Genomic DNA, 57274 nt, shown 5'->3' on the forward strand with positions numbered 1-57274 from the left:
CAAGAGCGCTTTGGTTACTTTCGCGCTTTTCGAAAGTGACCCGCCGTCAGGCGGAACCCTAAGTGGCCGTTACCGCAAAAATGGATATGTACTCGGTATAACAGTGTCGACTGTGAGGCCGTCATCGCAGGCAAGCCAGCTCCCACAGTTGGATCGTGGTGCGTCAGGTGGATATGGGGCGGCTGGCGGGCCGTTGCGGGAGCAGGCTCCCTCGCCACCGGTTCAGCGCGCTATGCTGGCGCTTCAACCCACAGGGACGCGTGCACATGCCAATCAACCCAGCCTTCATCCTTCACCAGACCGAACACTGGCAACTCAACCACCACCTGACCTCCAAGCTGCCGGGTTACCTGATGCTGGGCGCCAGGGCGCCGATTGACGCCCTCCCCGACATGCCTGAAGCCGCACTGGCAGAACTGGGCGGCCTGCTCGCCAACATCCAGCGAGTGATGCAAACCCAACTCCAGCCGAAATGGTTGTATATCAGCCGCTACGGCCATATGCCCGGCTTCCCACTGCACTTTCATTGCATCCCCGTTTATGACTGGGTAGAGCAAGCCTTCTGGCGGGACGAGCGCTATCGCTCGCTGAACGCTTTCGGTATCCACCCACTCGAGCCCTTGACCGATGGCGCTGAACTGACCCTGTTCGTATGGCGCGAATTTGGCGAGAGCCCCACCCCGCCGCCGATTCAAGGGCCAGGGATAGAGCCTGTGATCGAGCAGTTGCGCGCTGCATTCAAGCGCGATTCATAACCCGCAACTGCTTGACCATCGGTACACACGCCAGCACCAACCCGGACGGAGAGCGATACACCGCCTGCTCATCGCCTACATACCCGCACGCGCTATAAAAACTCACCGCGTTCAGTGTCGCATCCAGCACCACCTGCTCAATCGCCTGCTGCTGCGCCACGTGCTCCAAGTGAGCAAGCATCGCCTTGCCAAACCCTCGCCCGCTGAATACGGGCAATACAAACAAGGCGCCGAGTTCATGGTTGGCAAGATCCAGCATGCCAGTGGCAACAGGTTCGCCATTGAACCATCCCATGTAGAACTGTTTTTCCATCAGCGCGCCGTAACCATCACTGGCCCGACCTCGGGTCCAGAGCGCCATTTTTTCAGCGCTATAAGCGCCAATGCATTGGCCGAGAATGGCCTCGCGACGAATCTCAAACGCACGCTCGGCGTCGTCCGGCGTGGCACGTTTTATCTCCAGCATCGCAAGCTCCTTCCATGACCTCAAACTGCCATTAGCCCATTTGTGCTAATCGACCCTACCTCACGGCGACGCTATATTCCGCAGCACTTCCAACGTTCTCACCCACACCGCGCATTCAGTGCGCGTGGGTTTGTTGCGCGCTGGAAAAACCAAAACAACCCCAAGGAAGAAGCACCATGAAACTCCACTCTCCTGTCACTCGTCTTGCCCTGTTGGGCGCCCTGATCATCGGCGTCGCCGGTTGCAGCAATATCAAGCCCACCGAAGACCATCTCAAGAAGCTGTCGGAAACCAATCTGGGCGAGCCGGTAAAACGTATCTCCAATGTGCGCAGCGACTCCATGACCACCTACTACGTGGCTAACACGGCCTCCGGCGAGTACAACTGTTCCGTGCCCAGTGGTGCCAGCGGCGGCGCGTTCGCGATTGCCAGCTTCGGCCTGATGAAGCCAGCGGCCTACTGCATGCCCAAGGGTGCCAAAGGCAATGGATTAACGCCATTCATGCAGTAGTTTTTTCCTGGCTGAGCTCACGAAGGGTGCCGCGCAGTTCCGCAGGGCGTACCGGTTTGGACAGGATAGCGATCTGACGGTCATGCAACGCGGCCTGGATTTTCTCCACGTCGTGCCCGGTGAGGATCAGCGCTGGCACCGCCCAGCCACGTTGCTCGCGTAGCTGGTCGATGCATTCGATGCCGGTGGCGTGGTTGCCCAGGTCATAGTCGGCGACGATGATGTCGCAGTCACTGACCAAACCCTGCCCCGTGGACTCGGCCTGCACTTGACACCCCCAGCGCTCCAGCAGCGCCTGGGTGGCGAGCAGCACGTTGTAGTCATCTTCCACCAGGCACACCTTAAGGCCGGTGAGCAGGCCGGCTTGGCGTGCATCGTCACGCACTGCCGGTTGACGCGGCGCGGTTGCCAAGGCCAGGCCATGCAGACTCACTGAAGTACCATGGCCCACGCGCGAGCGCAGGCTCACCTGCAACCCCATCAATTGCCCCAGGCGCTTGACGATGGACAGCCCCAGGCCCACGCCTTCAACGTCCTTGTCACGCAGTTGACGCACGCGATAAAACTCTTCGAAGACTTTTGAAAGATGCTCCCTGGCAATCCCCCGCCCCTGGTCGTGTACCTCCACCACCAAGCCGTTATCGCGCGCACGCACGCCGATCAGCACCGGCTGTTGCGCGCCGTATTTGAAGCAATTGGAGAGCAAGTTCTGCATCATGGTCGCCAGCATGGCTGGATCAACCAGCACCCAGTGGGCACAGGGGCGCAGGCGCAGCTCCACGCCCGCCCAGCGCGCCGCCTCGGCGTTTTGGCGCACCAGGTCGGCCAGGAAGTCGCCCAGGTGAATCACTTGGTATTTGGGCAACAGGCGCCCGTTGTCGAGGGTGTAAAGGTCGAGAATCGAACGGAACAATTGCGACACGTTAAGCAGCGAACGGTCGATATTGTCCACCAAGCGCTGTTCGTCATCTCCCAAGCGAGCTTCGCGCAGGCAGGCGGTGAACAGGCCGATGGAGTGAATCGGCTGGCGCAGGTCATGACTGGCCTGGGCGAGGAAGCGGGACTTTTCCAGGTTGGCAGCGATCGCTTGCTCGGAGGCCTTGCGCGTGCGCTCCAGCAGAATATGCGCATACACCGGGATCACCGTGCTGGTGATCATCAGCATCAGCACCATGAACGGCTGCGCCTGCCACAGCGGCGTAAGCTGGTACACGATCAACAACGCCAGCAACGCCAGCCCCGTGGCAATCGCCAGGTAGCGCGAACCGTAGCGCATGCCGTTGCCCAGGTTCACCCAGACCATCACCGCATACAGCGGCAACGCCGCTTCACCGCCCACCACCAGGCCGAACGAGGTGCCGGTGTAGTCGTGGATCATGCCGAAGATTCGCCGCGCCGGGTAATGCCCCGGCCAGCGTGCGATCACCTGGCGCAACACGATGGACGCCAGCAGAAACAGGAAGATATACAGGATCACCGGCAGATAGGTGTCCAGCGATTGCCCTGGCAAAAAGCCCAGCACGCCGATGTAGACGATAGCGATGCTGGCCACCACGATGCGCAGGTTAGCCTGATCGAGTTCAGAGTTTGTCTCAAGACTCATCGTCATATCCCTGACCTATCATCTGTAGGAGCGAGCTTGCTCGCGAAAAACGTCAACGATAACGCGTTTGACCTGGAAGTACGCGGTGCCTGTGCGTGCTTCGCGAGCAAGCTCGCTCCTACACCGACGGTAAATAAATTAGCATGCCTGGATACAACCTTGCCCCAGGAAGGAGCACACAATGACCGGCCGAATCATCATCGCCGACGACCACCCCATGTTTCGCGAAGGCATGATGCGCACCGTGCAACGTCTACTGCCGGGCGCGGTGGTGCAGGAGGCCGGCGACCTGGCCACGGTGAATGCGTTGCTGTGCGAAGCGGGCGAGGTCGATACCTTGATCCTCGATTTGCGCTTTCCCGGCCTGACCTGCATCAGCCAACTGGCCGAACTGCGCCAGCAACTCAAACGCACCACCTTGGTCCTGGTGTCGATGGTCGACGACCCCGCGCTGATCGAACAGGTCATGGCCCTGGGCGCCGACGGTTTTATCGGCAAGAACATCGCCCCGGATGAGATCGGCCAGGCCCTGCTGGCGATCCGCGAGGGCGAAGTGCTGGTCAAGTTCGCCCCTTCAGGCCTGCTGCCCCTCGACACCCACACCCTCACCCCACGTCAGCAGGAAGTGCTGCGCCTGATTGCCCAAGGCAAGACCAACAAGGAAATTGCCAAGGCCTTGAATATCTCGCCGTTTACCGTGCGTATCCATGTGTCGTCATTGTTGCGCAGCCTGAATGTCCCCTCACGCGCTGCAGCTGCGGTGAAGTATTCCGGCGAGTTCTAGGCGCCTGCGCTGCTCAGCGCTGCGTGGGAATACGAATATCGCCCCCACGGCATTGGCTTTTCACACTGCGCGGGCAACCGGCAAAAGCCAGATCCTTGGTCAGGCACACCCGCACTTCCGACAGCACCTGACCCTTGCAGATCACCGCCATCCCGTGGTTGCCCATGCGTGGGTTGCTCTCGCGAAACAGCGCCTCGATCTCGTTGGCCTGCAATGACGGCGGCGTGTTGAACGGCTGCAACTGTTGCGGGATCACCACCGCACCAAGCGCCACATCGGTCTTCTCCAGATACTCCAACGGCTCCAGCCCACTGCAGGTGCCATGCTTGGCCCACTCATGCTTGAGCAGTGCACGGGTGGGAAACAGCGCCGCGCCCTTGTCCATTTCTGCCTCGCTCAAGTGCGTTTGCGGCGTACAGGACGCCGGCCACCCTCCCCGCGCGTATTGCGGCCACAAACCGTGCAGCACAAAGCCGTAGCCCTTGCCCGAACATTGCTCATTGCCTGGGTGCGTCAGGCAAAACGTGGGTGACCACGATAGCGACAGCACATAGAAATCAAACTCGCCCGACTGCCCTTGGCTGCGTGGCGCCGCCGTTGCCGCGGTGGCGATCAGCAGCCACAACACCATCCAGTATTTCATCCCGGTATTCCTTTAAAAGAGTGAAGCCTTACGCTATCGCCACGACTAGGGATGCTGGGAGTAACGGTGTAACACCTTGTCCAGGATGATATCGGTCTTCAGCGCTTCGATGGCCAACGACGGATGCTCGGCCTCGCCACGAATATGCGCATTCATGTTCAGCACATGGTGCCATTGAATATGGGTGTGACACGGCACTTCCAACACTTCGGTGGTCTCGCCTTCAAGCCGCAGCGGCTGGTCGTCGAACACCGAAAATTGAATACGGCCGCGACTGCCGATCAGTTCGACACGGTCTTCGCGGCGGTCTGCCACAAAGTTCCAACAGCCCATGCCCAGCGCACCGCTGGCGAATGTCCAACAGGCTGTCACTGCGTCTTCTGCCGCGTAGCGTCCCGCCTGTCGCGCAGAAAAGCCTGAGACCTCAACGATATCGCCAGCCAGGTACTGGAACAGGTCAAACCCATGGCTGGCCAGGTCGGCAAAGTAACCGCCACCGGCAATAGCCGGGTCGGTACGCCAATTGGCGGCGTCGGTGTCTGTTGCGGCAGCTGGCTTGCACAAGGTCCAGGTCAGGTGGCGCAGCTCACCGATACGGCCTTCGTGCAGCCAGGTGCGCACTTGCTCAAAGCGCGGCAATGAACGCCGGTAGTAAGAAACAAACAGGTGCAGCCCGGCGCGCTCGAACGTGCGCTGCATCAGCGCGCTCTGTTCAGCATTCAGCGACATCGGTTTTTCGACGCAACAATGTTTCCCCGCCGCCGCCACCATCAAGGCGTACTCAAGGTGACTGTCGGGCGGAGTGGCGATATAGACCGCCTCCACCTCGGGGTCGTTGATCAAGGCCTGGGCGTCGGTATAGCTGCGCGCAATGCCATGGCGCGCCGCATAATCGCGCACCGCCTCGGCACGCCGCCCCATCACGGCGACCAATGCCGAACCTGGCACTTTATAGAAAGCCGGCCCACTCTTTAACTCAGTGACACTGCCACAGCCGATCATGCCCCAGCGTATGGTCTTCATCTAATGTCCTCGGTCGTATTCGTCAATCGGGCAGTATCCACATACCGACCCTGGCGCGCCATAACCACTTAGCATGACAATTGCATTACACTTTTATGACATTCATCCGGCGCGGGGGCACATTCGATGAAAATTAGGGCAACCGTCATTTGCGAACATGAGGGGCATATCCTCTTCGTGCGCAAGGCCAGATCAAAATGGGCATTGCCCGGCGGGAAAGTAGAAGCAAACGAGCGCCCGGTAGGCGCGGCGGAACGCGAGCTGGAAGAAGAAACCGGGTTAAACGTGGACGGCTTGCTGTACCTGCAGGAGCTCAAGGCCCGCGACACCGTCCACCATGTGTTTGAGGCCTCGGTAGTCAATATCGACGAGGCACGGCCGTGCAACGAGATTGTCGATTGCCAGTGGTACGCCTACAGCGCCCTGGATGAGCTGGACACCACAGACGCCACCCGCCACATCGTCAAATCCTTCCTGCGGCGCCTCTGACGCCCTGGACAGCCGCAAACCCACGGCGCCCGGCCTTTATCTCGGTACGCAACTCGCCAATCAGGTTGGCGATGGCACGGATGCTGTCCAGGCCCTCGGGCGATACGCAGGTGAGCAGCAAGTCGACACGACCGGACGTGGGCTCGAACACGCTGATGCGCAGTGAGCCATCGCTGTTAACGCAGCACTCACACGCAAGCGGCAGGAAGCCTGAGGCCATGATGCGGTTGAATTCGGTGATGGAAATCATGCTCAGCCCTCCGCCCCTGGGTTCTACCCGATTGAGGTGATGCAAGCAGCATAGATAAGGTTTTGCCGGCCACCGGACAATTAATGCAAAAGTGTTATCCAGCCCTCATTTTGTCGGGCGTAACCGGCCATGAATGGCGGGCCGAGATTAAATCGCGGGCAAAAAAAATCCCAAGTAGCTGATGGAAACTTGGGATTTAAAAATGCATAAACCGTGGGAGGTGAACGCCTGGCTATAGTAACGACTGTAAAAACCTGTAACAAGATTATTTTAATCCTTTCGTCGGATTGAAAGCGTCGTAAGTCATTCAATAACCACATGTTTTTTAAGGTGGAAGGCGGTAGTCGTGCTACTTTTTGGTGCAAGTAACGGCGATATCCGGGCATTAAGCCACACTTGAAAAAGGGTTATTAATTAGCCCTGCGTCGCACCTTTCAATAGTTGATCGCTTAATTGCTTGCACGTTTCTTGAAGTTTTTCATGACTCGAAGCGGTGACGCCCACCACAGCCTCCACATGACGACATAGCACCAAGCGTTCAGCCGCCTCTTCACGTTGGCGGTCTACCTTGGCGTTGAGTTGAACGAAATAGCCCCCCAATAGCACCGCGACGCATAACACCCCGACCGCGAGGTAGCGCATGCCGTTGGACGAAGGGGGCTCTGGGGCATTCATAGGCTTACCCGGCCAGCGGCGTATATTTCAGGTGGTTTTGCACCACCGGGGGGCGAATGGCGCACGGCGTATCAACGTCCTCTGCCGTCGCCACTCGAATAAGCACTCGCATAAAGGCCTCCCATGAAGAAGTGCGCAATTGTATGCAAATACTGACATAGGGTTTGTCGTGGATTTGTAAATGCCTCACGGCACCGAATTACTTGCGCGCCACCTTGTAGCGCAGGCAATCCTGATAAAAGCTCTGACGAATCGCCTCCGGCTTGAGCCTTGAACGACTGTCATAAGTCTGCTCGGTGATACCCATGGCCATCATGCGCATCCACGATTTGCTGAACTTGAGGGTCTGGATCTTCTGCCGGGCGGCGTACAGCGAAACGCCGGATAACTTGAGTTCCTGGGCCCTGGCGGCCGTGCCGGCGCCCCAACTGCACATGTACTTGTCACCTTCGCGCAATTCCCTGGCCTGCGCGACAGTCGCGCCGCCGGCCAGGGAGCAGGCAATCAGCATCATTCCTACAGAGCGCATTTGCATCCTCACCTAACCACCTGAAAATAAAAGTGATTTTGGCGAGGATTTTGTTACAAAGGGGCCATTAAATTGCCTTACTGCGCAACGCAATGGCTGGATGGCTCATATCAAGGCTTGAGTTCGAACAGCGCCGGCATTGGCGGCCACTCCGAGGGCACTTTGCGGAAGCGGCTGAAACCGGCTGCTTGCGCCATCTGGCGGGCACGCTTCTCGCCCATGAACGCCCCCAGCCCCGCCCCACCATGGGACAGTGAGCAGGTCATGCAATAGAGGGTGCTCTGCGGGTACATCACGCGCCCGAACAGGTTCATGTTCTCGTGCAGCTCTTCGGACAGGTTGAGCTCCACCATCAGGTAAGTGCCGTCTTCGGCCGTGGCGGCGCGCAAATCCTTGAGCATCTGCTGAGGGTCGGTGGCATCGTGGATCACCACAAAGGTGGTCACGAAGTCGAATTGCTGGCCGCGCAAGGCATCGGAGTCGTTCACCTCGAATTGCACCCGGTCACCCACACCAGCCGCCTCGGCGTTGGCCCGCGCCAACTCGATGGAAGGCAGGTGGAAGTCGCAGCCGACAATGCGCGCGTCGGGGTAAGCCTTGGCCATGGTGATCGCCGCCAGGCCCGCGCCACAGCCGAAATCCAGCACACTGCCGCCGGTCTTGAGCTTCTCTTCGACGCCGTCCAGGGACGGGATCCAGTGCTGGACCAGGTAGTGTTTGTACCAGGGCATGGTCATGCGCTCCATGCCTTTCCAGGTTTCCAGCGGGAACGCCTCTTCAGCGCAACCCCCGCCGTGGCGGAAGGCCTCGATGACCTTGGGCGCCATGCTCACGAACGGCACGCTCAGCTGAATGATGCCGCCGGCGAAATACGGCGAGTCTTCATCGGCCAGCACTGGCACAAATTCAGCCGGCATCTGGTAGCGGCGGGTTTGCGCGTCGTAGGTCACATAATTGCCGGTGGCCATGCTGCCCAGCCATTCGCGCAAGTAACGTGCGTTGTAGCCGGTCTTGTGCGCTAACTCCTCCAGGGTCACCGCCTGGCCGTCGGCCAATGCCTTGAACAAGCCGAGCTGGTCGCCAATGTAGAGCATGGCACCGCGCAGCGTGTTGCCGTAATCCTCCATGATGCGCGCCGAAAATTGCTGGACCTTGGCTTTATCAACTTCCATAACGTTGGACATCTGTCGCTCCTTGATGAATTTACAAGTCTGTTGAGATCAATGATCAGTGGCCGGCGAGCTTGGCCAGCACGTTGTCAACGATGCGTTCGGACATGCCCAGGTGAGTCCGGGGCTCGAACAGCCGGGCCAGGGCGCCGTCATTCATCACCGCAAGCACCCGCGCATCGGCCTCGATCGCCTCGCGGATCGACACGTGATTGCGCTGGCTGGCCTGGGACACTTCGAAGATGATCTGGTAGGCGCTGCTCTTGCCCAGCTTGCGCGCCATTTCGAACACCACGGCTTCAGTACAGATGGCATCACCATAGGCCTGGGCGGTGTCTTCCATCTTCTGCACATTCACGGTGAGCCCGTCGATGGTCTCGGTCAGAATCGAGAGCGCCATCAGCGCATAGTGGGAAACGTCCGCGACCGCGCACCACTCCAACCGCGTACCCCGATAATCGCGCTCATGCTCAAGAATCATCGCGTCCAGCGCGAGCATGACCTGGGCCTTGGCCAGCCGCGCCAACACCACCACCTGCTCGCAGCCTTCGGGGTTGCGTTTGTGCGGCATGGTGCTGCTACCGATCTGTTGGTCGCTCCAGCCCACTTCCACTTCAGCGATTTCCCAGCGATTGAGCGTACGGATTTCATCGGCAACGCGGGCCAACGAGGCGGTGACCATGGCCAGGGTGCTGACGAACTCGGCAACGCGGTCACGGGACACATGCCAGCCCGTCAGGGGCACTTGCAGCGACAAGCGCTGGGCAAAACGCTCCAGCATCGGCATGGCATCCGGGCCGAACGCCGCCATGGTGCCGACCCCGCCGAACAACTGCACCACCAGCACCCGCTGGCGCGCCTCGGCCAGGCGCTGACGGTGGCGCAACAGCTCATCGATCCAGCCGGCGACCTTCAGCCCGAAGGTGGTTGGCAAGGCGGGAATCGAGTGAGTCCTGGCGACCATCAGTGAATCACGGTGCGCATCGGCCAGGGTCGACAACTTGCCCAGCAACGTCTCCAGGGCCTGGTCCATCGCATCAAGCACATCGCGCATTTCCAAGGACTGGGCGGTGTCCTGGATGTCTTGGGTGGTAGCGCCGTAATGCACGTATTCACGGGCACTGGGGCTGCAGTTTTTTTGCAGGGCGCTGAGCAGTGGCATCAGCGAATGCCCAGTGGCTGCCACGCCCTCGGCCAGTTGGCGCACATTGATGCCCGACAGCAACGCGGCCTTTTCGATCTCCAGAGCCGCCTCGCGCGGGATGATGTTGACGTCGGCCTGGGCCATGGCCAGCGCCGCTTCCACGTCCAGCCAGCGTTGCAGCCGACAATGACTGCAGAAGATCTTGCGGCTCTGCGGGCCGGCATAGCCTGAACCGTGGGTTTTCGAGTCAAGGATATGGCTGTGTTCGTGACGGCATTGCTCACCGTCATGATCAAAGCCCGGGCGGTCCGAACGTGCGGTACAAGAAGCACGAGCGGTCATTTCCAACGTTTGCGCATCCATCACACACCCTCCATCGCGTACTGGGACTGACTGGTATTGCCTGGGGTTGCCTGCGTCGCTCCAAGGCCATGGCCGCAAGCGCGAGGCAGTGCTTTAGTTGCCACCAAATCGACCATCTCGGCCGCCAGCCCCGTGTAGGTCGTCGGGTCAAGCAGGTCATCGAGCGTTTGCGGACTGAAACAACCCTGCAGCCGCGAGTCGCCAAGCAGTGCGTCGCGAAAGCAGACGCCTGTGTCTTGGGCTTGCAGGGCGATGTCGTGCACTAGGTGATGGGCCGTCTGCTTGCCACACCGAGGCGCCAGCGCAAGCATCACGCGCTCCGACAGGATCAGCCCGCCCAGCATGTCCAGGTTGCTGCGCATGCGCGCTTCACGCACCTCCAGCCCAGCCAGCAGCAAGCCCTCCATACGGGCGAGCAAGGCGCCGGCGTAAATGAACAGCTCCGGCAGGGCCGCCCATTCGATGCGCCAGGTGGTGCCGTCACGCTCGTGCAACTGGAACGCGGCGTCGGTCAGCGCAACCATCTGCGCGCGCACCAGCCGCGACAGCGCACTGATCAGGTCCACCGTCGACGGGTTTTGCTTGTGGGGCATGGTGCTGCTCCCCACCTGCCCTGCCCGTCGGCCTTCGCGCACTTCGTCGATCTCGGTGCGCTGCAGGTGGTAGATCTCATTGGCGACACGGCCCAAGGTTGCCGACGCCTGCACCAGCAACCACGCCGCCTCCAGGATGCGGTCGCGGGCACTGTGCCAACTGCTCAACGGCGCCGCCAGGTCGAGGCTTTCCAGGGTGCGGCGCTGCACCTCCAAACCCTGCGGGCCCAGCCCGGCCAGGGTGCCCACGGCGCCGGTCAGGTTGCCGACCATCACCCGCGCATAGGCTTCGTCAAAGCGTTCAAGGTGCCGATCGATCTCATCGACCCATACCGCTACCTTGTAGCCAAACGTGGTGGGCAATGCCTGCTGCCCGTGAGTCCTGGCGACCATCGGCGTGTGCTTGTGGCGCAAGGCGAGCGTGAGCAAATGCCCACGGATCCCGCGCAAACGCTGCACCACCAGGCCCCAGGCATCGCGGATTTGCAGGATGAGGCCGGTGTCGAGGATGTCCTGGGTGGTCACGCCGTAATGCACGTATTCACCCAGCCCATCGGCACATAACCCCTGCAAGGCGCGAAGGGTCGGCACCAGGATGTGCCCGGTTTCCAGGCTCTCGCGCCCCAACGCGTCGAGGTCCAGCAGTTCCACGCTGGCTACCCGGGCAATTTCCCGGGCGGCCTCGTGAGGGATGAGGCCCATCTGCGCCTGGGTCGCCGCCAGCGCCGTTTCAACATCAAGCCACTTCTGCACCTGATTGGCATCAGAGAAGATCGCGGCAAATTCCGGGGACGAGTAAGCGCCCCCGTGGATACGGGATTCAGTGATATGACTTGGCATGTCGAGTTACTCGCGTTGTCCTAAGGGGGCTACTTCACGCGTTGCACTTGTTCCCAGACTGCGTCGTAGTAAGCCCGCTCCAGCCGGAAGTGCTCGGCCAGGGACGTGAGGAACGCGTTCTGGAACCCGAGGTCCGGAATCCGCCGTGAGATCAGCGCCCATTCACGCTTGGCCCGTGGCGGCACCAGGCTGATGTGCACTTCGTAGTACTCCGCGTCATCCTGGCTCAAGCCCGCGTTGCGCAGGGCGTTGTACAGCTTGCCGTGGTTACCCGGCACCACCAGTTCGGTGATATAGAACACCGCCAGGCCCCAGCCGACATCGGGGTTGCGGAAACAGCGGGCGCGGTTGTTGAGGTAGGCGATTTCCTCAGGCATCGTCGAAAGAGCCTCGAAATCGGCATTCAGGCCCACGGCGGCAAGCAGCTTGGCCAACAGCTTCGGGTGGGAACGCTGCTCATCCTCTTCGCCCAGCTCGCCGTAGAGATAACGCGCCAGGGCAGCCGCCTCGTCCACGTCAGTCAGGTTGACCAGCAGGTCGGCGGCGTCCCGGTACAGGCGGTACGTGCGGAACCATTGGTGACGCAAAAACACCTGCAGTTGCTCGCGAGAGGCTTTGCCTTCAAACACATACTGCGACATCGGGTGGTTTTCCCGCGACTGCGCGGCAATCTGCTCTTCCAGGCGCTGCTGGAAACCGGCCTCGGACAAGGGCGATGCCAGGTCGGCTGACGGCATGAAACGCTCTTGCACGCTATAGACAGCATTGGCCAGCCAGCGCCGGGTCGAGGCGGTGGCCACGTCATCGCTCAGCGACAGGATGTAGAGCAATTGCTGGCACTGCGCTGCATTCGCGGCGTCACCGCGTTGGCCGCTCTCGCACAGGGCGCGCAGCATATTGGCGGCAATTTCGATGCGATTGAACGTCGCGTCCGGCTTCAAGGCTTCCGCCAACAGACGGGCTTCGGCCGTGTGAATATTCTGCAATTGCGGCAGGGAAAAATTACGTGGGCTCATCATGTGCTCCATTATTTTTGTTCTGGGATCGCAGGTCGTTCAGGCAGACAGCCGTTGGGCCTGCATCTGCTGCCACAGGCTGTCGAAGTAGGCCTTGTTGATTTCGAAGTGGCGCTTGAGTGCGCGCATGAACGTGCGCTGAAAGCCCTCCTCGCTGGCGAATTGGGCAATCAGGGCCCACATTTCCTCGGTGTCGATCTCATCCTGGGTGCCATGCAAGCGGTGGAATTCGCTGGGCTGCTCTGGAACGTCGAGGCGTTGCAACAGTTCGTAGATGCGCCGATGGTTGACACAGCTGACAGACTCCACCGCATACAGCAGCGCAAGGCCCCAGGCGACATCCGTGTGGCGCACACAGCGAATGCGATTATTCAGGTAGGCCTTTTCCAGCGGATGCAGCGCGGGGAAGTCGATGGCCAGCGGAATATCGAAATACTCCATCAGATGGGCGAGCATCGCCGGGTGCGAACGCTCCGGCGTCTCAGCCCCTGCTTCACCGTACAGGTTGCGGTAAAACACCGAGGCGTCTTCGATGGCTTCGAAGCGAAAGGCCAGTTCGGCCAGCAGGCTGTAGAAGTTGTAGGAACGGGTCCAGTGATGCTCCAGGAAGAAGCGCACATCCTGCACCGGCGGCGTCCCTTGGAACAGGTGCACCGACATCGGGTGGTTGACCCGGCTGCGTGCAGCGATTTCAGCGTCGACCTGCTGACGGAACTCCTCCACCGGCAACGCGGTGAAACCCGGCACGTCGGCGGCGAACTCATCTTCGACGCGGTAAACCTCGCTGGCCATCCAGCGCCGAGTCGGCTCGGTACGCGGGTCACCGGGGATGTGCAGTTGCAGCAGGGCTGACTGATAGTGCGCGTAGGCGTCGGCGTCTCCCGCCAGGCCTTGCCGAGCCTGTGCGAGCAGCGCTTCCAGCGCGCGGGTGACCTGGGTGTAGTTGGCGCCGGGTTCCAAGGCATTCGTCATCAGCCGCGAGGCGGTGGTGAAGAGATCAGAACCCGAGCGTTGTTGCAGGGCAGCAGTATCCATTGATAACCCCTGAATCTTGTTTTTGTGGTTGGGCGTACTCGGAAAAAAGCCTAAAGGTTCCCGTAGTGGCAAGGTCAACACCTGTAGGAAAATTCTTTCAAAGGCGTGGAGATAGGCCGATAGCGCCACCCAACCACAGGTATAAACACAACCCTGCAGCAACCGACGGTAACCACGATGCGAAGCGAGTCGCTCTTGATCTTGCTCTTGATCTGCTCTTGATCTGCTTTTGATCTTAGGTGCCCCGTTAAACCACGCTGGCCGAACGCAGGCTTGAATTCGTGGGTAACCCGGCAGGACGCCGGGTTAGCCGCCCCGCGCCATGGATGGCGCGTGGCGGCGGCCCACGGATTCAAGACTGTGTTCGGGCACACCGAGCCTAGGCGAGGTGCCGAGTGGTGGGGCAAGAGCGTTTTGCTTACTTTTGCGCTTTTCAAAAGTGAGCCGCCGTCAGGGCGGAACCCTAGATGGCCGTTACCGCAGCAATGGATATGTACACCATCCAAGTGTGTTGACTGCAAGGCCGCCTTCGCGAGCAAGCCCGCTCCCACAGTTTGATCGCAGTGCGTCAGGTAGATAGGCGTCACCCGTCAGGCCGTCATCGCAGGCAAGCCAGCTCCCACAGTTGGACCGCGGGGTATCAGTTAGATAAGCGTCGGCCATCACACCAACGCCCTGCGCTCCCGCACAAAGCGTGGCAATTGATCCCCAGGCAGTGCCTTGCTGAAATACCAGCCCTGAATAAACAACTCAGGCCCATGACTCAAAAACGCCAACTGCTCAGCCGTCTCAACCCCCTCCACCACCACCCCCAGATCCAAGGCCTCGCAGAAGCGCAACATACCGGTGAGCACCTGGGCGCCTTTAGGGTCACGCTGGGCCACCACAAAACTGCGGTCAATCTTGATGAAATCCACAGGAAACTGGTGCAAGTAACTCAGCGCAGAAAACCCAGTGCCAAAATCATCCAGATAGACCTTCGCCCCCATGGCCTGCAGCTTCTGGATGGTCTGGCGAGTGGCCGGGATATCACTGACCAGCGCGTCTTCGGTAATTTCCACTGACACCCGCCCTCGGGCCTGGGCAAGAATTTCCACCAGGCGGTCGCCATAGGCGGCGTCCTTGAGCGTGGTACTGGAAATATTGATGGTCATCGGCAGTTCAAAACCCACCTTCTGCCATTTCTGATACTGGCGCACGGCCTGGGACGCTACCCACACGTCCACATCCGGCATCAGCCTGGCGTGCGCCAGCCATTGCAGGAACTCCCAGGGCGAATGCACCGTGCCCTGGCTGTCCCGGGCGCGCATCAGCGCCTCGCAGCCGGTGCACAAACCGGTGCGGGTGGAGACCTGGGGTTGAAACTCAAGGTAGAACTCGTAATCACTGATCTGCTGGATGCGGTTCAACTCCGCGGCCTGGCGGGCCAAGGTCTGGTGAGTGGCCAGCACCGGGTCGAACTCCAGCAGGCGGCCTTTCTCTTCAAGGCCGCGAAACGTCATGTCCAAAGATTTGAGGTACACCGTGCCGCCATCGGACTGGCGATGAATCGCCCTGACGTAGGGCGCATACACCAGCGTACCGGCCGCCAGCAGAACGATCTGCAACACCACCGCCGCCACGTCGCCGTGGGTGCTGAGGTAGGCATTGAGCAGCACCGGGGCGGTAAACGGCACGCTGGCCACCGCAGGCGACACCCAACCCAGTTGAACCACCATCAACGCCACCATCGCGTTGAACGCCGGTACCAGTAGAAACGGTATGAACAGGCGCGGGTTGAGAATGATCGGCAAACCGAACAACAGCACTTCGCTGACATTGAATAACGACAACGGCAAACTGGCCACCGCCAGCAAGCGCATGGACTGGCTCCTGGAAAACAGCAGGATCGCCAACAACAGGCATAAGGTTGCGCCCGAACCACCGATAAAGGCAAAACTGCCCAGCAAGCCGTTGTTGAGCAGGTACAGCACCGGCTCCCCCGCCGCCAACGCTGCGCCATTGAGCGCCACTGCCTGGTCCAAGGCATCGAATAACGGCTGCATGGCATACACGCCGTGAATGCCGAAGAACCACAGCAGCGAATTCATCAGGGTGACAAACAACCCGCTGCCGTAAGGCGCCTGCAACGCATCAAGCACCTGCGGCCCCTGAATTTGCGCCACATGGGGGATCAACAGCAGCAACGACAACACCGCCACCAACGCCAAGGCTGTGAGTGCGCCAGGCACCACCATGTTGATGGTGCCCTTGAGGTTATGGCCGACCAGGTCTTGGTTGACCAGGCGCGTCCAACGAAAGCGATGCAGCCAGGCAATGGCCGGCACATTGATCAAGGGCGAAGCAATGGCAATAAACAATAAAAACGTGGCCGAAGCACGTGGGTACTCACGCAGCACGAAGGTGGCGACCACCACATGGGCCAGGCACAGAAACGCCACCGGCAGCTGTGGCAGACGGTGCTGAATCGCCAGCATATAACCGATGGAGGCCGCGGCCAGCAGTGGGATCACCGAACTGATCTGTTTATGCAACCCCGCCAGGAAACTCACCACCTGCGGATCGAAACCCAGCGCCTGGGCGCATTCGGACAGAATCAAGAAACCTGCGGACACCAACAGGCACGGCAGGATCCACAGCAGCCCCTCACGAATCGCACGCAACGACTCCGTACTGGCCAGGACTGCCAGGCGCTGGGTCAGGAAAAGTTTGAACAGGGTGTGCGCCATGGGCCGTCCTCTGCCTGTCACCGACTGCCGCTGAAGATCAGGGCCGGAAACACCCGCTAACGCTACACGCCCTGATAGCCGAAGCGAAAGCCTTTGTGCCCGTCCGTGCGCGGCTTTTTGCCGGTGAATGCCAGGTTGCTAGACTAATTCCCTACAGATTTATCGAACTTTCTGACTTGAATCATCCCCTAAGGCTGTCTGAGTCGGTATCATCCGCACGTTTTGTGCGTGTTATACGATGTTACAACCTGTCTGATAATGGGTACGCACTCAGGGAATCTTGCCTGGAACGACAACAGGCCAAAGGAGAGAAACTCACTATGCAAGACAAGCGCTCAAGTAACATGCGTCCTCTATTTGTCACCATCCTGCTGTGGTTGTGCAGCGTGGTATTGCTGTTTGTGATCAAGAACCTCATTGAATTGTTTACCGGGCCTGTGGCTGAAACCTGGGTAGACCTGGCCCTGGTGCTGGTCGCCTACCTGATGTTTTTCTTGCTCGCGCCGTTGCAGAACTGGATGCGGCGCAGGTCGCGCAAGCGTGCTCGCCATCACCTCAACGCACGCACGTCCGATAGCAACTCCCACCCTTCTCATTAAGGTGTCTACCTATGTCGGCACCCAACGATACTCACCAGCTCGCACTGGACAGATTCCTGCGCGAACAACCCCAGGTCGCTGCCGAACTGGACAGCCTTAACCCGCTGGTAGCCCAGGCCAGGGGCGAAACCCTGGAGCAGTATCGCGCCGAACGCCTGCATGAGGCTTTCGAAGTACATGCTGAACAGCAAAAACTGTTCGCCTGGGAATTGACCCTCAAGCTCACGGCCGATTCGACCGAAGCCTTCGAGGCCCAGCGGCGCGAAGTGCATAAAGAAGTCGCACAGATGGCAGGCATGAACTGGACGGAGTACTGCCAGTTGCACGGCTTGGCCGTTTAACCTTAACCCTACAAGCACCAGCGTGCTCGGTTGCGCCCCATGACGTGACGCAACTCGGCGACCGTTATGCTTCGGTGCTGCGGGTCTATCGCCAACGCGGCCTGTAACGCTGCCCAGCAATGCCTGGGCAACTGCGCGGGCCGGGGCAGCCGGTCTGTAGAGGCGCGCTTGCCTACGCGCCTGCCGTGGGCCAGTTCGTAGAGGATGCAGGCCACGCCGTACAGGTCGGCGGCAGCGGTCAGCGCACCACCGGCCAACAGCTCCGGGGCGGCGTAGGCAGGTGTCCAGGCATTGAAACGACTGCGGCTGACACTCGGCAACCCTACCGCAGCCTCTGCTTGAGCATGGCCCAGGCCAAAATCGAACAAACGCACGCCCTCCTCGCCCACCATGACATTGGCGGGTTTGACATCACCGTGCAGAACATCTTGCTGATGGGTGTAGACCAGCGCATCCAGCAGCTGCAAGGCGATGGGGCGCAACTCCTGCCAGGGCAAGCCCTGGGGGCACTCCAGAAGCAGGCGGTCCAACGTCACCCCTTGCAGCAACTCCATGGTGAAAAACGCGACGTGGCTGTGTGTATCGACCTCAAACGAAAACACCCGTACCACACGCTCATGCCGAAGGCTGCGGGCCAAGGCAAACTCGCGATACAACAACACATGGGCGTCAGGGCACTGGGAAATGGGTTCGTCGAGTAGCTTGATCGCTACCTTGGAACAGGGTTCGCCCAACTGCTCGTGCAACAGGTCGCGCCCGCGGTACACCCTGCCCATACCACCGCTGCCCAAGACACGTTCAAGGTGATAACGCCCAGCCAATAAACGGGAAGGTGAAGCTGTCGAGTTCAAGGCTGTACCACGACCGCGGTCAGGTCATCACGTACCGGCCTGCGCAACGCCCCTGCAAATAACCGTTCCACTGCCCGTTGAGGCGTGCCCATGCTCAACGCCCGCCCCAGGTCAACGTGGCTGAGGGCCTGATACAAGCCATCACTGCACAACAAAAACACGTCCCCTGGGCGGGTGCGCAGTTCCAGTACTTCAAGGTGCAAACGCGAACGCGCGCCAACGGCCCGGGTCAAGGCCCTGGCACCCGGGTAGGCCTGGGCTTGCGCCACACTCAACTGACGCTCGTCCATAAGGCGCTGCAGCAGCGAGTGGTCCTTCGACAACTGATAAAGGCTCTGGTCGCGCCATAAATAGCAACGGCTGTCTCCCGCCCATAAGCAGGCCGCCCGGCCCTTCTCCAGCAACAGGGCAACCACGGTGCTGCCCATCGTCACGTCACCGCTTGCGCCAGGCTCTGTCCATGCGCGCCTCACCCCTTGGTTGACGTCCTGCAACCTGTGGCGAATCGCCTGAATACGTTGGTCAAGGTTGCCGTCCGCCGACACTGACGCTAACTGGCTGACCACCCACTGGCTGGCGACATCCCCGTGCCGATACCCGCCCATGCCGTCCGCCACCGCCCAGCAACCCGCGCCCGGGTTGTCCAGGAACGCATCCTCATTGCGCAACCGCGCCTGGCCTCGCTGCGTGCGCCCGGCGCTGCGCCACGGGGCCTCCATCGGGTTCACAGCTGCTCCGGCAGGCGAAAGGTACGCCATGAGTCCATGTCAAACGGGCCAGGCGTGCGCTGGCTGGTGAGCCGGTAATTGGCACGCAGGCCGGCGAGGTCTGCCTTGAGGGTCTGTATATTTCGGCCACTGGCGGGCTCTTTCTGCAGCAGATCCAGAAACCGGAACAACGACCACGCCCCGGTGTTCTTTTCGATACCCAAGGGTCGCTGCTCCGTGCCTCTCTCCAGAACGAGGCTGCTGCGCCCATTGTCTGCATCGGTGGGCCAATGGAACGCCATGGGTACGATCGGACCGTGGCGATACTCCAATTGCTGGTCGCCAAACCGCAGGATCGCACGGCTGACCGATGGGTCCAGGCTGTAGGGCGCCAAGGTGAATCGCACAGATAACTCCCCCGCGTCTTCGGTAAAAAAGCCGCGGCGGATGACCTGAGTTTTCATCAGTTGCTCCAGCAGCGCACGCGAAACCGGCAAACTCTGGCCATCCAGCCCACGCAGTCGATAGCGGCTGCCGTCGACGCTGATAAAAGGCCGCAGGTAGCCCTCATAAAAGCGCGCCATCACCCCGCGTGGCTTGAAGAACTCCTGAAAATCGTGAAGGGCGACCTCACTGCTGGCGTGCGCATTGAATGGGTAACGTCGGCCGATCGCCTTGGCGTAAAGGCTATGCACCTCGCTCTGATAACGTTGGTTGACGTGCACATAGGCCTGCTCCAACAGATGCCGCCAACTGTCATCGGCCACACCTTCGAGCCAGCCGGCAATGGGCAGCGGCAGGCGCGCGGCGGCGTCACGCAGATTGCCCAATGCATCCTGCTGGCCCTCCATGCGCTGCCTGGCACGCAGGAAAGCCGCCTGCTCGGGCGCGCTGTCCCGGTTCAATGCGGTCAGTTGCAGGTGCACTCCATCCAGCAGACGCAACGCCTGGGTCAGCTCTACGCCGGGGTTGTGCTGCTCATCCAGCAATTGATGCAAAGGCTCAAAGCGGCGCTGCAAGGCGCGCCGCGGCGCCTCGACAATAGCCGTCTGCCCAGCCGTCAACCGCGATTGGGCCATCTCGCCCAGGTCTGCCGACTGCTGGGCCACTTTGTCCAGCAGTCCAGGGACTGGCAACAGACGCGTGTTTTCACGCACCTGTTGCAACAGACGAATCAAGGGCGATTGCGCCGACGTCAGGTTCATCAGTTGCTCCGCATCCTGACGCAGGTTGTCGGTCTCTTGCAGCCTGACTCGGCCAAGCGCATCGCTCCAGGCATCGGCATACTCGCTGAAATAGCGTTGCTGCAGTTCAGCCATCAGGCGCCGTAAATCCTGGGGCCCCAGGTCGGCGCCCCGCCCGAGCACCCAGTTGTCCTGGGTGATGGCGTTTACCAAGCGCGGGCCCTGCGCCTCAAAGTACTGCACATAGCGTTTGGTATAGAACCCCGGCACAGGCGGGTCGATGGCGGCGAACACCTTACCCTCGGCCAGCCGCAACGGTTCCAGGCCGCGCGCTTGTTCGCGCAATACCCGATAGACCCCATCGGCCAACGATTCGCCCCTCAGCGCTTCACGGGCCTGCGCCACCCGCTCTTCGTTGAGCGGCACCACAAACGGTTGTTCCAGCAGCCGGGCAAGGTGCGTATTAAGGCGCTTCTGTGTCGGCATGTCCCCGGCAAACCGCACCGACCAAAGGCTTGCGATATGTTCTGCCAACCAGGTCATGTCACGGCGCTCGCGCAGATTGAGCATCAGGTAGGCACGCAGATCGTCGAGCAGCCGCTCCCGGTCCCCCAGGCTAGCAAGTACCTGTTCTTCCAACTGGGCGGCTATCCACCCCAGCAATAGCTGTTGCAGCGCCTGTTCATAGGCTTGATCGACGCTGGGACGGCTCAGTTCGCCCTGATACAGCCCGGTGCGCTCCACCAGGCGTACATCTGCCGGCCCTGGAAAAACCTGGGTCGCCGCCAGTCGCGCGTCCAACAGCGCCAACAGCGCCGTGCTTTCATCGTCGGCCGCAAGGGCGAGCGGCGGGTGTGAGGTCAGCGCCGACAATTGCGCCAAGCGTTGGTGATTGACGGAGTAACTGTGCCCCCATAGCCCGCCGACACCGCCAATAACCAGCGCTGCAGCCATCGCCTGCGCGCCCTGGCGCCAACGCAAACGTTGCTGTTCGTGGGCTTGCAGGCCCGCCAGGTCGGCCTCGGCGAAGATCACCTGGCTGAACAGGCCCTGCACAAAGCGCGGGTGCCTGCCATCGGCGCAGGTCAAGAAGAACCCTCGCAAACCGTTGATGGGTTGGTAGCGATGAGCGCAAAACGCCATGTCAACGAACAGACTGACCTGCTCCCCCATTCGCGCTGCCTGTTGGGGAAACTCGAGCATCTGCCCACGCCGCTCGACATTGCGCTCCTGATGCAATCGCCCAATCAGCTCACTGTTCAAGCGTTGCAATAATCGCTCGACCGCCTGACGAACCTGTGTCGTGTCAGTCCCCTCGGCGCAGGCATGCAGGTGCTGCCCAAGCACACTGTCGGCACTTTCCCCAAGGGGTGAGTCGAAGTATTCAGCGAATCCCGGCAACTGGTCGGCGTGGGTCAACACCAGGTAAATCGGCACATCCACATGCAATGTCTGTTGGATCTCCTGCAAGCGCGAATGTACACGGCGGGCATGATGATCCAGGTCGTATTCAGTGGCGCTCGCCAGCGTATCGGCCGACAACGCCACCACCACACCGCTGAGCGGGCGCACTCGGCGACGCCGCCTAAGCAGTTGCAGCAAGGTGGTCCAGCCTGCGGCGTCCACTGAACGGTCGGGCTGGGTAAGGTAACGCCCCGGGGTGTCGATCAGGACGCCTTCGTCGCCGAAATACCAGTCACAATGGGCACTGCTACCTGTCGGCCGCGTTTGCCCGTAGTCCAGCGCCAACGGTAAACCGGCTGCTGCCAGCAACTGCGTCTTGCCACTGCCCGGCTCGCCGATCAACAGGTACCAGGGCAACTCATGACGCCAACGTGCGTTACGCTCTCCATAATGGCGAGATGTCTTAAGCAGGTGCACGGCTTTCTTGAAACGACTGCGCAGGTGTCGGCGTTCGTCCTCCACCCCCGTCATCGGCTGCTGGCGCGCCTCGCGTTCCGGCCTTTGGCGCCAGGCGGCAAAACCGGGCCCCGCAAACGCCATCGCCAGTGCCCATAGCAAGAACACACTGCTGATGGTGACGAGTCGCGCAGTCGCCCCGGCCCAGATACGGTGGTCATCCACTGCCAGCAGCGGCCCCAAAAACCACACCATTGCCGCACAGGACAGCACCAGCAACAGGCTCCACACCCAAATCCTGCCCAGCACGGTGCCCATCCCCTTGAAGAATGCGATCATTCAATGCTCCCAGCGTTTACAAAGGCGTGCGGAGCAGATCCGACGCCGACAGTTGAAGGGGTTGCAGCGCGTGCGTACGCTCGTTGCTCAGTACCCAGGCAAACCCTGTGTACATCGCCAGCACACATACCAAGGTGAGGCCGACCCACCAGGTGGCAGGGATGACACGCACCCGCTTGCGCCGTTCGGCCTTTGGCTGGACAGGCAGTAGCGCTACCGCCGCCGGTTCCCCACGTACATGCCTGATCTGGCGATACAACGCATCGCGCACCGCCTCAAGTTGCGACACACCCCGCTCCATCACCCGGTATTTGCCTTCGAACCCCAGGGACAGGCACAGGTACAGCAACTCCAGCATCGCCAGGTGCTTCACCGGGTCGCGCGTGAGGCGCTCCAGCAACTGGAACACTTTTTCGCCGCCAAAGGTTTCGTTATGAAAGCGGCTCAACAGGCTCATCTTCGACCATTCGCTTTGCGCCCCCCACGGGGTCGTCACCACCGCCTCATCGATCACGCTGCACAACACATAGCGTGCCGACATGACCTGGCTGTTCTCCACGCCGCCCTGCAAGGCGCGGGTTTCGAACTGAGTCACCGCCAACGCTAATCGGTCGTTGAGCGTGCCCAGGTTTTCACGGCCGGAGCAGACCCTGAGCCCTATAACTTCAAACAATACCGCCCAGGCTGCGGCAACCAGCGGGTTGAGCCCTGCCTGAAAGCTCTGGGTATCGAGCCTGTGGCCGGCGTAGATCATGCGGTCTTCCAACTGTTCGTAGCGCGGCGGCGACGGGAAGTCCGTCAACGGCCCCTGGGCAGGCTCATGAGTCTCCCGGTCGAGCAGGACGGTTTTTTCATCCTGGGTGTATTCACTGTCCATGGCATTCAGTTCCTGATGGCCCAGAAGTCGAGTTCAAGCCCGGTGAATTCACCCCCTACGTGGAAAGCGAAACCACCCGACTGCTCCAGCTGCGCGATATCACGGGGGCTCATATCGAGCATGAAATAGGTCTTGCCGGCATGGAACGGAATCTGTCGCGGCGCCACTGGCAAGGGCTTGACCTTGATACCGGCCAAGTGCAGGTTGACCAACTCGCGTATGCGCTCAACCGGCGCGACTTTCAGGTGTGCTGGCAGGCGCTGGCGTAGTTCATGCGCCTCACACTGCGCGGTGGCTGCGAGGATGAAGGTGGCGGTGCCCAGCAGTTTCAACTCGCTGACCGGGCATACCAGAACGCCGTATTGGCGTGGCTGCAACGTCAACTCGATCGCCTGTTGCTCCAGCACCACCGACAGCGCCATGCGCAGCTGCGCCATCAGAGCGCGAAAACTGGCGCCCTGATCACCGTGCTGGTAATGAACATCCAACTGCGCGCGTTTGCTGTCAGTGGTGAAGGTTGATAGCTCCCCAAGCAGCGACACCAGCGCACGGAACACCGCTTCGGGCCGCACCCGCGCCTGGCTCAGGCAGTGGCGCAGCTCCAGCTCGCTACGATTGATCACTTGCAGCATCAGGAAATCGGCGATGTGCGTGCCTGCGGCTGTGCTCTCGCCACGAATGCGCGCCGCGATGGCATCGCCCCGGCTGGCAAGCAGGCCAATTACCTCCTTGAGGCACGACGCCACGTACCCGTGCTCCTGCACGAAGATAAACGTCGGGATGAACGCCGTATCCAGATTCACGCCGCCTTCACTGCTGGCGTCCAATACCTGGGCCACCTTGAGCTTGACGAAGTGCTGGTCACCCGGCTGTTCACCCAGCACAAGACGTAAATCCGGGCGCGCGCAGTGGATTCGGCAACGCGTATCCACGCCCACGTTGGAGTCTCCCACTTCCACTTCACAGCTGAGGTAGCGCGCCAACACCTCGCTTTGCGCAGGCTGGCGGACCTCAAGGTGACTGCCGCTGGCCAGCGGCAGCGCCAGATAAACCCCTTGCGTGCCTGCATCCTTTGACACCTGCAGCACCAGCGGCTCCATGGCGGCATTCAATTCAAACAGGCTGCCGTCCGGTAACACGCCACTGGCCTGGTTGACCACCAGCTTGCCCAACTTGAGGTACTGCGTATTGAGTTCGAGCGTGAGCAAACCCCAGGTGTCACTGCCCAAGAGGCGGGTCTGATTGAGCTGCTGCTGGTAATAACGGTCGTTGTGCTGCAAGTGCTGTGGCCGCAACAGCATGCCTTCCTGCCAGATGACTTTATGAACCTGCATGTTATTGCGTCTCCACAGCAGCGAGCGGGTCAGCAACACGTATACCGCCCTGGTCCAGCACCAGCTCGGCACGGTTGCGTTGCTGCACCGTCAAGGGCACCAGCAGCCGCCATTGCACATGGGGCAAGTCTCGATAAGCGGCCAGCACTCCCACAAAACGGCTCTCAGGAGCGATGCGCAGTTTGAGCGCCAGCCCGTCACCCGGACGCAGTTCAACCTCCTCGCTGCCGACCCAGTCCTTGGGCAGCGCCTGCTGCGCATTGCCATACAGGCTGAAGAAGTCGGCATGTTCAAAGGCGACGCCATGGCGCAGTTCGATCAACTGCACCACCACGGGAGAAGGACGACCGTGCAGGTCCGGGTTGACGTGCTCGCTGGCGGTCAGCACCACGTCCAGCTTGGTCAGCGTGGAAAATGGCGAGACGGCGCTGCAGCCCGCCAACAGCCCGCACAAGAGCAACAGCGAAACAAGGGTGGCTCGATACATGACTATCATCCTGGAAAATCCATGTGCAGGCTGGAGAGCAGGCGCAACTGCTCCTCATAGGCTTTGGCGAAGTCGCCGCCCAACGGGCGATCATTGAGCTGTTCTTGCGCCACCACACGCTGGTAGTGACGCTGGTAGGCCCGCCAATGCCCGCCATCGGAGAAAAACCCAGCCGATTTGCCCTGGGACTCAAAGCACCCCAACAGGTGGCTGGGCTCAAAGGCCGCGCGGGCGTTACGTATGGCGCTTCGACAAGCGGCCAGCAGCGCAATCTGATGCACCTGCAGTTCTCGGTGCACCTGGGCAATGGCGCGCACGGCAGGCAGTTGCCCCAACTCCCGGGTATCGAGCATCGCGGCCAACGCAGCATCGGTGTCGCGATACACTTTCAAGGGGTTCTGGCCCATGCCCTGACTGGCGAACGCCGCCGTACCCCATTCGTTATTCAGTTCTTCCCGAGTGCGCAAACCGTGTTGCAGCCCTTCGACCGTCACCCGAAACAAGCGTGCCACCTTGATTGCCAATGCCTCCCGGGCCGGCGTGTCGAGGGCCATAAGGTCGACGCCCAGGACCGCTGCAAATTGTGACCAGAACACCTCGTCGGTCGATGGCGTCATCGCAACAGCGGGCACGGCGGCAACCTCTATCGAGGGGGCTTGCCGACGCGGCAATGCCACGTGCTCGCTATCGGCCCCAGAGTGATCTGCCCATATCGCTTGCTCATCGACGCTCTTGTTCAAGGCCTCCAGTTCATCCGAGGTGGCCTGCATCTGGCGATCAAGCTCCAAGCTGTGCAGCGGGTCCAGCGACAGGAAAGCGTCATCGGGGATCGGTACTGCCGCGGGCGCCAGCAACTCGTCGCAAGGTCGCGGCGATTCCAGCAGGCGCGCACGTATCGTCAACACCCCCAGCTCGAAGACGTCGCCGTCACTGATCAATCGCGCCTGCCCCTTGCGCAGGCGTTCGGGACTGTTGGCCAGTCCTATACCGTTGCGACTGATATCCGTGAGGAAATAACGGCTTTCACGGTAACCGATCAACCCATGATGGCTGGAGAGTACGCGGCTGGCGTCGGGGATTACCCAGTCACATCCAGGGCCGCGTCCGATCACGCCGCCTGCACCGTCAAATACTTTGCGGGCCAACAGTAGGCTCTTGTCGCTTTCGCACGCGCAGACCTCAAACACAAGCTGCAGCTTCATGCCCTCTCCTTTCAGCGGTCACGAATGATCGCCTGCGGATCACCCAAGGGGTGGTACTCGGCATCATCGAACACATAGTTGGCGTTACAGCCTCCCAGCAAACACATCACCAGCACGACGACGTGCCATGGACGATCAGGCATCAGGTTTCTCCCACAGTAAAAATCAAGTGCGCCATTCAGCGTTCCTCCCGGGCATCGCCAAAGGGAATGTTCAACCGGGCCAGACGGTAAAGCAGGGTACGCCGGGCGACTCCAAGCTCCCGCGCGGTACGGGTGCGATTGCCGTGGTTCTTGTGCAGGCAGTCGAGCAGGAACGTGCGCTCTACTCGCTCCATACGTTGACGCAGCGTCACGTCATCGGGAGTGGCCGGCTTAAATGCCAGGGGCAGCGCCAGGTGCTCGGGCCGAATCACGCGGTGGTCACACAACAACACGGCGCGCTCGACCAGGCATTTGAGCTCGCGCACGTTGCCAGGAAAACCGTGGCTGGACAGTTGATCGAGGGCAGTATTCGACCACTCGACAGGCGGCCTCCCCAACGCTGCGCAGACCTTGGCCGTGAAATGGCGCGCCAGTTGCAACACATCGCCGTCTCGCTCGCGCAGGGCCGGCAAGGTGATGGGGAACTGGGCCAGTCGGTAATAGAGGTCTTCACGAAAGCGCCCTTCGGCGACCATCGCCGCGAGGTCGCGGTGGGTCGCGGCAATGATGCGCACGTCGACCTTGTGTGCCGCACTGGCGCCCAGCGGGCGAACCTCACCCTCCTGCAATACCCGTAGCAATTTGGCTTGCAAGGGCAGCGGCATATCGCCGATCTCATCCAACAGCAACGTACCGCCATGTGCGGTGTCGAACAGCCCGGCGTGATTGCGTTCGGCCCCCGTGAACGCGCCTTTGCGGTAACCGAATAGCTCGCTTTCAAGCAACCCTTCCGGGAACGCCGCGCAGTTTTGCACCACAAAGGCCTTGGCCTTGCGCGGTCCCGCCGCATGAATGGCCCGGGCCACCACTTCCTTGCCCGTGCCGGTCTCGCCCTGCAGTAGCACGGTGTAAGGGGTGTTCAAGACTTTACTGATCAGCCGGCACGCCTGCTCCATCGCCGCGCTGGTGCCAATCAAACCGTATGCGCCAGCCAAGGGTGTGCTGCATTCGGGCTGCGTGCCAACGTTGGGCTGCCCATCGCGCAGTACGCGCAACTGGTTGACGGCGAAGCTGCCCAAATGCCCCAAGGAGGGAGCGTAGCCTTGTAGCTGGGCCGGGTGTTGGCGGGCGCATACCAGCACACCAGTCATGCGTTCGCATCGGTTGAACAGCGGCACGCTTAATAGTGCCCGCCAAGGTGTCGCCAATGCTGGCAGGAAACCCGTGTCATGGCCGCTGCCTTGCACATCCTCCAGGCACAACGCTGTGCCTTGGGTCAAGGTGTCGTACAGCAACTGTTGGGAATGCTGACCAGGCCGTGAAGGCACTACGGCGAGCGACGGCACCTGGGCAAGATGTTGGGCGATCAGTTCAAGCCCGCCGGTCACTTCATCGAGCAGGTACAACTGGCTGACATCGCACTGGCTCAGCCGGGCCGCCGCGCTGACACATACGTCAGGTAACGCGTGTTCATCACGCTCGAACCCCAAGCGTGCGAAACCGGCAGACAGTGCGTCGATTATGTTTTGCAAATCCCTGTTCATCATGCCATTCATCCCTAATGAAAATTGCCGGTTAGCGTGACGACGCCATCGGCCCGCTCGCGCCCCAACCAGGTGGTCCAGCCCAAGCGGCAAACCGTGTTTTCGCCAATGTGCAGGGCTCTGATCTGACCCTGTGCCATTACCAGACGCAGGTCGTATTCCAATGGATCGCGCAGGGTCAGGCGCACCAGCGAGCGCAGCGGCTGACAGGCCTTTCCCGTGGGCAGGAAGTCGTGAAAACGCTGCCACCCCAACGCGCGGACATGCACCCTGAACTTGCCACTGCGGTCAGCGACGCGGCGCCCCAGCACTAGGTCCTCGCCAAGCACACTGTTGGCCCGTCCCAGGTCATTGCGCTGTACCTGGCTGACCTCGACCTGCCGTTCAACCCACTGCTCGATAAACAACGCGTCGTGCTTGAAGTAGTAACGCAGGACCGACTCGATCAATGCCGCCGAGTGCACACGCACACTCAGCAGGCCCAGGTAGGGCAGCAAGCGCTTGCAATCGAGCTGGCAAGCGCCACGGATCGCGGCACCACCCAGCCCCGTCAAGGCAAACATCTGCTCGGAAAAACCATCATTGGCGCCTGCCCGGAAACACGCCCGATAGCGGTATTTGCGCCAGATCGGGAGCATCAGCCGGTGCAGACGATGATGGAACAGATCGAGGAAGTCTCGAGTCGGGTTGCCGCCCGGCTGTTCGGCAAATGCCTGCTCACCATAAAACGCAGGCAGTGGGGACCCGGCGCCAAATAACCCCAGCACATTGAGACGCAGGCGTGCGCGCAAATGTCCGTGTTCCATAAAGAACTCCACTCGGTCAATATCGTGCGCGGCAAACCCCAAGCCAGGGTTGGCCTGGAACTCCAACTGGTCGTACAGCGCGTCCTCATCCAGCAGCGGATGAGCCTCACGCAATCGCTCGGTGACCTGTAAAACCGCCTGGAATAGCGTGTATTCACGGATACCCCGGCAAAGTTGATTCAGAGCAGGGGTTGCTGCCCGATCCGGGATGGCCATAGATACACGTCTCCTTGTGTGCTGATGACACGCAACTCGTGATAAGAATTGAGGCTGGCATAAAGCGCAAAGAACTGATTGAGGACCGAAGCGAATACAAACAAGTCGCCCTGACCGACAAAGCCTTGGGAGTCGACGGTCAGATCGACCCGCACACCTCGCACGGGCAACCCACGATGCAGGCGATCAATCGCCTCATGACGGATGGCGCGCAACGCCCCCAGTCTTTTCTGGCTGACCTTCAGCGCCTGGCGATCGTAATAACGCGGCAGGTCGTAGGTTTCTAGAATCACTCTCAAGGCGTTGATATCGGTCAACGACAGATAGTTGAGCGACATGTTGCTGATGAGCTTCCACAGAAAATTCTGGTCCAGGGGCGGCGCGTAGCTCGCCGTTGGCGCGGTGATATTGCGGAACGTCAACGACTCCGGTGTCTGTTCGCCGGGCTGGTTGATCTCGCCTGCACGTAATTGCCGTGGCAGGTTGCAATTGGTACACGTCAGTTCGACCGACAGGGTTTCCTGGCCCTGTTCGCGGCGATTGCCGAACCCCATCCAGGTGTCGAGCCCGGCATGTTGGACCGACGAACGTTGGCGAATGCTGTAGCTGGGCGGTGCCGCCAGAGGCTCACTGTTGCAATCATGTTCAAACGACTCGAACGGCACGTAGGTTTGATAGCCCAAACCACCGGGGCGCCAGCCGGTGACCTTATCCACGGAAAACACACTGGCATTGCCTGGGGTGTATTCCCCAGGCACCAGGAGGTACTCGTCCTGTTTACCGTCCAGGCGAATGGGAACGGCATCCTGGGTAAACAGGTTGACGATGGGCGTGCAATACAGCTTCACGTTATCCAGGGTAGGACGCAGGGGCTCACGGCCCTGGGTGCGAAGTTCGAAACGCATCACCAGGCCGTGCGCCTGCCGAAGCAACTCGTGAGATAACGTGTGCAACACCTCCAGGCCTACGACATCGACAAACAAATACTTCTCGGGAAACGCGAAGTACTCCTGTAGGTGCCGATAACCCTCCAGGGTGTTCTGCGGATAAGGAATCAACGCCTGCTCCGGGGCAAACCCCACCGGCCGGACCTGGCTGGCATTGAGCCGTAGCGTTACGGGTTGGCCATCGCAGGCGTTGATCGGCAGACCATCGTGATCCACGAGCTGCAGGCTGATGCCCTCCAGGTGGCGCAATAGGCTCAGGTACAGGCCCTGACTGATGTAATGGTCACCGGCCAGGTGCAGTCGCAGCGAATCGAATATCAACTCACTTAAGCTGCCGTCGACACTCATGCGCAGGCGCAAGTCCAACCTGGCCCCTTCGCCCTGGCATCTGTATTCCAGGCCGTTGAGCTGCAACGGCATGACGTCGGTGGCATAGCAGGTGCGGAACCGGCAACGCTCTCCCTGGATGGGGGCGCTTTGCACAGCGGTGTCCCGAGCCACCCGAACGCTGGGGCCGGCACGTTTCAACGGGTCCAATTGCAGGATGCTGAAGGCCGGTATCGGCCGCATGTAATGGGGCCACAGCAGGTGCATCAATGAGTGCGTCAACTCCGGCAGTTCGTCATCCAGCTTCTGGCGCAGGCGCCCGGTCAGGAATGCGAAGCCCTCCAGCAAGCGCTCGACATCCGGGTCCTGGCCGGCTTCGCCAAGAAACGGCGCCAGGGCGGGATTACGCTCGGAAAAACGCCGCCCCAGTTGGCGCAGCGCGCTGAGTTCGCTTTGGAAATAACGGTCAAGCGCCATCGGCACAGACCTCAACCCGCCCGGTATCGGTAAGGCGCGCGTGGAACACCACAGGATGCAGGGCACCCTCAATCATCCGCTCAGCCTCAATGGCGAATGCCAGGGACAAAGAGTCACGTACCACCGGCAGCAGCCTGACACGTACATTCGTCAGCCGCGGCTCATAGGCCTGGATAAACCGTTCGATATGCAGGCGCGACTGACTCAAGGATTCATGCAAGCTGAGCCGCATGTCATTGAGGTCAGGCAAGCCATAATCAGGCAGCGTCCGGACACTGCCCGCACGAGTGCTGAGCATTTTCCCCAAATGTGCGGCGATGGACGCCACGGCGGCGCCCGGGTTAGACGCACCACGCTCAAGGCGTTCGAAAAGGCTGTTGTGCTCAAGCATGCCCTGGCCTCTGCTCATTCTTTATCGAGCTTGCCGACCAGGGACAACGTGAAGTCTGCCCCCATGTATTTGAAATGCGGGCGTACCGTGACGTTGACTCGGTACCAGCCAGGCTCGCCCTCGACATCGCTGACCACAATACGCGCGGCACGCAATGGGCGCCGCCCACGCACTTCGGCACTGGGGTTTTCCTGGTCCGCCACGTATTGGCGAACCCATTTGTTGAGTTCCAACTCCAGGTCCGTGCGCTCTTTCCATGCGCCCAACTGCTCCCGTTGCAGCACCTTGAGGTAATGAGCCAGGCGGTTGACCACCATCATGTAGGGCAATTGCGTGCCCAAGCGGTAATTCAGCTCTGCCGCCCTGCCCTCCTCGCTAATGCCAAAAGATTTGGGCTTCTGCACGGAGCTGGCGGAAAAAAACGCTGCGTTGTCGCTGCCCTTGCGCATGGTCAAGGCGATGAAACCTTCTTGTGCCAGCTCGTACTCACGCCGGTCCGAAATCAGCACCTCCGTAGGAATCTTGGTTTCGATCTCGCCCATGCTCTGGAAGTGATGCAGCGGAAGGTCCTCGACCGCCCCGCCGCTTTGCGGGCCAATAATGTTGGGGCACCAGCGAAAGCGCGCAAAGCTATCGGTCAGGCGAGTGGCGAAGGCGTAGGCGGTATTGCCCCACAAATAATGCTCATGGCTGTTAACCACATTCTCTTGATAGGCGAAGGTCTTGACCGGGCACTCAAGGGGGTCATACGGAGTGCGCAGCAGAAAGCGTGGTACGGTGAGGCCAATATATCGGGCGTCTTCGCTCTGCCGGAAACTTTGCCATTTGGCAAACTGCGGGCCTTCGAAATGGTCCCGCAGATCCTTCAGGTCGGGCAACCCGGTGAAGCTTTCCAAGCCGAAGAAACTCGGCCCCGCCGCAGCGATAAAGGGTGCGTGGGCCATGCCGGCGACGCTGGATGCGTATTGCATCAGTTTCACATCGGGTGCACTGGGCGAAAGAAAGTAGTTGGCAATGATCGCGCCCACCGGCTGGCCGCCAAACTGGCCGTATTCGGCGCTATAGACGTGTTTGTACAACCCGGACTGGGTAATTTCCGAGGAGTCTTCAAAATCATCCAGCAGGTCCTGGCGCGAGACATTCAACAGCTCGATCTTGATGTTCTCGCGAAAATCGGTGCGATCAACCAGCAACTGCAAGCCTCGCCACGAAGCCTCCAGTGCCTGGAACTCCGGGTGGTGAAGAATCTCATCCATTTGCTCGCTGAGCTTGGTATCGATCTCGGCGATCATCCGGTCGACCAGGCGCTTCTTTACGGGCTCGTCACAATTATGTGGCTTGACCAGCTCTGCGATAAATGCCGATACGCCGCGCTTGGCGATGCCATAAGCCTCGTCGTCGGCGCTGAGCAATGTCTGGGAAATGATGTTATCGAGGATGCTACCGCCTTCGATAACCTGTACGGGTTGCGAGCCATGTTCAAACGTCGTCATGGTGTCAGTGTCCTTTTACTGAAAGTTTCAGGCTTGGGGCCTATCCAGCCCCAGTTCGGCGAGCACTCGTGCGCGGGAGTCGCCATTGGCAAGAGTCTGCTCGATAGCGTTGCGAAAGCTGGGCGTATTGCCCAACGGGCCTTTGAGCGCCACCAAGGCTTCACGCAACGCCATCAGCTTTTGCAATTGCGGGATTTGCTCCACCAGGTTCGCAGGATTGAAATCCTTCATCGTGTTGATCCGCACCTGAACCGGTAGCTCTTCCACGTCAGCTGCATCCTGGAGGCGGTTGGGCACGCTCAGCGTCAGGCTCACTGCCTGCTTGGCCAACACGTCGTCAAGGGTGTGCTTGTCGATACCGATGGGCTTGCGATCTTCGAGTTTGCGTGGGTCCGCGCGCTGGGAAAAATCCCCGAGCACCAGCAGTTTCAACGGCAGTTCGACATCTTCCTGGGCGCCACCGACGGCGGGCTTGAAAGTAATATTGATACGTTCCTTGGGGGCTACCGAACCGTCTTTGGCCATGGTGCTTTTCCTTTTTGATGAGGCACTATTCAAGAACTGCTTCCAGGTCGAAATGGCACAACCGGCGATGCAGGGTGTCTTTACCGTCTTGTACGGCTTGGTTTTGTGGCAACCGGTCGTAGCAGTGATACAAGAGCTGGCCGACTTGCACGGCCAGCTCCGGCTCCAAACTTTCCAGGCCCATGCGCTGTAATTGCAGGTCGAGTTGTTCCAGCTGGATCCTCGCCAGGTCATGCTTGCCAGCCGCCACACACAACCTGGCCAGCGCCAGGTGCCAATGAAAGCGCGCTCGATCACCGCACGCCGCCCGTAGCCCTTGCTTGAGCACACCCACCGCAACCTTGAGACCGTCCTTGCGCAGGCAGGGCATCACCGCCTGCAACGCGGCCTCCCAGGGCTGGGCAGCGCTGTCGACGACCAGATTGGAGGGCTCGGGCTTGTGCTGGTGACACGTCACGTGAAGCGCGATCCACTCACGTGTCGCGGGGTCGGCAAAGGGCGTGCCGTCCTCGAACCGATATTCAGGCAGGTTCGGCAGGCGATGCAGCAGCAGAGCGAATTGCATTTCCAGTTCGGTCATGGCCAGGTCTGCGTGCAAGGCCTCCAGGCATTCCCAGACCATGCGCAAACCATCGAACCAGAACATCGCACCGGCCAGGCTGACCTCAAGCTCAAGCAACAGATCGGCGTAATGGCCTTGGCTGAAGCGGTCCTGGTAGCGTTTGCGCTTGTCGGCAGCCAATGGGCGCAGCGCCGTGATCCGCTCACTATTGGCGTCGGGATAATTGACGAGCATCAGCCACGCCAAGGTTCGCCCCAGGCGCAAGGCACGCGGGTCGGTGGCATTTTGGCGCAACCACCAGACACTTAAAGGCCTAGCCAGCGCTTGCAATGCGCGAAGCCGCTTGTGCGCGTCTTTTTCGTTATTGACCGGCTGTTCGGGTTCCAGCGGCGGGGTTGTCGCTGGCTTGACCTGGGCAACGACGCCCACGACGCCGCCAGGTTCGACGGTTGCCTGAGCCAAGCGCGCCGACAGCTGCCGGCGAACCGGCAACAGCAACGGCGCCTTGCTGCCAAGCTGTTCGCCCCATAGCCGATCGAGACATTCCAGGTGCTCCAACAGCGCCTGGACTAATGGCCGTTGATCACTGAGCGGCAGGTTGTGTGCGCACGCTTGTTCAAGGCGCGACACCAACCAGCCGAACGCCGCAATGCGGGTACTCAGCTTAACTGGATAGACCTGCGCCCAATGGTGCTCGCAGAGGTCACGCAGCACGCCGAGACCGGCCAGCAACCCTGCAACTGAATCACGCTGATAGAGGGCCCAGGCCAACCAGGCGGCGACGCGCAGATCCTTGGAGTGCTCACGCAGAATGCACTCGCTGATTTCGCTGATCTTCTGCCAATCCGGCAGGCCCGCCCCATGAATGGAGTGTGCCTTGCCCAGCTCGGCTTCCAGCACCTCGAACTCGCTTGAAAAACGCATGTCACTGCCAACAAAACTGCTTGGCGAGCACGCTGTCCGGGCAAGTTCTCGGTAATAGAAACATCGCTGTTCTGAATAAATTATTTTCGGCTGCACACAACCATCCAAGGCAAAGTAGGCAAACTTAACGTCATTGTTAAAGCGCCCTCTAACTTGCGCTCAAAACGTATTGAAGTGAGCGAACCTTAGCCACGGAAAAAACATTCATCAAGTAACAGAACGGAACTTAAGAAACATCCTACACAACCTAAAAACAAGGGGTGTGCGCAGGTATTTGCGCAGCTTCCCGAGGTGAGAGCCGCCGCTCAACTTCCACAGCTGCACATTTAACGAATATATTGAATGAGCAACTCATTGCGCACGAATGCGCAACTAACATCGCTAAAAATCATCCCAAGCCAGACAACAAGCGTTCAATAACGCCCCCCCAGCGACCTTCTCGCCTTTATTTCATTGAACCTCACACTTTCAGGCACGCTTCTTGTTATAGGCATCTGCCCGTTCAGCGCTTTCGCTGCCCGGCAATACCTACTCAATCAGGCAAGGAACCCCGTCATGCCCACACCCGCGTACCTCTCCATCACCGGTGTCAAACAAGGTTTGATTACGGCAGGCACATTTACCCAGGACTCGGTAGGCAACATTTATCAGGAAGGCCATGAGGACCAGATACTGGTGCAGGCGTTTGCGCATCAAGTGATCATTCCCCGCGACCCGCAATCGGGCCAGCCGACCGGTCAGCGCGTGCATAAACCGCTGATGATCAGCAAGGTTTTCGATAAATCCTCACCCTTGCTGTTCAGCGCCCTGACCACCGGTGAAGAAGTGTCCTGCCGCCTGGAATGGCTGCGCACCTCCTCGGCCGGAACCCAGGAGCACTACTTCACGATTGAACTGGAAGGCGCCACCATCGTCGACATCCAATCTCGCATGCCCAACTGCCAGGCCCCTGATAACGCCCATTTCACCCATCTTGAGGATGTGCACTTCACTTATCGCAAGATCATCTGGACTCACGAAGTCGCCGGTACGTCCGGTTCGGACGACTGGCGCAGCCCAGTGACGGGTTAACGGTAACCACGATGCGAAGCGAGCCGCTGTTGATCTTGATCTGCTTTTGATCTTAGGCGCCCCGTTAAACCACGCTGGCCGTAATTCGACAGTGATTTGGGAGGTAAACCGGCAGGGATGCCGGTTTAGCCGCCCCGCTCCATGGATGGCGCGTGGCGGCGGCCCCCCAAATCACTGACGGATTACGGGCACACCGAGCCCAAGCGAGGTGCCGAGTGGTGGGGCAAGAGCCCTTTTGGTTACTTTTGGGGCTCTTTTCCAAAAGTGACCCGCTGTCAGAGCGGAACCCTAAGCGGCCGTTACCGCAGCAATGGATATGTACACAATCCAACTGCGTTGACTGCCAGGCCGCCTTCGCGAGCAAGCCCGCTCCCAAATTTGGATCGTGGGGTTTCAGGTAGATATGGGGCGAATGGCAGGCCGTCATCGCAGGCAAGCCAGCTCCCACATTTTTGATCGCGGGGTGTCAGGTAGATAGGCGTCGGCTGGCAGGCCGTCATCGCAGGCAAGCCAGCGCCCACAGGTTCAGCGTCGCGACACAAAGGCCCCATCACAACCGGACAAACCAGCTCAATCGCAGTATGGTTGCCGTCTCGTCACTCCCCAGGAAACACCGGTAATGCTGTTTGTCGTCATGCTCGGGGGCAAGCACCCGCGGGCCAGGATCGAAGTACACGATGTAGTGTTCGCAGTGGCCGATACCCTGCAAGCCACCTACCCACAATTACGCGATGCCTGGTTCGGCAGCCCCAAAGGCGTGCACATCGATTCATGGATGGCCGTCGATGGCGTCGACGGCTGGAAGGTTGAACTGAGCCACCTGGCCCCCCACGGCGATGCGCCGCGCCTGTACTTCATCAACCTCGGCGGCTACGAGGCCAATAGCTTCGGCGAAGCCCATCACTACCTGCTGGTGGTCGCCCATCACAAACAGGAGGCCATGCGCAAAGGCAAGCAACAGATGCTGAGCCACTGGTCCCAGGCCCACACCGACGCGGTGCTGGATATCGACGACTGCCTGCCCATCGACCTGGTGGACGGCCGCTATATCCATCTCGTGCAAGCGGCGCACCGCCCGATCGTGCAGCGCAACGACTACCTTGTGCTGCCTTGAATCCTCACGGCGAAAACAGTGCCGGCTGAAACCCAGTGGAACTTTGCCAAGAAATAACCGCCTGAATCCGGTACGCTCACCGTTTTTTACTCTAGGAGTTACTCACCATGGCCAAAGCCACCGCCCGTCACATCCTCGTTGCCTCTGAAGACAAGTGCAACGAACTCAAGGCCCAAATCGAAGGCGGCGCTGATTTCGCAGAAATCGCTAAAGCCAACTCCAGCTGCCCATCCAGCCGCCAGGGCGGTGACCTCGGTTCGTTCGGCCCAGGCCAGATGGTCAAGGAATTCGACACCGTGGTCTTCAGTGCCCCGGTCAACACCGTGCAAGGCCCGGTGAAGACTCAGTTCGGCTACCACCTGCTGGAAGTCACCAGCCGCCAGGATTGATTCAATCCGCGCTGATGCTATAAACAACGGCCCGCCCTTTGGTGGGCCGTTGTGCATCTGATGACTGGCGATGCCCAGGCCGTTAGCGTACAAATCCTTATTATTCTTTACCCGGCGCCCAAGGCTGATAATGCGATTGGCTTTTTCATCTCTGCTCTGTTCCACCCTGGCCTTGCTAATGGCCAGCACTGCGGTGATCGCGGCCCCGCAAACCTACTTGACGGTATACGGCGAGCCGGCCAAGTACGCCGAAGGTTTCAGGCATTTCGACTACGCCAACCCCAACGCCCCCAAGGGCGGCAGCCTGCGGCGCTCGGCGCTGGAGGTGGGGCGCTTTGACCATGTGCTGCCCTATATCGACAAAGGCATCGGCGTGTCCCAGGTCGACGGCTGGGTGTACGCGCCCTTGGCGTTGCGCTCGCTGGATGAGCCTTACACTGTCTATGGCCTGGTGGCGCAAAAGATGGAACGCGCAGGCGACGGCCTGTCGCTGCGCTTCTACCTGAACCCCAAGGCGCGTTTTGCCGATGGCACGCCCATTACCGCGCAAGACGTACGCTACAGCTTTGACGTGCTGATGACCCAAGGCAGCCTGCGCTATCGCACGTTGTTTGCCGACGTCAAACACGTCGAAGTCGAAGGCGAACGCCAGGTGCGCTTTGACTTTTCCAGCAACGAAAACCGCACCCTGCCCCTGGATATCGCCACCTTGCCGGTGTTCCCCGAGCACTGGTGGAAGACCCGCGACTTTGCCAACGGCGGCGGCTACGAAGCCCCCTTGGGCAGCGGCCCGTATAAGGTCAGCAAGATCGACTCCGGCAGTACCATCACCTTCACCCGCGACCCCGACTGGTGGGGCAAGGACTTGCCGGTCAGCCGTGGCCTGTACAACTTCGATCACCTGAGCCTGGAATACTTCGGCGACACCGAAGTGGCGCGCCAGGTGCTGCGCGGTGGTGCCTACGACTTCAACCGAGAATTCTCTGCCACCGGTTACTCCATCGGCTACAACGGCCCGGCCCTGGACGATGGCCGCCTGCAGCGCGCGCACCTGGCCAAGGAGATGCCGCAGCCGGCCCAGGGCTATGTGTTCAACGTGCAAAAACCGATATTCAAGGATCGCCGCGTGCGCCAGGCCCTGGCGATGCTGTGGGATTTTGAATGGGCCAACCGGCAGATGATGCGCAACTTGTACATCCGCCAGCAGAGCTATTTCTCCAATAGCCCGTTGGCCGCCAGCCAGTTGCCCACTCCGGAAGAACTGGCGATCCTCGAACCCCTGCGCGGGCAGGTTCCCGACGAGGTGTTTACCCAGGTGTTCAAGGCTCCGGTCACCGATGGCAGCGGCATGATCCGCGACAAACAGCTGCAAGCCTTGGCCCTGCTGGAAAACGCCGGCTGGAAACCCGTGGGCGACAAACTCGTCAATGCCCAGGGCGAGCCGCTGGAATTCACCTTTCTGAATGTCCAGAACGGCCTTGAGCGCCTGTTGCTGCCCTACAAGCGCAACCTGGCGCAGATCGGCATCACCCTGAATATCCGCCGCATTGACTCTTCGCAGTACGTCAACCGCCTGATGGCCCGCGACTACGACATGATCGTCACGGGTTTCCCGGTCACCACCTCGCCCGGCATGGAGCTGTACAACTATTTCGGCTCTGCCGCCGCGTTCGATTCGGGCGCCAACAACTACATCGTGCTCAAGGACCCGGCCGTCGATACCCTGATCCATGGCCTTGTCAAGGCTGACACCCAGGCGAAGATGCTCACCTATGCCCACGCCCTGGACCGCGTACTGCAATGGAATTACCTGTGGATTCCCAACTATTACCCACCGGGCACCTCCGCCGCATGGTGGAACCGTTTCGGGCGCCCGGCCATCGAGGCGAAGAACGACGAAGCCCTGGAAACCTGGTGGGAAGTCAGCCCCACCCCGCTGACGAACGAACAAATGCAGGCTGAGTTGAAAAAACGCGGAGAGGCCCACTGATGTTTGCCTACATCGTACGGCGCCTGCTGCTGATCATCCCGACGCTGGTGATCATCCTGTTGGTGAACTTCGTGATCGTGCAGGCCGCGCCCGGCGGGCCGGTGGAACAAGCCATCGCGCACCTGCAAGGCATTGGCGGCGGTGGTGTGGCCGGCGCATCGGGCGAAGGCATCAGCGGCTCGCGAGCCAGCCGTGGCCTGGACCCGAAGCTGATCAAGGACATCGAGAAACAATACGGCTTCGACAAATCCGCGCCGGAACGCCTGTGGTTGATGCTCAAGAACTATGCCCAGCTGGACTTCGGCAACAGCTTCTTTCGCGGCGCGACGGTGACTGACCTGATTTTGGAAAAGATGCCCGTCACCATTTCCCTCGGCCTGTGGGCCACGCTGATCACCTACCTGGTGTCGATCCCGCTGGGCATACGCAAGGCCGTGCGCCATGGCAGCAGCTTTGATATGTGGAGCAGCACGGCCATCGTCATCGGTTACGCGATGCCGGCGTTCCTGTTTGCGATGTTCCTGATCGTGGTGTTCGCGGGCGGTACCTCGCTGAACTGGTTTCCGGTACGCGGGCTGGTCTCGGAAAACTTTGCCGAACTGAGCACCGTGGGCAAAGTGGCCGACTATTTCTGGCACCTGGTGCTACCGGTCACGGCGCTGGTGATCGGCGGCTTCGCCACCTTGACCATCCTCACCAAAAACTCGTTCCTCAATGAAATTACTCGCCAGTACGTGGTCACCGCCCGTGCCAAGGGCTTGAGCGAACGCCGGGTGCTGTACGGTCACGTGTTCCGCAATGCGATGTTGCTGGTGATCTCGGGGATTCCCCAGGCATTTATCAGTGTGTTCTTTGCCGGCTCGCTGCTGATCGAGGTGATCTTCTCCCTCGATGGCCTGGGCCGCATGAGCTACGAAGCGGCCGTGTCCCGCGACTACCCGGTGGTGTTTGGTTCGCTGTTTATCTTCACCCTGTTCGGCCTCCTGATAAAACTCATCGGCGACCTCTGCTACACCCTGGTGGACCCGCGTATCGACTTCGCCGCGAGGAACGCCTGATGCTCAACCTGTCTCCCGTGGCCCGTCGGCGTTTCGAGCGTTTCAAGAAAAACAGGCGTGGCTGGTGGTCGCTGTGGCTGTTTATCGGCCTGTTCATCCTGACCCTGGGCGGCGAGTTGATCGCCAATGACAAGCCGCTGGTGCTCAGTTTCAAGAACGAGCTGTATTTCCCGGTGTTCAAGCGCTACACCGAGCAGCAGTTCGGCGGGCAATTGCCGTTCCAGGCGGATTACCGCAGTGACTACGTGCAAAAGCTGATCAAGCAGGAAGGCGGCTGGATGCTGTTCCCACCGATTCCGTTCAGCGATGACACGCCCAACTACGAACTCACCCGCCCTGCCCCAAGCCCACCGTCGTCGGTGAACTGGCTGGGCACCGATGACCAGTCTCGCGATGTGTTGGCGCGGGTGATCTTTGGCGCACGGGTGTCGATCCTGTTTGCCCTGGCCTTGACCGCCATCAGCGCGGTCATTGGCATTGCCGCCGGGGCGTTGCAGGGGTACTACGGTGGCTGGGTGGACTTGCTCGGGCAACGCATCCTGGAGGTGTGGTCGGGCCTGCCGGTGCTGTACCTGCTGATTATCCTGTCGGGGTTTGTGGAGCCGAACTTCTGGTGGTTGCTGGGGATCATGGCGCTGTTTTCCTGGCTGGCCCTGGTGGACGTGGTGCGCGCCGAGTTCCTGCGCGGGCGCAACCTGGAATACGTCAAGGCCGCACGTGCCCTGGGCCTGGGCGACGGCAAGATCATTCGCCGGCACATCCTGCCCAATGCCATGACCGCGACCCTCAGCTATTTGCCGTTTATCTTGACCGGGGCGATATCCACCTTGAGTGCCCTGGATTTCCTTGGCTTCGGCATGCCCGCCGGCAGCGCGTCCCTGGGCGAGCTGATCGGCCAGGGCAAGCAGAACCTGCAAGCGCCGTGGCTGGGGCTGACGGCGTTTTTCACCCTGGCGCTGATTCTGTCGTTGCTGGTGTTTATTGGCGAGGCACTGCGTGATGCCTTCGACCCCCGCTCATGAGTGACTGCGTATGAACCTGATCGAAATCCGCGACCTGTGCGTCGCCTTCAACGGCCAGACCGTCGTGCGCAACCTGAGCCTGGACGTGCGCCCCGGCGAGTGCCTGGCGCTGGTGGGTGAGTCGGGCTCGGGCAAGTCGGTGACGGCCCATTCGATCCTGCAACTGCTGCCGCAAGCCGGCACCGACACCCTGGGTTCGATCAAGTATCGCGGCCAGGAACTGATCGGCGCGTCACCGAGCACCTTGCAAAAATTGCGCGGCAACCGCATTGCCATGATCTTCCAGGAGCCGATGACCTCTCTGAACCCGCTGCACAGCATCGAAAAGCAGATCGGCGAAACCCTGCTGCTGCACAAGGGTCTGGGCGGCAAGGCGGCGCAGGCGCGCATCCTGGAACTGCTGGAACTGGTGGGCATCCAGAAACCCCAGGAACGGCTCAAGGCCTACCCCCATCAATTGTCCGGCGGCCAGCGCCAGCGGGTGATGATCGCCATGGCCCTGGCCTGCGAGCCCGAACTGCTGATTGCCGACGAGCCCACCACGGCGCTGGACGTGACGGTGCAGCGCAAGATCCTGCTGCTGCTCAAGTCATTGCAGCAACGCCTGGGCATGTCGCTGCTGCTGATCAGCCATGACCTCAACCTGGTGCGCAGTATCGCCCAGCGGGTTTGCGTGATGCGTGCCGGGGAAATCATCGAGCAGGCCGATTGCCAGGCCCTGTTCACCACACCGCAGCATCCCTACAGCCGCCTGCTGCTGGACGCCGAGCCCTCGGGCGACGTGCTGTGCAGCGAGCCGCGTGAGACGGTACTGGCAGTGGATGACCTGAGCGTGCAATTCCCCCTGGGCGGCGGGCTGTTCCGGGCCAAGACCTACCTGCGCGCGGTGGACGGTATCAGCCTCAGCGTGCAGCTCGGCAAGACGTTGGGGATTGTCGGTGAGTCCGGTTCCGGCAAGTCCACCCTGGGCCAGGCGATCCTGCGCTTGCTCGACTCCAGCGGCAGCATTCGCTTCCAGGGTGAGGCCCTGGACCCGCTCAACCATCAGCAGATGCGCCCATGGCGCAAGCAGATGCAGGTGGTGTTCCAGGACCCCTATGGCAGCCTCAGCCCGCGCATGTCGGTGCAGCAGATCATCAGCGAGGGCCTGGAAGTACACGCACCGTGCAGCCTGGCTGACCGCGATGCGCAAGTGGTCCAGGTGCTCAAGGACGTGGGGCTGGACCCCGCCAGCCGGCATCGCTACCCCCATGAGTTTTCCGGTGGCCAGCGCCAACGCATCGCCATTGCCCGCGCCCTGGTACTCAAGCCAGCGCTGATGCTGCTCGACGAACCCACCTCGGCCCTGGACCGTACGGTGCAGAAACAAGTGGTGGCGCTGCTGCGCGAACTGCAGGACAAGTACGGCCTGACCTACCTGTTTATCAGCCATGATCTGGCGGTGGTGCGCGCCATGGCCCATGACATGATCGTGGTCAAGGATGGCAAGGTGGTGGAGCGTGGTGCGAGCCATGATGTGTTCGAATCGCCCCAACACCCGTACACCAAAGAACTGCTGGCTGCAGCGCACATCCCCTTGTAGGAGCGAGGTTGCTCGCGAAAAACTAAAATACCCGCCGTTTTTCCAGATGCACCGCATCATCGTTGACGACCTTCGCGAGCAAGCTCGCTCCTACAGGATTTTGTTTCCATGAGTACCAGCCTCAAGGACTATCAACAGGTTCGCGGCCTGGCCATCCAGTCGCTGTTCGAGATCATCGAGCAGTCCAGCGAAGGCACGGTCATCGTCGACCGCGATGCGAATATCGTGTGGATGAACGAGCGTTACGCCAAGCGTTTTGGCCTCAAGAGTGCCGACCAAGCCATCGGCCAGCCGTGCGAGCAGGTGATTTCCAACAGCCTGCTGCGCCAGGTGGTGCGCAATGACCGGCCGATCCTGCTGGACATCCAGGACACCCCGAAGGGCCCGCTGGTAGTGATGCGCCTGCCGATCCACGACGAGGCCGGGGCGGTGATCGGCGCAATTGGCTTTGCGCTGTTCGATGAACTGCGCAACCTGTCGCCGTTGATCGAGCGCTACCTGAGCATGCAGCAGGAGCTGGCCTCCACGCGTTCGCTGCTGCGTTCGCGGCAGAGCAAATACAACTTCGCGCACTTTATCGGCACCAGCGCGGCGAGCCTTGAGGTCAAGCGCCGGGCGCGGCGCAGTGCGAGTGCCGAGTCGCCGGTATTGCTGCTCGGCGAAACCGGCACCGGCAAAGAGCTGCTTGCCCAGGCCATCCACGGCGCATCGCCGCGGGCGCACAAAGCCTTTGTGAGCATCAACAGCGCGGCGATTCCCCATGATCTGCTTGAAGCGGAATTCTTCGGTACCGCACCCGGTGCGTTTACGGGTGCCGACCGCAAGGGTCGCCCCGGTAAATTCCAGATCGCCCAGGGCGGCACGTTGTTTCTTGATGAAATCGGCGATATGCCGCTGCCCCTGCAAAGCAAATTGCTGCGGGTGTTGCAGGAAAAGGAATTCGAACCGGTGGGCTCCAACGAGATGCTGCACAGCGATGTGCGGGTGATTGCCGCGACGTCCATGGACCTAGAGGCGGCGATCAAACTTGGCGAGTTTCGTGCCGATCTGTACTACCGCCTCAACGTACTGCCTATCCAGGTGCCGCCGTTGCGGGAACGCCTGGAGGATATTCCGGCGTTGAGCGAGGCGATCCTTGAGGAGTTGCGCAGCCAGCACGAGCTCGACCGCGATGCCCTGGCGTTGTTGGCCCAGCATGCGTGGCCGGGGAATATCCGCGAGTTGCGCAATGTGCTCGAGCGGGCGGCGTTGTTGAGTGATGACCTGATGCTCAATGCCAGCGACCTTCGCGCAGCGATTGGCACGTTCAGCCCGGTACAACGAGGCGCGGTGGCGGCGGTCGAGGGTGAAACGTTCGCGGTGGCGCGGGAGCGGTTTGATCGGCAGGTGATTGCGGGGGCGCTCAAGGCCTGTGAGGGGAATGTGGTAGAGGCGGCCAAGCGTTTGGGGCTTGGACGGTCGACACTGTATAAAAAAATGCAGGCGCTTGGACTCACATAGTCTCTAAAGAGAGATACCACTCCCAATATCAAGACATTCTTATGTGGGAGCTGGCTTGCCTGCGATAGCGCTTTAACAGTGCCCTATGAGCCAGCTGAACCACCGCTATCGCAGGCAAGCCAGCTCCCACAAGGACCTCCACTCGTCTCTCTATTGAGACTACCTCCTGTAAAATCGCCGTTAAAAGCAAATAAATCCATATATATCAACAAATTACAAATATGGCACACATCTCGCTATAGCTCCCTCCCAAAGCCTCACTCACAACAATAACAATCCGATGGAGACACACCATGAGTGTGATCATTGCCCTGGCCGCGCTCGCGCTGCTGATGCTGGCCGCCTACCGTGGCTATAGCGTTATCCTGTTCGCCCCCATCGCCGCCCTTGGCGCGGTGCTGCTCACCGACCCGTCCGCCGTCGCCCCTGCCTTTACCGGGGTGTTCATGGAAAAGATGGTCGGCTTTATCAAGCTGTATTTCCCGGTGTTCCTGCTCGGTGCGGTGTTCGGCAAGCTCATTGAGCTGTCGGGGTTTTCGCGATCGATCGTGGCCGCTGCGATCCGCTTGCTCGGCACCCGCCAGGCGATGCTAGTGATCGTGCTGGTATGCGCCCTGCTCACCTATGGCGGCGTGTCGCTGTTCGTGGTGGTGTTTGCGGTGTACCCGTTCGCCGCCGAGATGTTCCGCCAAAGCAATATCCCCAAGCGCCTGATCCCGGCGACCATCGCCCTCGGCGCCTTCTCGTTCACCATGGACGCCCTGCCCGGCACACCGCAGATCCAGAACATCATCCCCAGCACCTTCTTCAACACCACCGCCTGGGCGGCGCCATGGCTGGGGCTGATCGGCACGATCTTCGTGTTCTGCGCCGGCATGCTCTACCTCGCACGCCAGCGCAACAAGGCCCAGCGTGCCGGTGAAGGCTATGGCACCGAGTTGCGCAATGAGCCGGAAACCGCCGACAACCTGAGCTTGCCCAACCCGTGGCTCGCGTTGTCGCCGCTGATCCTGGTGGGGGTGATGAACCTGTTGTTCACCCACTGGATCCCGCAGTGGTACGGCAAGACCCACAGCCTCAGCCTGCCGGGCATGAGCGCGCCGGTGACCACCGAAATCGCCAAGCTCACCGCGATCTGGGCGGTGCAGGCGGCGTTGCTGGTGGGGATTATCGTGGTGCTGGTGTTCGGCTTCTCGGCGATCAAGAGCAAGCTGGCCGAAGGCAGTAAAAGCGCGGTAAGCGGTGCATTGCTTGCGGCCATGAATACCGCGTCTGAATATGGGTTTGGCGCCGTGATCGCCTCGCTGCCGGGCTTTCTGGTGCTGGCGGACTGGCTCAAGGGCATCCCCAACCCGCTGGTCAACGAAGCGATTACCGTGACCTTGCTGGCCGGTATCACCGGCTCGGCATCGGGCGGCATGAGCATCGCCCTGGCGGCGATGTCCGAGAGTTTTATTGCAGCGGCCCACGCGGCCAATATCCCCCTTGAAGTGCTGCACCGGGTCGCAGCCATGGCCAGCGGCGGCATGGACACCCTGCCCCACAACGGCGCGGTGATCACCTTGCTGGCAGTCACCGGGCTGACCCACCGCGAAGCCTACAAGGACATTTTTGGTATCACGATCATCAAGACCCTCGCGGTGTTCGTGGTGATCGGCACTTTCTACGCCACCGGCATTGTGTGAGGTTTTCATGACGACTTTGAATGGCAAGACCGCCCTGGTCACCGGTTCCACCAGCGGCATCGGCTTAGGGATAGCCCTGAGCCTGGCCAAGGCTGGCGCCAACCTGATTCTCAACGGCTTTGGCGACGCCAGCGCGGTGATCGCCCAGGTGCAGGCGTTTGGCGGCAAGGTCGGGCATCACCCGGCCGACGTCAGCGACCCCGCGCAGATCGCCGACATGCTCGCCTACGCCGAACGCGAGTTCGGTGGCGTGGACATCCTGGTCAACAATGCCGGCATTCAGCATGTGGCAGCGGTGGAAGACTTTCCGGTAGAACGCTGGGATTCGATCATCGCCATCAACCTGTCCTCGGTGTTTCACAGCACTCGGCTGAGCTTGCCGGGCATGAAGGCCAAGGGCTGGGGGCGCATCGTCAATATCGCCTCGGTGCACGGCCAAGTCGGCTCAGTGGGCAAGGCGGCGTATGTGGCGGCCAAGCATGGGGTGATCGGCCTCACCAAGGTGGTGGGCCTGGAAACCGCCACCAGCAATGTGACCTGCAACGCCATCTGCCCGGGCTGGGTGCTGACGCCACTGGTGCAGAAGCAGATTGATGATCGTGTGGCCACCGGGGTAGATCCACAGCAGGCACAGCAGGACCTGCTGGCGGAGAAACAGCCGTCGCTGGAGTTTGTAACGCCGTCGCAGTTGGGCGAGCTGGTGTTGTTCTTGTGCAGTGAAGCCGGTGCCCAGGTACGCGGCGCAGCGTGGAACATCGATGGTGGCTGGCTGGCCCAGTAATTAACACACAGCCTATCTAATGTGGGAGCTGGCTTGCCTGCGATAGCATTGGGTCAGTTGCCCGATCTATGACTGATACACCGCTATCGCAGGCAAGCCAGCTCCCACAATTTTAATAAGAGGCAGCTTATGTCCGACATCCTCTGGCAACCGTCCCGCGAACGCATCCACGCCACACGCATGGACCAGTTCCGCCGCTTCATCATCCAACGCCACGGCGTGCAGCTCCACGACTACCCCGCCCTGCACCAATGGAGCATCGACCAGCGCCCGGACTTCTGGCAGGCGATTGTCGCGTTCTTTGACGTGCAGTTTCGTAGCCCGCCCAGCGTCACCCTGATCGAAGACATCGAGATGCCTAGCGCCCAATGGTTTCCCGGCGCCACCCTGAACTTTGCCGAACACCTGTTGCGCCGCCGCGATGATCACCCTGCTGTGGTAGCCATCAGCGAAGACGGCCAACGTGAACAGTTGAGCTATGCGCAACTGGCGGAACACGTGGCCGGCCTGCAAAAAAGCCTGCGGGCGGCCGGCGTTGGCCTGGGTGACCGGGTGGCCGCCTGCATGCCCAACACCTGGCAAACCCTGGTGGGTATGCTCGCCACCACCAGCCTCGGTGCGATCTGGTCGTGCTCCTCGCCAGACTTCGGCACCCAGGGCGTCATCGACCGCTTCGGCCAGATCGAGCCCAAGGTGCTGATCACCTGCGCCGGCTACCGCTATGCCGGCAAGCGCATCGACCAGAGCGCCAAGCTCAATGAAATCCTTGAACGCCTGCCCTCCCTGCAACAGCTGATCATCGTGCCTTACGCCAAGCCCGAGGCTCAGGCTGGGGACTACACCATCCACGCCCACGTCGCGCTGTGGGACGACTTCTACCAAGCCTGCGGCGAACCCGAATTTGTCGCGGTGCCGTTCGATCACCCGCTGTATATCCTTTATTCCAGCGGCACCACCGGCATCCCCAAGTGCATCATCCACGGCACGGGCGGCGTATTGCTGACGCACCTCAAGGAACACGGCCTGCATGCCGACCTGAACCGCGAGGACTGCCTGTTCTACTACACCACCTGCGGCTGGATGATGTGGAACTGGCTGGTGTCGGTGCTGGCGATCGGCGCCACCGCGGTGCTGTACGACGGCTCGCCGTTCCACCCCGGCCCCGAACGCTTGCTCGACCTGATCGATGCGGAAAAGATCAGCGTATTCGGCACCAGCCCCAAATTCCTCGCCACCCTGGAAAAATCAGGGTTGCAGCCGCGCCTGAGCCACGACTTGGGCAGCCTCAAGGGCTTGATTTCGACCGGCTCGCCGCTGTCGCCCCAGAGTTACGACTACGTGTACCGCGAGATCAAGGCGCAGCTGTGCCTGTCCTCGATGTCCGGTGGCACCGACATTGTCTCCTGCTTTGTGATCGGCAACCCGGTGCTGCCGGTGCGGCGCGGTGAGATGCAGTGCAAGAGCCTGGCCATGGCCATCGAAGTGTGGGACGACCAGGGCCGGCCCCTGGTCGGAGAGAAAGGCGAACTGGTGTGCACCCGGCATTTCCCTGCCATGCCCATCGGGTTGTGGAACGACCCGCAGCAGCAAAAACTGCGCGCTTCGTATTTCAGCCAGTTCCCCGGCGTGTGGGCCCAGGGCGACTATGCCGAGCAACGCGCCAACGGCAGCCTGTTGATTCATGGGCGTTCCGACGCGGTGCTCAACCCCGGCGGCGTGCGTATTGGCACCGCCGAGATTTATCGCCAGGTGGAAAAAATCCCGCAGGTGCTGGAAAGCCTCGCCATCGGTCAACGTTGGCAGGACGACGTGCGCGTGGTGCTGTTTGTGCGCCTGGAGGACGGGATCGAACTGGACGAGGCGCTGCAACAGCAGATCCGCCAGGTGATTCGCGCCAACACCACACCGCGCCACGTGCCGGCGAAGATCCTCGCTGTCACGGATATCCCCCGCACCATCAGCGGCAAAATCGTCGAATTGGCGGTGCGCAATGTGGTGCATGGCGAGCCGGTGAAAAACACCGATGCCCTGGCCAACCCCCAGGCGCTGGAGCAATTTCGCGACAGGGCTGAGCTGGCCGACTAGATGAAAGGTTTCAGCGCTGACACAGCGTTTTGAAGAAAAACCCTCAAGGCATGCTATTTTTCGGGGGTAGTCACCCGTTGTCTTTCCTTGGGACAATGGGTGTTGTCATTTTTCAAAGCGTCATGCTCAGGGCTTTTTATGAATGGAACATCCACCGGTAGCGAAGCCGCTGCGTTGATCAAGCGGCTGGACTGGGCACAAAGCCCACTCGGTGAGGCCAGTGAGTGGCCGCAAAGCCTGCGCACTGCCGTCGATATCGTCGTGCATTCACCCATGCCCATGGTGCTGCTGTGGGGCCCGCACCTCACGCAACTCTATAACGATGGCTTTGCCCACCTGATAGGCGCCAAGCACCCCGGCGCCCTGGGCCAGCCGGCGCACTACACTTGGCCCGAGCTGGAAAACTTCGCCGCGCCGGTCTACGACGCCGTGCTCGGCGGCCAGGTGCGCACCTTCAGCGAGCAACGCTTTGTGCTGCAACGCGAGGGCCGCGACACCGAGATATGGCTGGACCTGACCTACAGCCCGGTGCGCGATGAAAGCTGCCAGGTGGCCGGCATCCTGGTCACAGCCATTGAAACCAATGAGCGGCGCAGCAAAACCCTCGAACTGCAACAGCGTTCCGAAGCAAGCCTCAAGGCCCAGCACAATACCGAGCAGCGCCTGCAACTGGCGCTGGCGGCCACCGACGCGGTGGGGACCTGGGACTGGGATATAGGCGAAGACCGTTTCATTGCCGACGCCCATTTCGCCTACCTGCATGGCGTCGACCCTAGCGACTCAAGCCTGCTGCCCATCAGCGCCTACCTGCACGGTGTGCATCCCGAAGACCGGGGCACGGTGACGCGCAGCATCAAGCATTGCATCACCCACGGCACCGAATACGCCGAGGAATACCGCCTACAGCAAGCCGACGGCCAGGTGCGCTGGGTATTCGCCCGAGGCCGCTGCTACAAGGATCATCATGGCCGGCCGGCACGGTTCCTCGGCGCCGCGCTGGACCTCACCGAGCGCAAAAACACCGAGCAGGCCTTGCGTCAGAGCCAGACCGAGCTGCAACTGATCATCAACGCCATGCCCGTATTGATCGGCTACGTTGACCACGACCAGCGCTTTCGCCTCAACAACAGCGCCTACCTCGAGTGGTACGGCAAGACGCCCCAGGAGCTGTACGGCAAGACCATCCGCGAAGTGCTCGGCGACGATGTGTATGCCGGGCGCGCAGACAAGATTGCCGCCGCGCTCAAGGGCAAGGCGTGCAGCTTCATGACGGTGACGCCTCATCGCGATGGCCGCCCGCGCCATGCGCTGATGAAGTACTTGCCGCGCTTTAGCAGTGACGGCTCGGTGAATGGTTTCTACATCTTTGTGATCGACGAGACCGAACGCAAGCTCACCGAAGAGGCCCTGCGCCACCTCAACGAGAACCTTGAAGAACGCGTGGCCCAGCGCACCCAGGCGCTGGCCGAGGCCAACCAGCGCCTGCAAAACGAGATGTTCGAGCGCGAACGTGCCGAAGATGCCCTGCGCCATGCCCAGAAGATGGAAGCGGTCGGCCAGCTCACCGGTGGTATCGCCCATGACTTCAACAACATGCTCACCGGCATCATCGGCAGCCTCGACCTGATGCAGCGTTACATTGCCGCCGGACGCAGCGACGATATCGGCCGTTTTGCCGATGCCGCCGTGTCCTCCGCCCACCGTGCCGCTGCCCTCACCCACCGGCTGCTGGCGTTCTCGCGGCGACAGTCGCTGGACCGTCGCCCCACCGACCCCAACCAATTGGTGGCGTCCCTGGAAGACCTGTTCCGACGCACCAAGGGCGCGCATATCGAACTCAAGGTACAACTGGGTAAGGACATCTGGCCGGTGAACACTGACGCCAGCCAATTGGAAAACGCCCTGCTCAACCTGGTGATCAACGCCCGCGACGCCATGCCCGACGGCGGCGAGCTGCTGATCGAAACCGCCAACAGTTACCTGGACGGCACCGACATCACCACCCTGGAACCGGTCAAGGCCGGCGACTATGTGATGCTCGGCGTGAGCGACAACGGCAGCGGCATGGCGCCGAAAATCCTCGCCAAGGCGTTCGACCCGTTCTTCACCACCAAGCCCATCGGCCAAGGCACGGGCCTTGGGTTGTCGATGATCTACGGCTTTGCCCAGCAGTCCGGTGGCCACGTGACCATCCAGAGCGAACCCGGCCAGGGCACCTGCGTGCGCCTGTACCTGCCGCGTTTGTATGGCACGGCACTGGAAAGCAGCCTGCCCACCAGCCTGACCGAAGCCCCCGTGGCCCTGGCCGGTGAAGCGGTGGTGGTGGTCGAGGACGACCCGGCGGTGCGCATGCTGGTGGTCAATGTACTCGACGAACTGGGCTACACCGCGCACCAGGCGGCGGATGCGCGTGCAGCGCTGCCGTTGCTGGAGTCGGACTTGCGTGTGGACTTGCTGGTGACCGACGTCGGCCTGCCCGGCATGAACGGCCGGCAACTGGCGGAAATCGCCCGCCAGCATCGCCCCGGCCTGCGCGTGCTGTTCATGACCGGTTATGCCGAGAAAGCCGCCGAGCGCCAGGGGTTCCTGGAAGACGGTATGGACATGGTCGCCAAGCCGTTTTCCATTGACCTGTTGGCCAACAAAATCCGTAGCATGATCGGCGGCGAGGCCTGAGTTCAGGCATAATCGCGCGCCGTCGCACAGCTGGTAGAGCCCCATGAAAGCCCAAGCCCGTCATATTCTGGTGAAAACCAGCGAAGAAGCCGAACAACTCAAGCAGCGCATTGCCAAGGGCGAAGCCTTTGATGTGCTGGCCAAGAAGTACTCCACCTGCCCGTCTGGAAAACGTGGCGGCGACCTGGGCGAAGTGCGGCCCGGGCAGATGGTGGGGGCCATTGATGCGGTGATCTTCAAGAAACCGGTGAAGGTGGTGCACGGGCCGATCAAGAGCAAGTTTGGGTATCACCTGGTGCAGGTGTTTTATCGCGATTGAGCATTTGGCTCCAGACCGCTTTCGCGAGCAAGCCCGCTCCCACATTCGACCGCGTTCGTTCAGTTAAAACACGATCAACTGTGGGAGCGGGCTTGCCCGCGAACCGCCGCAGGCGGCCATTCACCTGGGTATCAGAGCACCCGGCACCTGAATCACCCGGCTCGCCAGCCGATGCCCCGCCAAAGCGGCTTCCTGGGGCGAGCCACCCTTGAGCCAGCTGGCCAGATACGCCGCACTGAACGAATCCCCCGCCGCCGTGGTGTCCACCACCTTCTCCACCTTCAACGCCGGCACCGCAAAGCGCTCCCCCGCGCAACGAATCAGGCACGCATCCGCCCCCCGTTTGAGCACCACTTCTGCAATCGACGGGTACGCCGCAAACACCTGCTCGCTATCCTCATAACCAAACAACGCGCGTTCGTCATCCTCGGTGAGCAAGGCAATGTCCACTTCGGCCAACACCCTGCGATACGCCTCACGGGCCGCTTGCACATCAGCCCACAGCCGCGGCCGGTAGTTGTTATCGAACACCACCTTGGCGCCGCGCTGGCGGGCTTCGATCAGCGCCTGCAGTAAGCGCTCACGTCCGATATCTCCCAGCACCGCCAGGGTAATGCCGCTCAAATACACCACGTCATAGCCCGGCAAGGCCGCCAGGACCGGCTCGGCGGCCGGCGTGGTGAAGCAGTCGCGCACGGCCGCTTCGTTGCGCCAATAGAGGAATTTACGTTCGCCCTGGGCGTCAGTCTGGATGCAGTACAGGCCCGGCAGGCGCCCAGGCAGGCGCTGCACCCTGCTCAGGCCAAGGCCTTCGGCGTGCCAATGCTCGCACATGGCATCGCTGAAGCTGTCATCGCCCAGGGCGGTAACGTAGTCAACGCTACCGACCTCGCCCAGCTCGCGGCGCAGGTACACCGCAGTGTTCAGGGTGTCGCCGCCGAAGCTCTGGTGCAGGCTGCCGTCGGCGCGGTGTTGCAGTTCGATCATGCATTCGCCGATGAGGGCGATGTGGGGGTGGGTGTTCATGGCAGAATTCTCGGGTGTGCTGGGAGGGCCCCATCGCGGGCAAGCCCGGCTCCCACATTCGACTGCATTCCTTCAGTTAAAACGCGGTCACTGTGGGAGCTGGCTTGTCGGGTCGCCGCATCGCTGCGATAGCCGCGACGCGGTCTAGAAGCAGGTACGCAGAGACTCAACCACCTGCAACTGCTCATCCACCAGGCACCCCACCTGCCACTTGTCAAAGGTCAGACAAGGGTGGGACGTACCAAACGAAATAATGTCGCCAATGCGCAATTCCACTCCCGGCGCCACGGTCATGAACGCATGCTGGTCCATCACCGCCGTGACCTTGCACCCGCTCACATCATCACCTTGCGCCGGCACGATCCCGGCCTTGTAGCGTTTGAGCGGCACGGGCAAACCGGCGTCGTAGGCCACATCACGCTTGCCCAGGGCGATCACCGCAAAACCCGGCTCCGGCAGCGACTGCACGTGCGCCCAGACTTCCATTGCCGGGCGCAGGCCCTCGTTGAGGTCGCTACGGCGTTCGAGTACGCAGCACTGCGCTTCTTTGTAGATGCCATGGTCGTGGGCCACGTAACTGCCAGGGCGTAACACGCTGAGGAAGCGGCCGGCGGCGTTCTGCGTTTCGAACGACTCGGCGATCAGGTCGTACCAGGCCGAGCCCGATGCGGTGATGATCGGCTTGGGCAGGTCGAACAGGCCGCTGTCTTGCAGCTCGACCGCCAGGCTCACCAGGCTGGCGGCGAAGGCGCGAATGCCACTGATGGCGTGCTCGCCGTGGATCACGCCTTCGTAACCCTCGATACCGGTGAGGGCTAACGCCGGCTGGGCCTGGATCGCCTTGGCCAGCTCACGCACCTCTTGCTCGCTGCGACAACCGCAACGGCCACCGACCACGCCGTACTCGATCATCACGTTAAGGCGCTGGCCACGGGCGGCAAAGAACAGGCCCAGGTCGGCAACGTTGTCCGGGTGATCGACCATGCAATGGAAGTCAAAATCCTTATCGGCCAGCAGGTCGGCGATCAAGGCCATGTTCGGCGCGCCCACCAACTGGTTGGCCATCAGCACACGACGCACGCCGCTGGCGTAGGCGGCACGGGTTTGCACGGCGGTAGCCAGGGTGATGCCCCAGGCGCCAGCGGCGATCTGGCGCTGGAACAGGGCGGGCATCATGCTGGTCTTGCCGTGGGGCGCCAGCTCGGCGCCGCTGCTGCGGACAAAGTCCTGCATCCAGCGGATGTTATGTTCCAGGGCGTCACGGTGCAGCACCAGGGCCGGCAGGCTGACATCGCGAACCAAATGGGCACCGACGGCGGCGGCACCTTTTTCAACGGCGTTGAGGGCAGACATGGAAAACTCCTATTCGTTGATGCGCCGGGCCAGGCTGTTGGCACTGTCGATTAGTACCCGGCGATAGTCGTGGTAGTTTTTGCTCGCGTCAGCCCGGGGGGCGACGATGCACAGGGTCGCGATGCTGATGCCCTGGGCATCGCGCACCGGGGCGGCAAAACAATGGGTGAAGGTGTCGGCCACACTGTCGAAGGAGAAGAACCCATCGAGGCTGGCCTGGCGGATTTGCGCCAGGAAGGTGTCCAGCGGCAGGCGCAGGCCGTCCGGCAGGATGAAATCGTCGGGGTCGATCAGGTCGACGATCTGCTGGTCGCTCAAATGCCCCAGCAACAAGCGCCCCGAGGCCGTCCACGGGATGGGCGCGTTTTCACCGATATCCGAAGATATACGGAAATGCCGCTGGCCCTCGCGCATCAGCGCCACCGTGTATTTGCGCCCGTTGAGCAGGCACATCTGCGCGGTTTCGTGGGTCTGGCTGACAATCTCCTGCAAGGCGTGGTCGGCCTCACGGGTCAGGTCGAAGTGGCGCAGGTGCGCCTGGCCGAGGAAATACAGCTGGCGGCCCAGGTACACGTGGCCATCCTTGCCCACGGTCTCCAGGATGCGCCGCTCCAGCAACGACGCCACCAGTTCGTAGACCGTGGATTTGGGGCTGCCGATGCCGCTGGCAATATCATTCGGGCGCAGGGGCTGGCCGATTTCCTTGAGAAAATCGAGGATATCGAACGCACGGTCCAGGCCTTTGGCGCGGCGTTTGATGGTGTCTTCGGTCATGGCGGTTTCTGGTCCCGTCAAAGTTGTTGGGTACGACACAACTCCCCTGTGGGAGGGGGCTTGCCCCCGATGAGGGAGTGTCAGTGGATACATTTTTGACTGACACACCGCTATCGGGGGCAAGCCCCCTCCCACAATTGATTTGTTGTGGGTTTAGGGTGGGTATTCAGTCCTTTTTCTTGTAGGCCACGCAATCGATCTCGACCTTGCAATCGACCATCATGTTGGCCTGCACACAGGCGCGCGCCGGGGCGTGTTCCGGGGTGAAGTATTCGCCGAACACTTTGTTGAAACTCCAGAAGTCCCGTGGGTCTTCCAACCATACGCCCACCCGCACCACATCCTTGAGTTCGTAGCCGGCTTCTTCAAGGATCGCCACCACATTGCGCATCGTCTGGCGGGTTTGCTCAATGATGCCACCATTGATGATTTCACCGTCCACCGCAGGCACCTGGCCCGACACATACAGCCAGCCATCGGCTTCCACGGCGCGGGCGAACGGACGTGGCTGGCCGCCACCTGCGGTGCTGCCGGTGCCGTAACGAGTAATGCTCATAAAAGTTGCTCCTTGTTAAAAACGAATATTCTTGAGAAATTCCGCCAGGCGCGGCGACTGCGGCCGTTCGAAGATGTCCTTCGCGCTGCCCTGCTCTTCAATGCGGCCCTGGTTCATGAACACGATCTGGTCCGAGACCTCATAGGCAAAGCGCATTTCGTGGGTGACCAACAACATGGTCATGCCCTCTTCCGCCAGCCCCTTGATCACGCTGAGCACTTCGCCCACCAGCTCTGGGTCGAGGGCCGAGGTGACTTCATCGAACAGCATCAGACTGGGGTTCATGGCAATGGCCCGGGCAATCGCCACGCGCTGTTGCTGACCGCCAGACAGTTGGCCGGGAAAGTGATTGCGGCGCTCCAGCAGGCCCACGCGGTCCAACCATTTTTCGGCCAGGGCTACCGCTTCATCCTTGCCCATTTTCTTGACCTTGAGCAAGCCGAGGGTAACGTTCTGCAGCGCGGTCAGGTGTGGGAACAGGTTGAATTGCTGAAACGCCATGCCGGTCATTGCACGGTGCTGGGCGATCACCCGCTCCGGGTGGCGTACACGCTTGCCGCCGACATCGCTGTAGCCGATGGACTCGCCATCCAGGGTGATCTGCCCGCCCTGGAACTCCTCCAGCAGGTTCACGCAGCGCAGCAAAGTGGTCTTGCCCGAGCCACTGGAGCCGATCAACGTCACCACATTGCCGCGCTGCATGGACAGGTCGACGCCCTTGAGCACTTCCACCTGGCCGTATTGTTTACGCAGGCCACGAATGTCCAGCAGCGCTGGGTTGGTTTGAGCTTGATTCATGGCAAGGCCACCCGCTTTTCAATGTAGCGCCCGAATAATTCGATGGCGTAGTTGATGACAAAGAACAGAAAACCGGCGAACAGGTAGAACTCCAGGGTCATGAAGGTGCGCGCGATCACCTGCTGGGTACTGAGCAGCAATTCGGCCACGCCGATCACCGATAACAAGGTGGAAGCCTTGACGATTTCCGTGGAGGAATTGACCCAGGTCGGCAAGATCTGCCGCAGCGCCTGGGGCAACAGCACGTAACCCAGAGACTGATAAAACGTCAGGCCAATCGCCTTGCCTGCTTCCAGCTGCCCACGGGGAATGGCTTGCAGCGCGCCGCGTACGATCTCCGATACATGGGAGCCACAGAACAAGGTCAGCCCAACCGCACCGGCCTGGAAGGCACTGATTTGCCAGCCAAGGGCCGGCAGCATGTAGAAACACGCCAACACCAGCACAAACACCGGCGTGCCACGGATCAAATCGACATACAGACGGAACGGCGCACGCATCCAGAACTTGCCGTAGGTCAGGATCAACCCGGCGACGATGCCGATCAGGGTGCCAAAGATTATCGCCAGCGCCGAGACCGCCACACTGGCCTGGAAGCCAGCCCAAAGGGTCTCGCGGGCGATCCACAATTCATGCAGCCAACTGGGGGATTCGTACATGGGGACCCTTCCTCAGCGACGGATAGCCAAACGCTGTTCCAGGTAACGGAGCAGCATGGCAATCAGGTAACAGGCAGCCACG

At 60.9% G+C, this 57274-nt stretch carries 54 protein-coding genes (1 of these 54 cut by a window edge); 19 read left to right on the forward strand and 35 right to left on the reverse strand.

Annotated elements, in window-relative coordinates; all coding sequences use genetic code 11:
* The first annotated feature begins 266 nt into the window (after positions 1-266).
* The gene (locus DK871_RS15425; RefSeq protein WP_161905644.1) at positions 267-755 is read left to right on the forward strand and encodes an HIT family protein; all 489 of its coding nucleotides are present in this window, start codon (positions 267-269) and stop codon (positions 753-755) included.
* On the opposite strand, the gene DK871_RS15430 is transcribed toward DK871_RS15425, so the two are convergent.
* A complete protein-coding gene (locus DK871_RS15430; protein ID WP_003191745.1) occupies positions 739-1221 on the reverse strand; it encodes a GNAT family N-acetyltransferase in 483 nt (160 codons plus the stop codon). The genes DK871_RS15425 and DK871_RS15430 overlap by 17 nt on opposite strands.
* Before the next feature lie 176 nt (positions 1222-1397).
* Between DK871_RS15430 and DK871_RS15435 the strand changes: the two genes are divergently transcribed.
* Positions 1398-1733, forward strand: a complete 336-nt coding sequence (locus DK871_RS15435) for a hypothetical protein (RefSeq protein WP_044273082.1) — start codon at positions 1398-1400, stop codon at positions 1731-1733.
* Here the strand turns inward: DK871_RS15435 and DK871_RS15440 are convergent.
* Positions 1723-3336 carry a hybrid sensor histidine kinase/response regulator gene (locus tag DK871_RS15440; protein WP_161905645.1) on the reverse strand — a complete coding sequence of 538 codons (1614 nt, stop codon included), beginning with the start codon at positions 3334-3336 and terminating at the stop codon, positions 1723-1725. The two genes, DK871_RS15435 and DK871_RS15440, sit on opposite strands and share 11 nt — an antisense overlap.
* A gap of 181 nt (positions 3337-3517) precedes the next feature.
* On the opposite strand from DK871_RS15440, the gene DK871_RS15445 reads away from it, so the two are divergent.
* Positions 3518-4120, forward strand: a complete 603-nt coding sequence (locus DK871_RS15445; protein ID WP_161905646.1) for a response regulator transcription factor — start codon at positions 3518-3520, stop codon at positions 4118-4120.
* 13 nt (positions 4121-4133) lie between these two features.
* Here DK871_RS15445 and DK871_RS15450 read toward each other — a convergent pair whose 3' ends face one another.
* Both DK871_RS15450 and DK871_RS15455 read right to left on the reverse strand, forming a co-directional pair.
* Complete coding sequence (locus DK871_RS15450; protein ID WP_161905647.1) at positions 4134-4763, reverse strand: ribonuclease T2; 630 nt, start codon at positions 4761-4763, stop codon at positions 4134-4136.
* A gap of 45 nt (positions 4764-4808) precedes the next feature.
* Positions 4809-5786 (reverse strand): Gfo/Idh/MocA family protein, encoded by a 978-nt coding sequence (locus tag DK871_RS15455; RefSeq protein ID WP_161905648.1) that lies wholly within the window; start codon positions 5784-5786, stop codon positions 4809-4811.
* A gap of 126 nt (positions 5787-5912) precedes the next feature.
* On the opposite strand from DK871_RS15455, the gene DK871_RS15460 reads away from it, so the two are divergent.
* Positions 5913-6275 carry an NUDIX hydrolase gene (locus tag DK871_RS15460; protein WP_161905649.1) on the forward strand — a complete coding sequence of 121 codons (363 nt, stop codon included), beginning with the start codon at positions 5913-5915 and terminating at the stop codon, positions 6273-6275.
* On the opposite strand, the gene DK871_RS15465 is transcribed toward DK871_RS15460, so the two are convergent.
* From DK871_RS15465 to DK871_RS15505, 9 genes are all read right to left on the reverse strand, one after another.
* Positions 6250-6525, reverse strand: a complete 276-nt coding sequence (locus DK871_RS15465; RefSeq protein ID WP_161905650.1) for a DUF1652 domain-containing protein — start codon at positions 6523-6525, stop codon at positions 6250-6252. The two genes, DK871_RS15460 and DK871_RS15465, sit on opposite strands and share 26 nt — an antisense overlap.
* A 414-nt stretch (positions 6526-6939) precedes the next feature.
* Positions 6940-7200 carry a hypothetical protein gene (locus DK871_RS15470; RefSeq protein WP_161905651.1) on the reverse strand — a complete coding sequence of 87 codons (261 nt, stop codon included), beginning with the start codon at positions 7198-7200 and terminating at the stop codon, positions 6940-6942.
* Positions 7201-7399: 199 nt separating this feature from the next.
* A complete protein-coding gene (locus DK871_RS15475; protein WP_003191756.1) occupies positions 7400-7729 on the reverse strand; it encodes a hypothetical protein in 330 nt (109 codons plus the stop codon).
* 110 nt (positions 7730-7839) lie between these two features.
* On the reverse strand, positions 7840-8913 hold the full coding sequence (locus DK871_RS15480) for a class I SAM-dependent methyltransferase (protein ID WP_161905652.1): 1074 nt from the start codon (positions 8911-8913) through the stop codon (positions 7840-7842).
* Between the two features lie 43 nt (positions 8914-8956).
* The gene (locus DK871_RS15485) at positions 8957-10405 is read right to left on the reverse strand and encodes an adenylosuccinate lyase family protein (RefSeq protein WP_161905653.1); all 1449 of its coding nucleotides are present in this window, start codon (positions 10403-10405) and stop codon (positions 8957-8959) included.
* A complete protein-coding gene (purB, locus tag DK871_RS15490; RefSeq protein ID WP_161905654.1) occupies positions 10405-11838 on the reverse strand; it encodes an adenylosuccinate lyase in 1434 nt (477 codons plus the stop codon). The genes DK871_RS15485 and purB overlap by 1 nt, the downstream gene beginning before the upstream one ends.
* A gap of 29 nt (positions 11839-11867) precedes the next feature.
* Positions 11868-12854 (reverse strand): HOASN domain-containing protein, encoded by a 987-nt coding sequence (locus DK871_RS15495; protein WP_032896929.1) that lies wholly within the window; start codon positions 12852-12854, stop codon positions 11868-11870.
* A gap of 39 nt (positions 12855-12893) precedes the next feature.
* Positions 12894-13889 carry an HOASN domain-containing protein gene (locus tag DK871_RS15500; protein ID WP_161905655.1) on the reverse strand — a complete coding sequence of 332 codons (996 nt, stop codon included), beginning with the start codon at positions 13887-13889 and terminating at the stop codon, positions 12894-12896.
* A 662-nt stretch (positions 13890-14551) separates the two neighbouring features.
* A complete protein-coding gene (locus DK871_RS15505) occupies positions 14552-16618 on the reverse strand; it encodes an EAL domain-containing protein (protein WP_161905656.1) in 2067 nt (688 codons plus the stop codon).
* Positions 16619-16962: 344 nt separating this feature from the next.
* Between DK871_RS15505 and DK871_RS15510 the strand changes: the two genes are divergently transcribed.
* On the forward strand, positions 16963-17217 hold the full coding sequence (locus tag DK871_RS15510; RefSeq protein WP_256677475.1) for a hypothetical protein: 255 nt from the start codon (positions 16963-16965) through the stop codon (positions 17215-17217).
* Positions 17218-17228: 11 nt separating this feature from the next.
* On the forward strand, positions 17229-17558 hold the full coding sequence (locus DK871_RS15515; RefSeq protein WP_161905658.1) for a DUF6388 family protein: 330 nt from the start codon (positions 17229-17231) through the stop codon (positions 17556-17558).
* 8 nt (positions 17559-17566) lie between these two features.
* On the opposite strand, the gene DK871_RS15520 is transcribed toward DK871_RS15515, so the two are convergent.
* Genes DK871_RS15520 through tssA form a run of 15 tightly spaced genes read right to left on the reverse strand, consistent with a single transcriptional unit; the run spans position 17567 to position 34838 of the window.
* Complete coding sequence (locus DK871_RS15520; protein ID WP_161905659.1) at positions 17567-18409, reverse strand: serine/threonine-protein kinase; 843 nt, start codon at positions 18407-18409, stop codon at positions 17567-17569.
* Positions 18406-19128 (reverse strand): PP2C family serine/threonine-protein phosphatase, encoded by a 723-nt coding sequence (locus DK871_RS15525; protein WP_161905693.1) that lies wholly within the window; start codon positions 19126-19128, stop codon positions 18406-18408. Before DK871_RS15525 ends, DK871_RS15520 begins: the two co-directional genes overlap by 4 nt.
* Before the next feature lie 5 nt (positions 19129-19133).
* Entirely contained in the window at positions 19134-22499 is a 3366-nt protein-coding gene (tssM, locus tag DK871_RS15530; protein ID WP_161905660.1) for a type VI secretion system membrane subunit TssM, read from the reverse strand.
* Positions 22500-22515: 16 nt separating this feature from the next.
* Entirely contained in the window at positions 22516-23376 is an 861-nt protein-coding gene (gene icmH, locus DK871_RS15535; RefSeq protein WP_161905661.1) for a type IVB secretion system protein IcmH/DotU, read from the reverse strand.
* A gap of 5 nt (positions 23377-23381) precedes the next feature.
* On the reverse strand, positions 23382-24710 hold the full coding sequence (gene tssK, locus DK871_RS15540) for a type VI secretion system baseplate subunit TssK (RefSeq protein WP_161905662.1): 1329 nt from the start codon (positions 24708-24710) through the stop codon (positions 23382-23384).
* A 1-nt stretch (position 24711) separates the two neighbouring features.
* Complete coding sequence (gene tssJ, locus DK871_RS15545) at positions 24712-25197, reverse strand: type VI secretion system lipoprotein TssJ (RefSeq protein ID WP_161905663.1); 486 nt, start codon at positions 25195-25197, stop codon at positions 24712-24714.
* 5 nt (positions 25198-25202) lie between these two features.
* A complete protein-coding gene (gene tagH / locus DK871_RS15550) occupies positions 25203-26399 on the reverse strand; it encodes a type VI secretion system-associated FHA domain protein TagH (RefSeq protein ID WP_161905664.1) in 1197 nt (398 codons plus the stop codon).
* An 11-nt stretch (positions 26400-26410) separates the two neighbouring features.
* On the reverse strand, positions 26411-26542 hold the full coding sequence (locus tag DK871_RS15555) for a type VI secretion protein (protein ID WP_161905665.1): 132 nt from the start codon (positions 26540-26542) through the stop codon (positions 26411-26413).
* A 35-nt stretch (positions 26543-26577) separates the two neighbouring features.
* A complete protein-coding gene (locus DK871_RS15560; RefSeq protein ID WP_161905666.1) occupies positions 26578-28089 on the reverse strand; it encodes a sigma 54-interacting transcriptional regulator in 1512 nt (503 codons plus the stop codon).
* Positions 28090-28100: 11 nt separating this feature from the next.
* A complete protein-coding gene (gene tssG / locus DK871_RS15565; RefSeq protein ID WP_161905667.1) occupies positions 28101-29108 on the reverse strand; it encodes a type VI secretion system baseplate subunit TssG in 1008 nt (335 codons plus the stop codon).
* On the reverse strand, positions 29072-30859 hold the full coding sequence (gene tssF / locus DK871_RS15570) for a type VI secretion system baseplate subunit TssF (protein WP_161905668.1): 1788 nt from the start codon (positions 30857-30859) through the stop codon (positions 29072-29074). The genes tssG and tssF overlap by 37 nt, the downstream gene beginning before the upstream one ends.
* Positions 30849-31250 (reverse strand): type VI secretion system baseplate subunit TssE, encoded by a 402-nt coding sequence (gene tssE / locus DK871_RS15575; RefSeq protein WP_056788163.1) that lies wholly within the window; start codon positions 31248-31250, stop codon positions 30849-30851. Before tssE ends, tssF begins: the two co-directional genes overlap by 11 nt.
* Before the next feature lie 14 nt (positions 31251-31264).
* Positions 31265-32743, reverse strand: coding sequence for a type VI secretion system contractile sheath large subunit (gene tssC / locus DK871_RS15580; RefSeq protein WP_161905669.1), 1479 nt, complete (start codon positions 32741-32743; stop codon positions 31265-31267).
* Positions 32744-32770: 27 nt separating this feature from the next.
* On the reverse strand, positions 32771-33268 hold the full coding sequence (gene tssB / locus DK871_RS15585) for a type VI secretion system contractile sheath small subunit (protein ID WP_161905670.1): 498 nt from the start codon (positions 33266-33268) through the stop codon (positions 32771-32773).
* A 25-nt stretch (positions 33269-33293) separates the two neighbouring features.
* Complete coding sequence (gene tssA / locus DK871_RS15590) at positions 33294-34838, reverse strand: type VI secretion system protein TssA (RefSeq protein WP_375139742.1); 1545 nt, start codon at positions 34836-34838, stop codon at positions 33294-33296.
* A gap of 471 nt (positions 34839-35309) precedes the next feature.
* Between tssA and DK871_RS15595 the strand changes: the two genes are divergently transcribed.
* From DK871_RS15595 to DK871_RS15655, 13 genes are all read left to right on the forward strand, one after another.
* Entirely contained in the window at positions 35310-35825 is a 516-nt protein-coding gene (locus tag DK871_RS15595; protein ID WP_003191797.1) for an Hcp family type VI secretion system effector, read from the forward strand.
* Positions 35826-36444: 619 nt separating this feature from the next.
* A complete protein-coding gene (locus tag DK871_RS15600) occupies positions 36445-36939 on the forward strand; it encodes a DUF1543 domain-containing protein (protein ID WP_056788147.1) in 495 nt (164 codons plus the stop codon).
* A 107-nt stretch (positions 36940-37046) separates the two neighbouring features.
* Positions 37047-37328, forward strand: a complete 282-nt coding sequence (locus DK871_RS15605) for a peptidylprolyl isomerase (protein ID WP_034125729.1) — start codon at positions 37047-37049, stop codon at positions 37326-37328.
* 130 nt (positions 37329-37458) lie between these two features.
* Entirely contained in the window at positions 37459-39318 is a 1860-nt protein-coding gene (locus DK871_RS15610; protein WP_161905672.1) for an extracellular solute-binding protein, read from the forward strand.
* Entirely contained in the window at positions 39318-40376 is a 1059-nt protein-coding gene (locus DK871_RS15615; RefSeq protein WP_032876053.1) for a microcin C ABC transporter permease YejB, read from the forward strand. Before DK871_RS15610 ends, DK871_RS15615 begins: the two co-directional genes overlap by 1 nt.
* Positions 40376-41398 carry an ABC transporter permease gene (locus DK871_RS15620; RefSeq protein ID WP_161905673.1) on the forward strand — a complete coding sequence of 341 codons (1023 nt, stop codon included), beginning with the start codon at positions 40376-40378 and terminating at the stop codon, positions 41396-41398. The genes DK871_RS15615 and DK871_RS15620 overlap by 1 nt, the downstream gene beginning before the upstream one ends.
* A 10-nt stretch (positions 41399-41408) precedes the next feature.
* On the forward strand, positions 41409-42980 hold the full coding sequence (locus DK871_RS15625) for an ABC transporter ATP-binding protein (protein ID WP_161905674.1): 1572 nt from the start codon (positions 41409-41411) through the stop codon (positions 42978-42980).
* Positions 42981-43088: 108 nt separating this feature from the next.
* Positions 43089-44480: a sigma-54-dependent Fis family transcriptional regulator gene (locus DK871_RS15630; RefSeq protein ID WP_161905675.1), complete on the forward strand. Its 1392-nt coding sequence runs from the start codon at positions 43089-43091 to the stop codon at positions 44478-44480.
* 293 nt (positions 44481-44773) lie between these two features.
* Positions 44774-46165 carry a GntP family permease gene (locus DK871_RS15635; protein ID WP_003191810.1) on the forward strand — a complete coding sequence of 464 codons (1392 nt, stop codon included), beginning with the start codon at positions 44774-44776 and terminating at the stop codon, positions 46163-46165.
* Positions 46166-46172: 7 nt separating this feature from the next.
* Positions 46173-46946: a 3-hydroxybutyrate dehydrogenase gene (locus DK871_RS15640; protein ID WP_003191811.1), complete on the forward strand. Its 774-nt coding sequence runs from the start codon at positions 46173-46175 to the stop codon at positions 46944-46946.
* 129 nt (positions 46947-47075) lie between these two features.
* On the forward strand, positions 47076-49031 hold the full coding sequence (locus tag DK871_RS15645; RefSeq protein WP_161905676.1) for an acetoacetate--CoA ligase: 1956 nt from the start codon (positions 47076-47078) through the stop codon (positions 49029-49031).
* Positions 49032-49169: 138 nt separating this feature from the next.
* Complete coding sequence (locus DK871_RS15650) at positions 49170-51707, forward strand: PAS domain-containing protein (RefSeq protein ID WP_161905677.1); 2538 nt, start codon at positions 49170-49172, stop codon at positions 51705-51707.
* A gap of 43 nt (positions 51708-51750) precedes the next feature.
* Positions 51751-52026, forward strand: coding sequence for a peptidylprolyl isomerase (locus tag DK871_RS15655; RefSeq protein ID WP_003174397.1), 276 nt, complete (start codon positions 51751-51753; stop codon positions 52024-52026).
* A 120-nt stretch (positions 52027-52146) separates the two neighbouring features.
* On the opposite strand, the gene DK871_RS15660 is transcribed toward DK871_RS15655, so the two are convergent.
* The 7 genes from DK871_RS15660 to DK871_RS15690 all read right to left on the reverse strand — a co-directional run.
* Complete coding sequence (locus tag DK871_RS15660) at positions 52147-53052, reverse strand: sugar kinase (RefSeq protein WP_161905678.1); 906 nt, start codon at positions 53050-53052, stop codon at positions 52147-52149.
* A gap of 144 nt (positions 53053-53196) precedes the next feature.
* Positions 53197-54405 (reverse strand): amino acid deaminase, encoded by a 1209-nt coding sequence (locus DK871_RS15665; RefSeq protein WP_161905679.1) that lies wholly within the window; start codon positions 54403-54405, stop codon positions 53197-53199.
* Between the two features lie 9 nt (positions 54406-54414).
* Entirely contained in the window at positions 54415-55179 is a 765-nt protein-coding gene (locus DK871_RS15670; protein WP_003191821.1) for an IclR family transcriptional regulator, read from the reverse strand.
* 166 nt (positions 55180-55345) lie between these two features.
* The gene (locus tag DK871_RS15675) at positions 55346-55735 is read right to left on the reverse strand and encodes a RidA family protein (protein ID WP_161905680.1); all 390 of its coding nucleotides are present in this window, start codon (positions 55733-55735) and stop codon (positions 55346-55348) included.
* Positions 55736-55750: 15 nt separating this feature from the next.
* Positions 55751-56533: an amino acid ABC transporter ATP-binding protein gene (locus DK871_RS15680; protein WP_020301585.1), complete on the reverse strand. Its 783-nt coding sequence runs from the start codon at positions 56531-56533 to the stop codon at positions 55751-55753.
* Positions 56530-57192, reverse strand: a complete 663-nt coding sequence (locus DK871_RS15685) for an amino acid ABC transporter permease (RefSeq protein ID WP_003191826.1) — start codon at positions 57190-57192, stop codon at positions 56530-56532. The genes DK871_RS15680 and DK871_RS15685 overlap by 4 nt, the downstream gene beginning before the upstream one ends.
* 12 nt (positions 57193-57204) lie before the next feature.
* Positions 57205-57274, reverse strand: partial view of an amino acid ABC transporter permease gene (locus DK871_RS15690; RefSeq protein ID WP_161905681.1) — the end only. 593 nt of this gene lie beyond the right edge of the window; 70 of the gene's 663 nt are visible here — the last part of the coding sequence; its start codon lies beyond the right edge, outside the window — the gene reads right to left on this strand; it ends in the stop codon at positions 57205-57207.

This window comes from Pseudomonas sp. L13 (assembly GCF_009935965.1).
Taxonomy (GTDB): Bacteria; Pseudomonadota; Gammaproteobacteria; order Pseudomonadales; family Pseudomonadaceae; genus Aquipseudomonas; species Aquipseudomonas lactis.

Bases quoted from the DNA above. Each gene is read 5' to 3' on its own strand.
- DK871_RS15500 (WP_161905655.1), bottom strand. From the start codon at position 13,889: ATGGATACTGCTGCCCTGCAACAACGCTCGGGTTCTGATCTCTTCACC.
- DK871_RS15470 (WP_161905651.1), bottom strand. From the start codon at position 7,200: ATGAATGCCCCAGAGCCCCCTTCGTCCAACGGCATGCGCTACCTCGCG.
- tssE (WP_056788163.1), bottom strand. From the start codon at position 31,250: ATGCTTGAGCACAACAGCCTTTTCGAACGCCTTGAGCGTGGTGCGTCT.
- DK871_RS15660 (WP_161905678.1), bottom strand. From the start codon at position 53,052: ATGAACACCCACCCCCACATCGCCCTCATCGGCGAATGCATGATCGAA.
- DK871_RS15450 (WP_161905647.1), bottom strand. From the start codon at position 4,763: ATGAAATACTGGATGGTGTTGTGGCTGCTGATCGCCACCGCGGCAACG.
- tssG (WP_161905667.1), bottom strand. From the start codon at position 29,108: ATGGCCATCCCGGATCGGGCAGCAACCCCTGCTCTGAATCAACTTTGC.
- tssK (WP_161905662.1), bottom strand. From the start codon at position 24,710: ATGCAGGTTCATAAAGTCATCTGGCAGGAAGGCATGCTGTTGCGGCCA.
- DK871_RS15625 (WP_161905674.1), top strand. From the start codon at position 41,409: ATGAACCTGATCGAAATCCGCGACCTGTGCGTCGCCTTCAACGGCCAG.
- DK871_RS15645 (WP_161905676.1), top strand. From the start codon at position 47,076: ATGTCCGACATCCTCTGGCAACCGTCCCGCGAACGCATCCACGCCACA.
- DK871_RS15685 (WP_003191826.1), bottom strand. From the start codon at position 57,192: ATGTACGAATCCCCCAGTTGGCTGCATGAATTGTGGATCGCCCGCGAG.
- DK871_RS15525 (WP_161905693.1), bottom strand. From the start codon at position 19,128: ATGGAGGCCCCGTGGCGCAGCGCCGGGCGCACGCAGCGAGGCCAGGCG.
- DK871_RS15655 (WP_003174397.1), top strand. From the start codon at position 51,751: ATGAAAGCCCAAGCCCGTCATATTCTGGTGAAAACCAGCGAAGAAGCC.
- DK871_RS15455 (WP_161905648.1), bottom strand. From the start codon at position 5,786: ATGAAGACCATACGCTGGGGCATGATCGGCTGTGGCAGTGTCACTGAG.
- tssJ (WP_161905663.1), bottom strand. From the start codon at position 25,197: ATGTATCGAGCCACCCTTGTTTCGCTGTTGCTCTTGTGCGGGCTGTTG.
- DK871_RS15635 (WP_003191810.1), top strand. From the start codon at position 44,774: ATGAGTGTGATCATTGCCCTGGCCGCGCTCGCGCTGCTGATGCTGGCC.
- DK871_RS15435 (WP_044273082.1), top strand. From the start codon at position 1,398: ATGAAACTCCACTCTCCTGTCACTCGTCTTGCCCTGTTGGGCGCCCTG.
- DK871_RS15445 (WP_161905646.1), top strand. From the start codon at position 3,518: ATGACCGGCCGAATCATCATCGCCGACGACCACCCCATGTTTCGCGAA.
- DK871_RS15465 (WP_161905650.1), bottom strand. From the start codon at position 6,525: ATGATTTCCATCACCGAATTCAACCGCATCATGGCCTCAGGCTTCCTG.
- DK871_RS15440 (WP_161905645.1), bottom strand. From the start codon at position 3,336: ATGAGTCTTGAGACAAACTCTGAACTCGATCAGGCTAACCTGCGCATC.
- DK871_RS15620 (WP_161905673.1), top strand. From the start codon at position 40,376: ATGCTCAACCTGTCTCCCGTGGCCCGTCGGCGTTTCGAGCGTTTCAAG.
- DK871_RS15480 (WP_161905652.1), bottom strand. From the start codon at position 8,913: ATGTCCAACGTTATGGAAGTTGATAAAGCCAAGGTCCAGCAATTTTCG.
- DK871_RS15485 (WP_161905653.1), bottom strand. From the start codon at position 10,405: ATGGATGCGCAAACGTTGGAAATGACCGCTCGTGCTTCTTGTACCGCA.
- tagH (WP_161905664.1), bottom strand. From the start codon at position 26,399: ATGAAGCTGCAGCTTGTGTTTGAGGTCTGCGCGTGCGAAAGCGACAAG.
- DK871_RS15510 (WP_256677475.1), top strand. From the start codon at position 16,963: ATGCGTCCTCTATTTGTCACCATCCTGCTGTGGTTGTGCAGCGTGGTA.
- tssF (WP_161905668.1), bottom strand. From the start codon at position 30,859: ATGGCGCTTGACCGTTATTTCCAAAGCGAACTCAGCGCGCTGCGCCAA.
- DK871_RS15680 (WP_020301585.1), bottom strand. From the start codon at position 56,533: ATGAATCAAGCTCAAACCAACCCAGCGCTGCTGGACATTCGTGGCCTG.
- tssB (WP_161905670.1), bottom strand. From the start codon at position 33,268: ATGGCCAAAGACGGTTCGGTAGCCCCCAAGGAACGTATCAATATTACT.
- DK871_RS15515 (WP_161905658.1), top strand. From the start codon at position 17,229: ATGTCGGCACCCAACGATACTCACCAGCTCGCACTGGACAGATTCCTG.
- DK871_RS15630 (WP_161905675.1), top strand. From the start codon at position 43,089: ATGAGTACCAGCCTCAAGGACTATCAACAGGTTCGCGGCCTGGCCATC.
- DK871_RS15430 (WP_003191745.1), bottom strand. From the start codon at position 1,221: ATGCTGGAGATAAAACGTGCCACGCCGGACGACGCCGAGCGTGCGTTT.
- tssC (WP_161905669.1), bottom strand. From the start codon at position 32,743: ATGACGACGTTTGAACATGGCTCGCAACCCGTACAGGTTATCGAAGGC.
- DK871_RS15600 (WP_056788147.1), top strand. From the start codon at position 36,445: ATGCTGTTTGTCGTCATGCTCGGGGGCAAGCACCCGCGGGCCAGGATC.
- DK871_RS15675 (WP_161905680.1), bottom strand. From the start codon at position 55,735: ATGAGCATTACTCGTTACGGCACCGGCAGCACCGCAGGTGGCGGCCAG.
- purB (WP_161905654.1), bottom strand. From the start codon at position 11,838: ATGCCAAGTCATATCACTGAATCCCGTATCCACGGGGGCGCTTACTCG.
- tssM (WP_161905660.1), bottom strand. From the start codon at position 22,499: ATGATCGCATTCTTCAAGGGGATGGGCACCGTGCTGGGCAGGATTTGG.
- DK871_RS15425 (WP_161905644.1), top strand. From the start codon at position 267: ATGCCAATCAACCCAGCCTTCATCCTTCACCAGACCGAACACTGGCAA.
- DK871_RS15495 (WP_032896929.1), bottom strand. From the start codon at position 12,854: ATGAGCCCACGTAATTTTTCCCTGCCGCAATTGCAGAATATTCACACG.
- DK871_RS15475 (WP_003191756.1), bottom strand. From the start codon at position 7,729: ATGCGCTCTGTAGGAATGATGCTGATTGCCTGCTCCCTGGCCGGCGGC.
- DK871_RS15555 (WP_161905665.1), bottom strand. From the start codon at position 26,542: ATGCCTGATCGTCCATGGCACGTCGTCGTGCTGGTGATGTGTTTGCTG.
- DK871_RS15560 (WP_161905666.1), bottom strand. From the start codon at position 28,089: ATGATGAACAGGGATTTGCAAAACATAATCGACGCACTGTCTGCCGGT.
- DK871_RS15610 (WP_161905672.1), top strand. From the start codon at position 37,459: ATGCGATTGGCTTTTTCATCTCTGCTCTGTTCCACCCTGGCCTTGCTA.
- DK871_RS15605 (WP_034125729.1), top strand. From the start codon at position 37,047: ATGGCCAAAGCCACCGCCCGTCACATCCTCGTTGCCTCTGAAGACAAG.
- DK871_RS15670 (WP_003191821.1), bottom strand. From the start codon at position 55,179: ATGACCGAAGACACCATCAAACGCCGCGCCAAAGGCCTGGACCGTGCG.
- DK871_RS15505 (WP_161905656.1), bottom strand. From the start codon at position 16,618: ATGGCGCACACCCTGTTCAAACTTTTCCTGACCCAGCGCCTGGCAGTC.
- DK871_RS15595 (WP_003191797.1), top strand. From the start codon at position 35,310: ATGCCCACACCCGCGTACCTCTCCATCACCGGTGTCAAACAAGGTTTG.
- DK871_RS15650 (WP_161905677.1), top strand. From the start codon at position 49,170: ATGAATGGAACATCCACCGGTAGCGAAGCCGCTGCGTTGATCAAGCGG.
- DK871_RS15665 (WP_161905679.1), bottom strand. From the start codon at position 54,405: ATGTCTGCCCTCAACGCCGTTGAAAAAGGTGCCGCCGCCGTCGGTGCC.
- DK871_RS15615 (WP_032876053.1), top strand. From the start codon at position 39,318: ATGTTTGCCTACATCGTACGGCGCCTGCTGCTGATCATCCCGACGCTG.
- icmH (WP_161905661.1), bottom strand. From the start codon at position 23,376: ATGGACAGTGAATACACCCAGGATGAAAAAACCGTCCTGCTCGACCGG.
- DK871_RS15640 (WP_003191811.1), top strand. From the start codon at position 46,173: ATGACGACTTTGAATGGCAAGACCGCCCTGGTCACCGGTTCCACCAGC.
- DK871_RS15460 (WP_161905649.1), top strand. From the start codon at position 5,913: ATGAAAATTAGGGCAACCGTCATTTGCGAACATGAGGGGCATATCCTC.